The following is a 57,671-nucleotide window of genomic DNA, read 5'->3' as shown; positions in this document are numbered from 1 at the left end:
GGCAAACCATAATCCACTAGCCAGAATTATGTTCTCGATGGCAATGTGGATGGCAGCCATCGTGACACCAATTCAAATCGTTGCTGGAGACATGCATGGATTAAACACCCTTGAACATCAACCCGCCAAAGTCGCCGCGATGGAAGGTCACTATGAGTCTCACCAAGGCGCGCCATTGATCCTCTTCGGTATCCCTAACGATGAAGAAAAACGTATGGAATACGCACTGGAAATCCCCAAACTCGGTAGTTTGATTTTAACTCATGACCTCAACGGTGAAGTGAAGGGATTAGATGCTTTTCCAGAGGAGGAACACCCTCCTGTCTCTATCGTTTTCTGGTCTTTCCGAGTAATGGTCGCGCTTGGTTTTGGCATGCTTGTTATTGGTTTGTGGAGCCTATGGCTAAGAAAACGTCGCAAACTTTTTGATTCAAGGGCACTTCAACGTATTTGTGTCCTGTTTGCCCCAGCGGGGTTCATTGCAGTTTTAGCAGGCTGGATAACCACCGAAGTCGGTCGCCAGCCTTACACCGTATACGGTCTTTTAACCACAGCCAATTCGGCATCGCCTATTGATACCGCCGCGGTGAGCGTCTCCCTGACGGCGTTCATCGTGGTTTACTTTGTGGTTTTTGGAGCAGGCTTCTTCTATCTCCTGCGTTTGATGCGCAAATCTCCAACTCGATATGAAGAAGGTCTAGATAGCCGACTTCCTGATGGCACGAAAACCGATGCCATCGCACACTCTAACCATCTAACCTAGGAGGCTAGCTCATGGATTACGCATTAATTTGGTACGCTTTGATCGGGCTCGCCGTTCTGATTTATGTCGTGTTAGATGGCTTTGATCTCGGTATTGGTATCCTATTCCTCAGCGCTAATGACGATGAAGAGCGCGACATGATGATGAACAGCATCGCTCCTGTTTGGGATGGTAATGAAACTTGGCTAGTTCTTGGCGGTGGTGGGCTTTTTGCCGTGTTCCCCCTCGCCTACGCGGTCATTATGCCAGCACTCTATGCTCCTCTGATTTTAATGCTGCTCGGGTTAATTCTGCGCGGGGTTTCTTTTGAGTATCGCTTCCGAACACAACGCGGAAAGTTTTTATGGGATAGCGCTTTTTTCATTGGTTCACTCACCGCGGCATTGATGCAAGGCATTATGCTCGGAACCCTGCTCCAAGGTATAGAGGTTAGTGAACGAGCATACGCAGGTGGATGGTTTGATTGGCTTTCACCATTTAGCGTATTTTGTGGCCTGGCGCTTGTTTGTGCTTATATTCTGCTCGGTTCATGCTGGTTATTAATCAAGCTTCCAGAAGAGCTGATGGGGCGTTACTACGTGGTCGCGCGACGATGGGGACTAGCGATGGTAGCCTGTATATTCATCGCCAGTTTGTGGCTGCCATTGAGCCAAAATATCGTCTTTGAACGTTGGTTCTCATTACCAAACTCGCTACTGTTTTTCATATTACCAATTATTGCAGCGGCACTCATTTGGCAGCTATTCAAAGCCTTACTCGACCACAAAGCCGTCCGAGCCTACGTTCTTGCGATCGGCCTGTTTCTTGTGTCCGCGATGGGTTTCGGTGTCAGTACATTCCCTTACTTGGTCCCATTCGCACTCACTTATCAAGACGTCGCCGCGCCAGACAAAAGTTTGGCATTTTTACTTGCCGGTGCGGTGGTATTACTTCCTCTGATCATAGCCTACACGGCTTATTCGTACTGGATTTTCCGCGGCAAGATGAAACGTGGAGAAGGATATCACTGATGAAACTAAAACCCATTTTGTGGTTCATTGGCATTTGGCTGGCAAGCGTGGTCGCCTTGTTTATCATCAGTTCGTTGATACGAACTGCGATATTGTAGGCCCAGAGTCTACTGCACCACATCTGAAGTCATTGAGGTCTATACTCAAGCAAGAGTAAAACAACGGAGTGTATTTATGACCTTAAAGCAGATTCTGGCAACTTTGATTCCTTTGACAGGTCTACTGTTTTCACCAAATGCATTGGCCGTAGACAAGCAGATGTCATCCACCATGAAAAGTAAAATGCGGTCTATTTGCTCCGCAACAGAAGAGCAGGGCCATTGGCAAGTTGCTGAAGCAACTCCTGACGCCAGACGCTCACTTAACATGGTGCTTTATCAAATGAATGCCGATGATAAATTGAAAGCGATTCATGAAGTGAGAACGAAAATGGTCGGAGGCACCCATTATGCATTTGAGTTCGAGTTGCAAGATGGCCAAGTCTGGAATGCGATTGTTTTACACAGCGATCGTGGCGATTACATGATCGAAAGACACGCCAAGAAAGGTGAACTTTGCCCTAAAGATGGCGACTCCTAATCCCCAGATTCAAATAAAACAAAGGCGACAGTTACGTCGCCTTTGTTTTATACAGTTTTCGCCTTTATCTTCTCATTCACTTTATCGCAAATGTATTCCCCAATCGGCATTGCAGATGTCGCTGCGGGAGAGGGTGCGTTGCAAACATGCAAGCTTCTTGCGCTCTCGGCAAACAAGAAGTCATGAACCAAAGTGCCATCAGATAACACCGCTTGCGCACGAATACCCGCAGGATATGGTTTGAGATCTTCCACCTTGATGCTTGGGCAGTATTTTTTGACCAACTTAAGATAGCCCGGCTTCCACCACGAGTTCTTAAACTCATCCAATCCGGTTTTTAGATGCTTTTGTGTCACCTTCCAGAAACCGGAGAAGCTGAGCATCTGCATGGTATCTTGCAGGCTAAAGTTAACCTTGTCGTACCCTTCTCGTTTCCAGCCTTGCACCGCATTTGGACCAACGGTCACACTGCCATCAATCATGCGAGTTAGGTGGACACCTAAGAATGGCAAATCAGGGTCGGGAATTGGATAAATAAGATGATTCACCACTTGGTCGTGTTTGCTATCTAAGCGGTAGTATTCACCACGATAAGGGATGATCTGAAAGTCAGTTGGAATACCCATCATCTTAGTCATGCGATCCGCCATCAAGCCGCTGCAAGTGATCAAGAACTTAGCATTGAGCTGCATGGTTTGACCGTCTGAAATGCAGGTCAGTTGGACTTCTTCGTCCTTCTCTTCGGCAGCCACCACTTTGGTTCTCAGGCTAATTTGCCCGCCGAGCTTTTGGAACTCTTCCGCCATCTGCTCAGTGACCAAACGATAATCGACAATACTGGTGGTTTTGACATAAATCGCGCCCAAGCCTGTGATGTTTGGTTCAGCCAGTTTGAGTTGAACTTCATCGAGTAGCTTTACGTCGATACCGTTGACATGGCAGCGCTCATAAAGGGCATTCATACGTTCGACTTCTTGCTCATTGGTCGCAACCAACAACTTGCCACAGTTCTCCACCGGAATATCGTGCTCAGCACAGAACGAAATGGTTCGCTCTACCCCACGCTTACAAAAATCGGCTTTTAAGCTGCCCGGCGCGTAGTACACCCCGGCATGAATCACGCCGCTATTGTGTCCGGTTTGATGCTTGGCAAAACCGGACTCTTTCTCAACCAATAAAATGGATTTGTCTGGATGACGTTGCTGCAGTTGCCATGCTGTCGACACGCCAACGATACCGCCACCGACAATGATGTAGTCATAGACTGATTTCATACGACCTCTTATAAAACCGATAGTTGAGATTGTTGCAATTTGAATTTGCGACCACTGTAAATGAATACCACGACAAATACCGCGCAGCTTGCCACACGAACCAACATTGGGATGTCGTGCCAAACCAGCAATGTACCCACCACTACCAACAAGAGACGCGTCAGAATGTTTAGAGGACCTTCCAAGTAGCCTTCAATCGCACCAATCAATGCATAGGTACCGATGATGGCAAAGAAGCCCACGGTAATCACTGACGTCACATCCCAACTAACTAAGCCTGTGTAGGCAATAAGTAGCGGTACAAGATACAAACCTTTGGCGATTTTCCACGCCATCAAACCGGTGCGCATTGGCGGTGTTTTGGCGATGGTTGCTGCTGCAAAAGCGGTCAAACACACTGGTGGTGTTACGTTGCTGTCTTGCGATAACCAGAAGATGATGAGGTGAGCAGCCAGCAATGCCAAACCTACTACTTCCATACCCAAACTTTGCTCTAGTAGCGTCTCCATAAAGTCCGCAGGTACTAGCGCCACCATTTCTTTCGCGGTTTCCAACGCCATTGGTGCATTAAGCAGTTCCAGCTTTTCTGGCGCCGCCAACATAAAGATGGCTTTTGCTTGTTCAGGCAATTGACCTGACACCATCAATTCAAGCAATTGGTTTTCCGCAATCAACTTGTAAAGCGCTGGGGCAGACAGTGTACCCAATACAATATACGCCGCTGTCACAGGTAAACCCATACCCAAAACAAGAGAAGCGAGCGCGATCAGAACGATCATGATGAACAAGTCACCATTCGCCCAGCCGTCGATCATCAATGAGAATGTGTTGCCAATGCCCGTTGTGCTGATCACGTTGATCACCAAACCAATACCCACCAGCAATACGGCGGTTGTCGCCATGTTTTTCGCGCCTTGCGAAAGTGCTTCGATGATCGCTTTTGGTCCCATCTTGTGATCTTTCGAGAACCAAGAAGCCACCACCACTGAAATGATCGACAAGCCCGCAGCGTAAGTCGGTGTAAAGCCTTGAACCAACAAAGTAACCAAAACCGCCAGCGGGATAAGGTTGTGCCAACCGCTGATCAACACTTTCAGTAGAGATTCATCGCTAGTCGTGATTTTTTGAACGCCGCTGCGTTTGGCTTCGATACGCACAAAGAACGCAACAGATAAGAAATAGATAAGAGCAGGAATAAAAGACACCGCGATAATATCAACATACGGAATTTGCGTGTAAGACGCCATGATGAAAGCACCCGCGCCCATTACTGGTGGCATCAACTGACCACCTGTCGACGCTGCAGCTTCAACCCCCGCCGCAAAGCGTGAAGGGAAACCTGCTTTTTGCATCAAAGGAATACTGATAACACCGGTGGAAACCGTATTTGCCACACTTGAGCCAGATACTGAGCCCATCAAACCGGAGCCAATCACCGCAATAAAACCGGGACCACCGATGATTTTGCCTGCCGCAGCTCGTGCCACATTGATGATGTAATCACCGACACCAGAACGCACAAGAAACGCACCAAACAGAATGAACATAAATACGAAAGTCCAGCTGATGCGCGAGATAGAGCCAAACATGCCCTCAGAAGAATAGAAACTGCGGTAGAGCAAGGTCTCCATGCTCAAACCCGGGAAGTGGAAAATACCTGTTGTCCACTTACCCCAAAGCACAACGTAACTCAGACACACCACAATCAGCACAGGAATAAACCAGCCCATGGTGCGTCGGATCAGCTCAATAACAATCAAAATTGCCATGATGGCGAAGACCCAATCGCTGGTCACGAACTTCACGCCACGTTCATACAGCGCGTCTTCGGCATAAGGAATGTAGAGCAAACATGCGACCGCGCCCATGGCAATTAACACATCGATACCGAGTGCAATCTTACTCTGCTTGAGAGAGATATGAGCCGGATACCAAAGCGCACAAATCACCGCAAAGCCAGCAAAGTGGGTCGCGGAAATCCATAACTCTGGTAACGTCGATAAGGTATTAAACCAAATGTGCAAAGCAGACAACACCACGCCAAACACTGTAATTGTGGTGGTTACCCACGGAAAATCAGTGCGCGTGGGCAGCTCAAACTTCTGCAATTCCTTTTCTATTGAGTCGCTCATCTCATACTCCAAGCTCTGGCGGCTTTTTCCATCTTAGAAATCGGTAGGGATAAAATGCCCCGAGCCAAAACTCGGGGCCAAGTTAGCGTTATTTCGCCATTAGGTCTGATGGGATTTCGATGCCCATTTCTTTATAGTAACGCGCCGCGCCTGGGTGAAGAGGCACTGGTAAGCCAGCGATCGCTTTCTCAATCGCCATTGCTTTTGTTGCTTTGTGGATACCTTGTAAGAAAGGCAGGTTCTCGTAGATCGCTTTGGTTAGCTGGTAAACGTCTTCTTCCGAGATATCTTCACGAACAGCCAAGAAGTTCGGCTGTGCAATGGTAGTGATCGGCTTATCTAGACCAGGATACGTGTTCGCTGGGATCTCGTACTTCGTCCATAGGTTGTAGTTACCATTCGCCTCTTTGATTTGTTCGTCAGTAAACGAAAGAATCGAAATGTCTTTACCCAACGCAGCGAAAGCTTGAGTGACCGCACCAACAGGTACGCCTGCAGGCGGGTTCATGCCGTCAATGGTGCCGTTTTGAAGTGCGCTCGCGCTGCCACCGTAGCCCATGTAAGCAAGGTTGAATTTATCAGGGTCTACTTTCAGACCTTTCATGATTTGGCGACCAGAGTTCTCAGTACCAGAATTCTTCTTACCGATAGAAAACTTCTTGCCATCTAGGTTGTTCAGGTCAGTCACTGTGCCAGTTTTTGCTAGGTCAGAGCGAACAATAAAGTGCTCAACGTTTTGCCACAGCATAGAGACTGAGCGCAGTTGTTCTTGACGACCGCTCTTCTCATAAGGACCTTCACCAGACCAAGCCCATGCACCGTAAAGACCTTGTAGGATCGCGAACTGTGCTTCGTTCTCGTTCAGCAGTTTGACGTTTTCACCAGAGCCCGCAGAGCTGATTGCAGAAAGGGAAAAGTGGTGCTTTGGTGCCAATTTCACTTTGCTTAAAGTCGCCAACGCTACGCCCACAGGGTAGTAAGTACCACCTGTCGATGCCGTTGCAAGAATGTAGCTACGATCTTCTGCCGCAGCGTTAGCAGCAATACCAAAAGAAGTCACAGCGACAGCCAAAGCTTTTACCAGCTTATTCATTTTCATTATTACTCTCCGTGTAGTCGTTTCACGATTGGGGATTTACATCATGTTAAATCTTCATTAACAACAAATTCCCTAAAGCAATTGAAATGCCAACTTTTAAGTCATTGTATTTATTGACATAAGCACAGAAAGACATCAAAAATGAGCAAAATTATGCTGATTTGATAGCAAAGCGATGAGCAAGATCTTGCTTATTCAAGAGGAGAAGGTTGCACGCCTAGATCGCAAAAGGTTAATGAAATGTGACCAACACGAAACAAATGCCTAATTCGCTAATAAGCAATATTTTGCCGACGTGACTTTGGATTGGACTACAACTAATGAGCGTCTTAACAATAAGAATAAAAAGCGCATCATTCTAAACTGCTCACTTTACCAGCGGAGGCTTATAGCCTAAACGACTACAAATAGCACAAAAATACAGCAAAACAAGCCATGTTAATGAAATGAAAAGTCATTTATTCTAATTTTGAATTTAAAAACCAGTTCGATCCACCAGTTCAGAAACAAACATTGACCGTATCAACTTATTTTCTACTTCGGGGTTGTGCCAATAGCCCTATGTTCGTTAGGGTAACTACACACCAAGGCAAACGTATTCCTTGGTGCTTTTTTGTCACTAAGGATCACTCATGTCAGCAACTGCGCAATCACAATTCGCTTTAAAACGCCCATCTGGCGTTGCTGCTGCGATCCTCCTGCTCTCTCTGGAACTGATCCAGAGCTGACAGGCTATATCTTAACTTTCTGTCAGCTTGAGAAGAAGCTGACGGGAACACCACATACTCCTCCCATTCCTTTCAGTTTCTTCCAAGCGAAACATAAGAGGAATAACAATGTTAAGCGCACGCAATATCGCCGCTTTGGGCTTCATGACTTTCGCCATGTACTTAGGCGCAGGTAACCTGATCTTCCCTCCATTTTTGGGTTACCAAGCAGGTGAAAACTTTCTGAGCGGGATGTCTGGCTTCCTCTTGACGGGTGTAGGTCTACCTGCGATGGCACTGGTGATGGTGGCTATCGTAAACGGTTCAGACAAATTAACCGCCGCCCTACCTAAACCTTTGGCGACCAGTTTTTGGGTGATGGTGTTTATCGTGATTGGTCCTGCATTCGTAATACCACGTGCGATTACCGTGGCTTACCAATTTAGCTTTGCACCAATGTTTGGTGATGCCGCTTTGGTGCCTTTCACAATTGCTTTCTGCGTTATCACTATCTTGTTTGCGCTGTACCCGGGCAAATTGGTCGACAACCTAGGCAAGATCTTAACCCCTGCATTGATGGCTATTTTAGTGATCATGTCTGTAACCGCTCTGGTTTACCCAGCCGGCGAGCTTACTACTGCAACGGGACCATACGTATCTGGCGCATTTGCTGAAGGCTTGACCCAAGGCTACATGACCATGGATGCACTAGGCTCTATCGGTTTTGGTTGGATTATCTTCCGTGCGATTCGCAGCATGGGTGTGGATTGTCCGAAAGCCACTGCAAAATACACACTAATTGCTGCTTTGATGTATGCAGTTGCCATGGCATTTGTTTACATCTCATTGGCTTACATTGGCTCAACAAGCTCATACTTAGGTTCTGAGTTCAGCAATGGTGGCGACATCTTAACAGCGTTCACCTTCAGCCACTTCGGTGCATTTGGCTCACTATTACTAGGTGCCGTGATGGTATTGGCTTGTTTGACTACAGCTATCGGCGTAACCACTGCAGGCAGTGAGTTCTACGATAATACTTTCAGCAAAGTGAACTACAAAGGCTGCGTTATTACGACCATGGTGTTAGCAGGTTTGATTGCTAACGTAGGTCTGGAACAACTATTGGCTATTACATTGCCTGCGGTTGTGGTACTTCACCCAGTGGCGATTGCATTGATGATCATGGCACCAGTGCGCAACAAGATGTCGCAAATCATGGTGGTTACGACCGCATTCACTGCTCTAGCGTTTGGTTGTGTTGATGCGCTGCACATCCTAGGTTACATGCCAGATTCCACCGATGAGTGGATGGGTAATTACATGCCTCTGTACAATGACTTTGCTAGCTAGATTATGCCTAGCGTATTTATGATGATTGTTGGTCTGCTGTTTACGACGAAAACCAACCAAACCGAACAATTCGAGCTGGTAAATGAATAGCCGTTTAACATAAGACATCACTCTATAAGTAAGTTAATATGTAGTTCGCTTATTGATATCAGGCAAAGGAGTTGCCTGAACTATGGATTGATGTGGAGCGCTTATGGACAATCAGTATTTAGACATCAGAACGCTCAACTTTATCGTTATTCTGTTCTCTTGCATTTACTCAATCAGTCTACTTTGTTACCAATACACACAGAAAAAAATCAAAGGCTTAAAGACTTTTTCTCTCTCGCTGTTATTTATTGGCTTTGGGCCTTTTTTACTGGGATTTAGAGGCTCCGCACCAGATTGGCTTACCATCGTCATAGCTAATACGCTCATATTAATCGGCTTCTTGCTTACGCTTTACAGCGTGAGCATTTTTCGTCAATTCCCTCTAAAACTGGCCCACTCACTCGCTTTTTTAACGCCCATTTTCAGCGGTTCGTTTTATTATTTCACTTTCCATGACCATTCAATTAAAAGCCGTATCATTTACTTAAGTGTTTATATCTGCATCGTTACGTTTTTTAGTGGGATCGCCATGCTGAAAGGCAGTAAGAAAGACCAAAAACTCCCAACCATAGTGATGGCGTGCTCCTTCTTTTGCTTCAGTATTTTTATGGGCTTCAGAGCACTTTGGAGCGCTTTCGCCAATGAAGTGCCAAATTTTATGACCGCAGGTTTTATCCACCAGATGACGTTTTTACTTAGCATCTGTCTGATTGTCGCTATGAGCTTTAGCATGTTGTGGCTAATTAATGGCCGCTTGATACAGTCAATCAATGATCTCTCACATTTAGACGCCCTCACAGGGCTTCATAATCGTCGCGCGATGGAAGAAATTGTTCCAAACCTTGTTAATCAAGCGCACAAACGGAAGCAATCAATAAGCATCATCATGACCGACATGGACGAGTTCAAAGCGATTAATGATCATTATGGCCATACGGTAGGCGATTCCGTCATGGCTACGATTGCCGCTATCTTTAAGAAACACCTCCCGGAGTCAGCTTGCACAGTACGATTTGGTGGTGATGAGTTCATGATTGTTTTACTTGAAAAAGCACACCGAGCCAAAATTGTTGCCGAGCAAATTCGCCTAGCGGTAGAAACAGAAGCCTCACTGCAGTCATTCGAAAATGAGATCACCATGAGCTTTGGAATCAGTGAGTTATCTGAGGGACAATCGCTTCACGAGGTCGTTGCTGAAGCAGACGAAGCGCTGTATAGCTCTAAACATACGGGCAGAAACCAAGTCACCTTGTTTGGAGAAGGGAAAGGCCTAACTTATAAGTTTGTCCCGACTCCCTCGAAAAGCGCATAATCATATTTGTGACGCCCATAGCGGTAAGTCAGCTTAAAAATTGCGTTAAGTATAATCCGAGCGATTTAAACCAAACTTTTGCATCTTTTGATTCAAAGTTCGACGAGGTAAATCCAACTCCTGCATCACCTCATTAATGCGTCCCTGATGCCTGACCAATGAATCATGCAGCACCTTGCGCTCAAAATTATGTAATTGAATAACCAGTGGAACACCCACTTGCGTCTCCTCCGTGGTTGACGAAGGACGGCTAGAGAGAATTTCCATCACGGATACCGTTTCATCCAAAGCAAAACGCATAGCCACGTTTCGCAGCTCTCGAACATTTCCAGGCCAAGCGTAGGAAAGCACAGCGTTTCTGTCGGCATCACTCAATGGTCTGGTTTCAGGGTTAGTTTGCAAGGTGAAGTGCTCAAACAAAATCAGTGAATCTTCTTCTCTCTCCCTGAGTGGCGGCAAATAAATTTGCGCGACGTTGAGCCGATAGTATAAATCTTGCCGAAACTCTTCATGATCATTGAGATCTTCTTTCGCCGCCGCGATCACTCGTAAATCAACCGAGATCTGTTGATTGCCTCCAACGCGCTCAACTGTATGTTCCTGTAATGAACGCAGCACTTTCACCTGCATGGACAGCGGCATACTCTCGATTTCATCAAAGAATAAGGTGCCTTTATCCGCGTATTCCAATTTGCCAATGCGCTTTTTACCCGCTCCGGTAAATGCCCCAGCTTCATGCCCAAACAGCTCACTTTCAAACAGGTTCTCAGGAATGGCGCCACAGTTGATTGGCACAAAATGATGGGTTCTGCGTTGGCTTTCATTGTGCAAACTGGTCGCCACCAGCTCTTTACCACAACCTGTTTCGCCGTAAATGATCACGTTAGTATCGATTTTCGCCAGTTTCGCAACTTGCTCGCGTAATTGCTGCATCACTCGACTTTGACCAATGAGCACCTCTTCTAAACCACTCACGCTAGCTAGATACTCTTGGCGGTGAAGCGTCGATGTTTGCGCGCGATGGCTCTCGACCGCATCTGTCACACGTTGAGACAAACGCTCCGGCTGGAAAGGTTTTTCAATAAAATCAAACGCGCCGTTTTGTAGCGCATTCACCGCCATATCCACATCACCATGACCAGTAATTAGTATCATTGGTGTTGGAATGTGATTCGCAATAAGGCTCTCTAAAATCGAAAGTCCATCAGTATCTGGCAAACGAACATCACTAACTATCGCATCAAACTCTTGGTTCAGAATGGCGGTTTTGCCTTCCTCCCCCGAGCTAAAAGCTATGACGTCAAACCCCGCCAATTGCAGCCATTGGCTTGTTGCTTGACGAACGATGTCATCATCTTCAATTAGGGCGATACGCGGAATGTCGTCAAAAGTCATGAGTTACTGCCTGATCGGTGATAGAAGTCTTTGCTAAAGTTAGCAAAAACCATGCTATAGAAAAGGAGCTAGATCCCACTTCTTAATCACAATTCTTTAACATCCAATCAGTTAAGCGCACTCTTTCACTACCAACTACGATAACTATATTCAGCCAAACGGAGTCCGAATGCAGCGCACTAAGAATGGGAAAATGTGGCTAACCGCCGTATTGATCAGTGCGCTGGTGATCTTTTTCTACGGTGCTAGCCGAGAGGTGGCCCATCAATGGCTGAGCGTCCAAACTCAACAAGAAGCACAACAGAAACTCCTCGACTACATTGGTGAAGTCCGCCGAGCATTAAAACGTTTCTATCACCTTCCCTATCTCGTCACGAATAACCCAGAAACAATTGCGTTTGTGAAAGGCAATTTAAACTACTACGAGCCACTTCAAGCACAACTGACACAGCTCGATAAAGCCGCGAATACAGAGGGTTGGTTGATACTTTCAACCTCGGGAGAAGTGTTGGTATCGAGTCTGATCGATGAACGGTTCAGCCGCTCTGACCGCCGTGCAATTGTCGAACAAATACAACGTCAGGGAGAAGGCGTCTCACTGGTGAATAAAACAAAAGGTTCTAGTCCGCTTTACTACCTCTCTGCACCAATTTTTAATGGTTTGGAGATAGCGGGCATCGTTGTTGTTCAAATCAACCTGAGTTTGCTAACGGAGCAGACCATCACCAGCCAAGACATCATCACGCTACAAAATCGCCATCAACGCTTCTTCCTCTCCAGCAGTACAAACTATAACGCCGACTGGTTTAATGAACCGAATAACCAAGTCAAAGTCGAAACTCAAACGCTGTATGACAATACGGTGATTCATTTCTGGACTCTCAATCGGCAGCGCTACTTTGCACACACAGTAAAGCTGGACGACTTAAACTGGTTTGTCAGTTACCTTATTCCGACCAAACCTGTTCAGCAAACGATTAGTGTCATTGGATGGAGCATCGCAGCGCTCCTCCTGCTCCTTATTCTATTGGTGATCATTGGTTTACAGCGTCGACAAAAACATCTCAATCAGCAGCGTATTCAAGCCTTACTAGAAGAATCGCAACGCCGACTTAAACAGATGATCAATAAAACACATGTTGGTTTGTTGTTGATTGATGAACAAGGTCTATTGTTCGACCTCAACCCAATGGCAAAACGCCTTTTTTGTCTTCCTGAAAGTGTGAATCGTCATACCTTCGCCTGGGAGTTATTTGATGCGGGTAATTCAAATTCGACCACACTCACTTTGCTTAGAGATCTGCCAAAGCATAAGGAACTAGCAGAGATTAGCGCTGTAGAAACCATGGCGCGACGCAGTGATGGCAGCGTATTTCCTGTACTCTTTTCACTCACTAGCTTCCCATGGCACGGTGAGCAGTATTTCCTTGCTACCGTAATCGACATTAGCAAACGTAAAAAAGCGGAACAATCGCTGCAGCTGATTAACCAAGAGCTCGCTCAAAGGGTGGAAGAGCGAACTCAAGCTTTAAAACAAGCCCAAGAGCAATTGATTGAATCAAGCAAAATGGCAGCATTGGGCAGAATGTCGAGCGCGATTACCCACGAGTTAAACCAACCATTGACCGGCCTGCGTACCCTTTTAACCACCAATGAGTTGCTAGCAGAACGTGGACAAACAGACATGATGAAAGCCAATAACAAGTTGATTCAAAAGTTGATTGACCGCATGGCAAGCATGACCAGTCAGCTAAAAACGTTTGCCTACAATAAACCAGAGACACTGCACGAGATATCGCTGACAAACGCTTTAGAAGAGACGCTACGCGTCTATCAATCTCAACTCGCGAAGGTAGATGTTCGGGTACGCATTCCCAACGACTTACCCAATATCATTGGCGAAGAGCAACGCCTACAACAAGTGCTCGGCAACCTAATTTCCAACGCATTAGATGCGATGAAAGAGACCCAAGATCCACAGTTAATGATTGCCGTTACACCCACTTCCGATAATGTCGAGGTCGTGGTAAGTGATAATGGGTGTGGGGTACCTTCAGACCAACTCGATACCATGTTCGAGCCTTTCCAAACCAGTAAAAAAATTGGTGAAGGACTGGGGTTAGGACTTTCCATCACCGCCAACAATATGCGAGATATGCAAGGGAAAGTCAGTGCGCAGCTCAACGCTGATAAAGGCATGTCCTTCACCTTAATGTTTGAGCTCGCTCCTCATCGTAGCTAACCCAATACCATCCACCTCTTCAGCTTTTCTCCACACAATTAAAGAGCAATAAATCTTAATCAACTTTATAAAGCGAGTTGCCTAACCTACGCTTAACTTGATGAATCGCCACATGCTATTCATCAGCGCAATTTTTGGTGGTTGACACCAAGTTTTAGCTCCCACCATCTAATTTATTGATAAGTAATTATTTAAAGTAAGAATGGATGCGTTATGAGAAAACTAACTTTAGCAGCAACAGGGGCGCTTTTTATTTTATCACCTCACGCTTTTGCAGCACCTTACGCAGCAGACGCTCGAAGTCACGGAATGGGAAATACAGGCGTCGTTTCCGCTGACTATTTAACCGCTCCTCTACACAACCCAGCCCTAGGCGCTCTCTATCGAGAAAATGACGATATCGGCCTACTCATTCCTGCTCTCGGCGTCAATATTCACGATGAGGATGAAGCTTTATCAGCCGTTGATGATGTTCAAGACCTTTACGATAGTATTCAGGGCATTCCCACACCTGCGAACGAAGCCGAACTTAATCGACTACTCGATCAATTAGATAAGAGTGCTCCAGTCGTCATTAACGGAGGTCTGAGCCTCGCGATTGCGATTCCGACACGCTACATGTCGGTAAACCTTTTTAGCGCTGGTTATGTGGAGATACTTGCGGCACCCGATATCTCAGATTCAACAAACACCGCAGATCGATACCTCAATTCTGCCGTCGACCTAGCGGCTTTCGGTAGTGCGGAATATGGCGTTGCCTTGGCTCGCGCTTACACGATAGGTGGGCAGCAATTCGCATTTGGTATTACGCCCAAATACCAACAGCTTAAAACCTATACGCAGCGTACAACACTAGATGACTTTGATATCGAGGATTACGACAAAAGTGAAGTATCAAAGAACACGTTCAATATGGATCTTGGGGTCGCTTGGTATCACAACGCATTTAGAGCTGGTCTCTCGTTAAAAGACGTCTTCGAACAAGATATAGAAACAAAACTAGGCAACTATACCTACGAACTCACGCCACAAGCGACCCTTGGTATCGGCTATGTCGGGGACTATGTCGCTCTGAGCCTAGACGCCGATCTCACCAAACAAAAGCGCTTTAAAGAGCTCGACGATGACACCCAGTTTATTCGCGTTGGTATCGAGGGGAATGCTTGGGGATGGGCGCAACTCCGTGCTGGTTATGAAGTTGACCTAGAAAATAACCTCGATAACTCGGTGACAGGTGGCATTGGCATCAGTCCTTTTGATGTGATCAGTGTAGACCTAGCAGGGTCTTACGCTGGCGATAACCAGTTTGGCGCGGCGGCGAATTTAGCATTTACGTTTTGAATACGAATGCCAACCTAAATTCACTTAGGTTGGCATTGTTAACAACCATCCTATATCTCAATGTTTATCATTACTGACGTTTGGTGATGAACTGATAAAAACACGATCTCGCTACAAGTATCGAGATGTCTCCTACACTATTCTCAAGCAATAAATCCACAAACATTTCCTAAATATAAAGAGTGAGAAACATGATTAAGTTTCCAGATAATTTCCTTTGGGGTGGTGCCATTGCGGCAAACCAGGTAGAGGGGGCATACAACCTTGGGGGGAAAGGTTTATCAACATCAGATATGTTGCCAAACGGCATTCTGAGCCCGCATCAAACGCGTGAAGAACGAACGCCTGGTATCAAAGATCTTGCGATCGATTTCTACAATCGCTATCCAGAAGATATTGCCCTGTTTAAAGAGATGGGATTCACCTGCCTGCGCTTGTCCATCGCTTGGAGTCGTATTTTTCCTAATGGCGATGAGCTTGAGCCAAACGAAGAAGGACTGGCGTTTTACGACAAAATTTTTGATGAGCTGGCCAAACACGATATGCAACCATTTGTAACGCTTTCTCATTACGAGATGCCTTACGCCTTGGTTGAGAATTATGGTGGTTGGGGCGATCGTCGAGTGATCGAGTTTTTCGAGCGTTACGCTAAAACCGTGTTAGAACGCTACAAAGATAAGGTCAAACTGTGGCTTACCTTTAACGAAATCAACATGTCACTACATGCGCCATTTACGGGAGTGGGCTTGCAAGAAGACGCCAGTGAACAAGACATTTATCAAGCGATTCACCACCAGCTTGTAGCAAACGCGAAAGCGGTAAAACTGTGTCAGCAAATCGTACCAAACGGCAAGATTGGTAATATGCTGCTTGGCGCAATCAACTACCCATACACTTGTAACCCTGATGATGTGTTAGCCGCCATGCATGAAAACAACAAGTGGTTGTTCTTCGGTGATGTACAAACACGTGGTCAGTACCCTGGCTACATGAAGCGTTACTTCCGTGAAAATGGCATTGAAATTCAGATGGAAGAAGGCGACTTAGAAGAGATCGCATCGGCAAGTGTCGATTTCATCTCATTCAGCTACTACGCAAGTGGCTGTGCGAGTGCCGATCCGAAACAGAAGGAAGTGGGTAACATCGTCGATAGCGTACCAAACCCATATCTTGAGAAGAGCCAATGGGGCTGGTTGATCGATCCAAAAGGCCTGCGCGTTTTGCTTAACTTCCTTCACGATCGTTACCAAAAGCCGCTATTTATCGTCGAGAATGGCTTAGGCGCTCGTGATGAATTCGATGAAAACGGGGAAATCCAAGACGATTATCGAATCTCATACCTTAATGATCATTTGGTTCAAGCACACGAAGCGATTCTTGATGGCGTTGAGTTGATGGGCTTCACCAGCTGGGGGCCAATCGACTTGGTGGCTAACTCAACAGCCGAAATGAGCAAGCGTTACGGTTATATTTATGTCGATCGTCATGATGATGGGCAAGGAACGCTAGAGCGTAAACGCAAGAAGAGCTTCTACTGGTATCAAGACGTGATTCGTACTTCAGGCGGTTCATTGAAAAGCTAAGCCTGTTGTCTGGATATAAAGTGCGACTGGGCATTCGCCTAAACAATCAAGCCCTGCATTTGCAGGGCTTGAATTTTAAGGTGTTAATGCATTTAGAGATTAAACTGCAATCTCTCCACCGTCTTCACGTCGAATGACAACCGTCGCAGCTCGTGGACGCACAGAAACACCAGCAGGCGTTTCTTCGGCGGCATCTTCACTGTATGGCCAGTTGCCTGGGTGCTGAATATTCACAAACAATGATTTGTAATCAGGGCTGATAGTAAAGCCTGTCACTTCACAACCATTTGGTCCAACAAAGAAGCGTTTAAGCTCCGCTTGGTTATCCGCACCAATCACTGCTTGGTCACCATTCTCATCTGTTAGCTTAGATGGCACAACGGCCAACATTTGATCATTAGTGTAAGACGTAACTTCATCTGCGCCGTTATCGGTCTGAATCCACAAAATACCACGGCCATCAAACGCTAATCCGTCTGGGCTCGCAAACTGGTTTAGCTCATTCAAGCCAGAACGGTTGGTATCTGCATCACCATTTGCTGGCGAACCGAAGACAAAGATATCCCAAGTAAAGTCAGTTGCTGAAGCACCTTCATCCCAACGAATAACATGACCAAACTTGTTATTCAAACGTGGATTCGCAGGATTGGTTTCATCTGTACGGCGCGTATTGTTCGTCAATGTTAAATATACTGAACCCGTGAATGGATCAACCGTACACCACTCAGGTCGATCCATTGGTGTTGCCCCAACTAAATCCGCCGCGCCAGCAGTATTGATGATAATTTCAGCCAGTGAGTTAAAGTGCTCCGCTAACGTACCACCAGCGGTTGTTACGCTATCAAGCGTTAATGGTAACCAAGTACCTGTGCTGTCTTCATTGAAGCGCGCCACATACAGTGTGCCTTCGTCCATGTACTTGTCACCCATCGCCAAGCGATTATCAGGGTTAGCATCTGCTGGATCCCACGCTGCCGCAGATTCAAATTTGTATAGGTATTCAAAGCGAGAATCGTGACCAGAATAAAATACCACTGGTTTGCCTTCTTCAAGCTTACCGAAAGTACAGCCCTCGTGACGGAAACGACCTAGCGCAGTACGTTTCTTCGCACGTGAGTTTTGCGTGTAAGGGTCAATTTCGACGATGTAACCGTGACCATTGGCTTCATTACGGTAATCATCCATCGCACTTGCTCCTGTTGGAGCCACATTAAAGCGAGAGAACTCATCAAGACGCTCTTCTGCATTTCCTGCTAATGTCTCCCACAAGTAGCGTGTACTTTGGTCATCGACACCAATGCGATCTTGCTCTTCTGTACGAGTCCCGGCATTAACAAAGTAACCTGGCCAGTTCTCTTCACACGTTAAGTACGTGCCCCACGGCGTGTAGCCGTTGCCACAGTTGTTTAACGTACCACGCGCTTGGCTGCCATCTGGCGAGAAACGAGTGACAGTTAAAGATGTGTGGGCCACCGGGCCAGACAAATCCATGACTGTCGCACCAGTATAACGACGGTTTAGTGGATCGGTATCAACCAACTTCCACATGTTGTCTTCCAGTTGAATGCGAACCACTGACACACCGTGCGCGTTAATCTCCTTACGCACTTCATCTACAATGGTACGTACGCCATTTTCAACCGTCGGACCATTTGGATGCAGTGCTGATGTGTCGATGTACTCGTGGTTAATACATAGCAAGCCATCTGTAGTGCTATCGTTCAATGGGAAAAAATGCATGCCGTCATGGTGCATGCCTAGCGCATTTAACTGATCGGTACTGGTGTTGGTACCATCATTTTGCCATGCGCTGCCTTGCGCATTAAGTGGTGTTCCCCAAGGTACTAGTACTTGTGCGGTGTAGCCTTGTGGAATTGAAACTGCGTCAGTGAGTGAGCCAGGGATAGATTCAAAGTTAAGAACGGCTTTAGATGCGCCCGAACCACTGCTTACTGTACTCCCTGAGTCAGACGAGTTACAACCAGCCAATCCGAAAGCACCAAACGCTGTCATCGCACTGATACCTAAACCACCTTTCAGAATGCTGCGTCGAGATAGGCTCGCTTCTAATACTTCTTCAAATGGTTTGTTTTCACTTTGGTTATAACGCGTCGCGTCAAAGGTTTCCTTGCTCATTTTTACTTTCCCGATCTTATAGTTTAATTAATAAATAAGTGATTAGTTGAACGGCAAGAAGTTTGGATAAGAAAAATGACAAAAGTGCTTAAAACATATGAAACTTGTGTTTCAACAATACTGCAAACCAAACCAACACAGCTAACGAAGCAATTAAATTCTGGTCACATAATCACCAACTGTATCGCTTCATTCTGATTTTACTTGGGCTAAAGTGTGATAGAAGGTATAAGGTGTACGAAATCAAATCATCTACGAGAGATAATCATGAAATTAGACAAGATCGATAACAAGAGCCGTCGTATCCGTAAAAAGCTGTTCTTAGGTGAGTTCGCAATCCTAGGTTTCGAGATCAGCTGTGAAACAGACATCAACGACTTCGACCGTTACGATGCATTCGTTGATGACTTTATCGACTACATTGATGGGCTTGGCCTTTGCTTCGGCGGCGGTGGTCTAGAACTGTTTGAAGGCTTCCTATGCTCTACTGACCGTTACGGCAGTGCTACTGAAGAGCAAAAAGCACAAGTTATTGCATGGTTAGAAGCACGTCCAGAAGTGAAAAGCGCAAAAGCTGGCGACTTGGTTGACGCAAACTACCTGTAAGTAACAGAGTCATACTGACAATAATAAAAAGCTGGTCTCCGGACTGGCTTTTTTACTTTTGGAAGTGTGTGATAGTAAAAGTAGAGTGCTGGGAGGTTGTGCGGAGTGAATGTGATTGTGGCGTTTTTGAGCTGGCAATCAGCGGGAAACGACGTTCCACTGCCAGCTCGTGCCTTTAGGTATCATTAACTATGATTTTTTAGCTGGTGCGTCTTTCGTGTCTTTCCAGTATTGAATACGCACACGATGTAGCTGAGCTCTTCTAGTCTTTTTCATAGTAAAATCCCTCATCTTATATAAGTAACGCTCCTTATGGAGCTTATTGTCTAAGGTCGAATCCCCTTCAATCTATAAGGGAACCAATTATTTAACCGTGACCAATTTCACAACATAATGATAATTACCGATTTATTGCAGTCATCTTTGACTAGTAAACGGCGTATTATCTCTCTGACACGGTTAACTTACTCACCAGATATGACAGAAAAATGGCAATCAAGTTCCCTATATTATCTGTCACTGAATCTTAATAATGATTCCTGAAAAATTTTGCAAGTAAGATATCAATTGCCCATCACTTTCAACCGAGCAACTCTTTTCGCGTTCGTGATCGCAGTTGTGTGCAACCCAATTAAGGCTGGATTCGCTGCTGATATTGCTGGCGGTACTCGCGTGGCGTAAGCCCTTTATACGTTTTGAAGTGACGATTAAACAGGGCTTGGTTTCGATACCCTACTCTCTCAAACACAATTCCAATCGGCAAAGGCGTTGATTGCAGCAAATCTGCGGCATGATTGATCCGCAATTTCATTAGGCGTTGGCTAAACGGCTCTTTAAAGTGCTTTTGAAACAATCTTGTGACCGCACTTTCACTCAGCGATAAGTAGTTCGCCAAGTCTGCGAGCGTCACCTTAGTTGCAAAGTACTGTTCGAGATACGCGTTGACACTTGCCACTCGTTCTCTTTCCTGTAATTCGTGTTCACTCATCGATAAGTAAGAGTGAGTCATCAGTGTTTTCGCCCCTTCGTCGTGAGCAATCAGAGACAAAACATGGAGAAATCTCGATAGTTGCTCCATTGCAGGAAACGTCATGAGCTCATGTAGAAGATCCACAACGTGCTGAGCTGTCCGCTCAGAAAACACTACACCTTTGTTGGCCGCCTTTAAAAGCGGATCAAGCTTTCTAAGCTCTGCGCAATAGAACATCAAATTGGCAATCCACTCACGCTTAAACCAAATCACATGAGTCTCGCACTTGCTTTCGACCAATGTGGAGTGAATTGAATGAGGCACACCAGGCGCGATCAATAGCATTTGGTTGTGAGTCACTTCTAATTCGTGATGACCAATATGCAAACTGCCAGTGAAGTGGCGATGGATGACTAATTCAAACACATCATCGTGAAAATGGAGATCGTACTCTTTTTCTGGCTCATCAATGCGACGATAGCGCCAAGAAAAACCAGGTCTTTGCGGTACTTTTTCGATGTGTGCCATTGGCTACTCCACAAAATAGTATTGTTTCACGCTCAAATAATATCAGTATTGCCAGCTTAATCTTCATCACGCCGAAATAGTATTGATATTAAGCGGCATACTATCAACTTTGTGTCGTCACGCTCCTTATTGTTGCCTTGAAAGACAAGATAACTAAGGAGGCTTTCATGAGTCACTTCACTGTCAAGCTACGCCAAGCCCTGCACAAAACACGTGATGAATGGGCAACATTCGCCATCAAAGAAATGGAAATTCCACCTGACACTATCGCCAAATTTTATGGCTACAAATCGAGTTGTGATCTTGAGCAAATTCTTAAACAGGATGAAAACGACGCCAATTCGGACATTTGCTCGACACCTTGTGCGAGATCTCTTACAAGCAATGTAAGCAAAACGACCATCATTGACTAAGACAAAATCGAAAAATTAACATAAGCCATTGAAAATTATCAGCTATATCATTTCAAACAATATTCGCTGCCAAAGTTTTTTTACCTAGCTAATTGAGAGTAATCAGCAAAACATCAATACTGATTGTGTCGACAGGATGTTGGCGGGAACAGGAAAAAAACCTAATGGACTAGGTATCTTCAGGATGAAGATTTGGTAGCTTAGGATGAGTTATCAGCAAGGATGTAGTTAAGCTCTAGGATAGAGTTCGCCCGTCAGGATGATAGGCAAGAATGGACACCGCTAGGAAGGCGATGAACAAGGAACTCGGTTAAAGGACTTAGCCACAATCAAGGATAGATGCAGGGAGCACCTATAGTAGCCGGATTGCTGCGAAAGAGAATAAGCCCCGTCTGGGAAACCAGGCGGGGTTTTATTTTGTCTGGTATTTATTATTTCACGAGGCACCCGATTCTCTTGCGTCGATTTATTTCGTGCCGTGCTATCATTTTCTCTACGTCTTTCAGCAAGCTCACAGCAAATCTCACATTATGCTTAATCCTGTTTGGTTACATACATTTAAGACATTGATTGAAGTCGGTCATTTCACACAAACGGCAGAAAAACTTTTTATGACCCAACCTGGTGTCAGCCAACACATCAAAAAGTTAGAGCAAAGTTGTCAGCATGCGCTGATCAAACGTGAAAACAAAAGCTTCGAATTAACAGAGCAAGGTCGGATTGTTTACGCCTACGCGCTGGAGTTAGAAGAAAGAGAGAAAGCGTTGCTCGAAGAACTCAGTTTTGATGATGCATTTTCAGGTCACTGTAAACTGGCCTGTTCTGGCGCAATGGCATTGATGCTGTATGGCCCTCTTTTAGAAAAGCAAAAACAGCACCCAGGCTTATCGCTGCATTTAGAAGCCGCACCCAATCACTCGATTCTCAATGCAATAACGGAAGGAAGCATTGATATTGGTATCGTAACTGATGTTCCTCACAAAGGTTTATTTCACAGTGAAAGAATTGGTAAGGAGCAGTTGTGCTTAGTCCTACCTAATCAATACCGCGAAAAGCAGATAACACCACAACTCTTGCACGACTGTGGTGTCATTGCCCATCCTGATGCCAAGCACTACATGACGCTGTTTTTTGACCAATGCGCGGAACAAGAGCTCCAAGAAATTAAGATGAGCGATTTACCATTATCCGGCTACGTGAATCAATTAAGCCAAATTTTACTACCTGTGAGTAAAGGACTCGGCTTCACCGTGCTGCCTCAAAGTGCTGTCGACAACTTCCCACAAAAAGATACCTTGCACATCGCACAACTGAAAAACACCGTGTGTGAAGAGTTATTTTTAGTTCGCAAACGCAGTCGTGTTCTGCCACTGCGCTATCAAACAATTAAAGATGTGTTATTGGACGTCATCACAAACTCAAAACAAACTACAGAATAGCCTAACGTTTTAAACTCGTTGTAATCCGTTTGCTTAAAAAAGCCCACAGACAACTTCCAGCTTACGACGCTGAGAATGCCCGATGATTCAACAAATTATTTTTGTCGTAACGACGAGTTTTTTTCGTTTTCTTCTCGCGAGAAAAAAACCTAAGGTGCGCACCTCTAACGAAGTGGTTGTCCAACCACACATCTAAATCGTTGAAGTCAGTAGGTAATATCACCTAAATATCACATACCTGCTGCATTCTATACTCTATACTTATATTTTTAATTTGGTACTGACTTACTAAGGAATTGCCATGCGTATTGCTATTCTCTCTCGTAATGAGAATTTATATTCAACCATGCGCCTAAAACAGGCAGGTGAAGAGCGTGGACATCAAGTAGACGTCATCGATACTCTGCACTGTTATATGGACATTACGAGCAACAACCCTAAGATCCGCTATAAGGGTGAAGAATTGCCACAATACGACGCTGTGATTCCTCGCATCGGTGCATCCATCACATTCTACGGTACCGCGGTTGTACGTCAGTTTGAAATGATGGGCACATTTTGTGTCAACGAATCGGTCGCGATCAGTCGCTCTCGTGACAAATTACGCTCGTTGCAACTGTTATCGCGTAAAGGCATCGGCTTGCCGCGCACTGGCTTTGCTCACCACCCTGATAACATTCAGGACGTGATCAAAAATGTTGGTGGCGCACCTCTAGTGATTAAATTACTAGAAGGCACTCAAGGCATCGGTGTTGTGCTTGCTGAAACCAACAAAGCAGCAGAAAGCGTGATCGAAGCATTCATGGGGTTGAAAGCAAACATCATGGTGCAAGAGTTCATCGAAGAAGCTAAAGGCGCAGACATACGTTGCTTTGTTGTCGGTAATAAAGTGATTGCAGCGATGAAGCGCCAAGCGAAAGAAGGCGAGTTCCGCTCTAACTTACATCGCGGCGGCTCTGCACAGTTAGTGCGACTAAGCAAAGAAGAGCGCGCTACTGCGATTAACGCGGCAAAAGTCATGGGGTTAAACCTATGCGGTGTAGATATCCTTCAATCTAAAAACGGCCCAGTGGTAATGGAAGTGAATTCTTCACCAGGTCTTGAAGGTATCGAGCTCGCTACAGAAAAAGACGTTGCTGGTATGATTTTCGACTTTATCGAGAAAAACGCAAAACCACACGCAAACCGTACTCGTGGTAAAGGTTGATAATTGTTTGAGTGAGAGCCTGCTCAGTAGGCTCTCGTATTACTCATCGCTAGGATGACACTATGAATCAGAAAATGATCATTGGGAACGCCGAAGCTATTTGCTTACCTGAGTTAGGGATTACTCACCTTGAAGCGCGCATTGATACGGGCGCACAAACCTCTTCATTACATGTAGATAACATTGATTGTTTTGAAAAAGATGGTCAGTCTTACGTTGCATTCGATCTACACCCGGATGTTTATCACTTAGAACAAGTGGTTCGCTGCACAGCGAAGCTAAAGGCAAACCGTAAAGTTAAATCTTCAAACGGTACCTTTGAGCATCGCTGCGTTATCACCACCATGCTGCGCATGGGTGACAAACAATGGCCAATCGACATTACGTTGACCAACCGTGAAAAAATGACTTACATGATGTTGTTAGGTCGTCAGGGCATGGCAGACAAAGTGCTGGTCGACCCTAGCCTATCTCACTTATTGGCATCTTAACCCCGTAGCTTCAGATGAGTGATCGAACGTTTTTGTTGAGCATCACTCGTCTGGCTTTATCTTCGCCTACTTCCTACGAAATAGCGCAAACAACAATCCCTTCGCTTTAACCTTTGTGACGCGCCAATGGGTCATCGGCTTAGTCGGCGCAGTATGCAGAATGTGCTGATACGCTTTCTCATCAAAAGTCACCTCTCCCCCATGCGCCAAAAGCAAACATTGCGGATCCATCTCAAACACACGCTTTAATGATTGGCGATATTGGTTTGGATGAAATATGGGAAACGGCGCAATCAGGTGTTTCTTAACCTGCACCATCAAATCCGCCACATACAATACATCTTGTTCAGAATGATAAACCGACAAATCTCTATCGGTATGTCCCTGCGTTTCTAGCACCTGCCAATCATCAAACCCCGGAATACATTCACCATCGATGAGTTCTATATCGGGCTTTAACTTGCGCGAATACCACAGGTTTTGCTTTGGTTTACGCATCCGGTTCGCCATCCAGCGCGCTAACATCAAATCGGTCAAATGCATTAGCCAACCATCTACACCGCTATACCATTGACTCTCTCGCTTTGCAGCCAATAGCTTACATCCAGTTAAATCACGCAGTTTGTGCGCGCCACCAGCGTGGTCTGGATGCATGTGTGTCACAACGACCAACTTTAGGTCAGAAAAAGGACGATGGAGTTGATGTTCAATAAAATCTTTAAGGTGAGGAATATCTGCTCGACTTGCACCATCAAGCAACATTAATTTATCGGGATATTCGGCGAGATACATGGTCTGAATGTATCCCTGAATTCTGTGCAGCTGCAAAATATGTCCTTATTTGAGTGAGATTTTTCATGACCGCTTCCTTGCTGGTCAGACCAACTATAACAGCTGAATGGACGCTCTGGTAAACAAATGTTCACATCAGCGCACGACAAGAAATCATAATCGAGATGATAGATTTTAATCATTAGACTCAGCGGCACTTTTATCCGTTAATGCGCGCACACGGAGTTCGTGTCAGGGTATGAGGTTAATGCCTCATGATTTGCTTTTTTGTACTTTTCCTTCTAGTTAATTAAGGACTTAAGTACATTTTTGTGAGAATCGAGTTGGAAAAAGCAACTAAATTAGACCGCATCCGCGCGGACTACAACGTTCACTACTGGAGCCAAGGTTTCTACGGTATTGATGACCAAGGCGAGGTTTACGTATCACCTCGTAGTGATCGTGCACATCAAATCCCTTTCAGTGCCATTGTAAATGAGCTAGAAGCGAAGCAGTTAAATCTGCCTGTATTAGTGCGCTTCCCGCAAATCGTGCACCAACGTGTGCATGGAATTTGCCACGCTTTCAACCAAGCAATTGAAGAATACCAATATCCAAACAAATACCTGTTGGTGTACCCAATTAAAGTAAACCAACAACGTGAAGTGGTGGATGAAATTCTAGCGAGCCAAGCTCAACTAGAAACCAAACAGCTTGGTCTGGAAGCGGGTAGCAAGCCAGAATTGTTGGCAGTACTTGCATTGGCTCAACAAGGCAGCTCCGTGATCGTGTGTAACGGCTACAAAGACCGTGAGTATGTGCGTCTTGCACTGATCGGTGAAAAGCTGGGCCACAAGGTATTCATCGTACTAGAGAAGCTTTCTGAGCTGGATCTGGTGCTAGAAGAAGCGAAAAGCTTGGGCGTAAAACCGCGCCTTGGTTTGCGCATTCGCCTCGCCTCTCAAGGTGCGGGGAAATGGCAAGCAAGTGGCGGTGAAAAATCGAAATTTGGTTTGTCTGCATCGCAAGTGCTTAGTGTTATTGAACGTCTGAAACGCGAAGGCAGCCTAGATGCGATGCAACTGGTTCACTTCCACCTTGGCTCACAGATGGCAAACATCCGTGATGTACGTAATGGTGTGAATGAGTCTGCACGTTTCTACTGCGAACTGCGCGCACTGGGTGCAAACATCGAATACTTCGATGTGGGCGGCGGTTTGGCAGTCGACTACGACGGCACACGCAGCCAATCATCGAACTCGATGAACTACGGCCTTGCAGAGTACGCACGTAATATCGTCAACACAGTGGGCGACGTGTGTCAGCAATACGAACAACCGATGCCAGTGATCATATCTGAATCCGGTCGTTCACTGACAGCGCACCACGCTGTGTTGATTTCTAACGTAATTGGTACAGAAACATACCAACCGGAAGAAGTGCATGAACTTGGCGCAGATGCTCCACTTTTACTACAAAACATGTGGCGAAACTGGGAAAACTTACAAGATGGTACAGACGCTCGTGCGTTAATTGAGATCTACAACGATACCCAAAGTGATTTGGCAGAGGTACACTCTCAATTCGCAACTGGCGTGCTTAACTTGGAGCAACGTGCGTGGGCAGAACAACTGTCACTGCGCATTTACTTCGAACTAAGCCGCAAGATGAGCACTAAAAATCGCTTCCACCGTCCGATTCTGGACGAGTTGAGCGAACGTCTTGCAGATAAGTTCTTCGTGAACTTCTCTCTCTTCCAATCTCTACCAGATGCTTGGGGTATTGATCAGGTGTTCCCTGTTCTACCACTTTCTGGCCTTGGCGATGCGGAAGAGCGTCGTGCAGTAATGTTGGACATCACCTGTGACTCTGATGGCGCGATCGATCACTACGTTGATGGTCAAGGCATCGAGAGCACGCTACCTGTACCAGCTTGGAGCAAAGACAAACCATACCTAATGGGCTTTTTCCTAGTAGGCGCATACCAAGAAATCCTTGGTGACATGCACAACCTATTTGGTGACACCCACAGTGCAGTAGTCAATGTTGATGAACACGGTCAATTTGAGATCAGTTACATCAATGAAGGTGATAGTGTAGAAGACATGATGCGCTACGTTCATATCGACGTGGATGAGATTCGTGACAATTACAAACAATTGGTTTCCCAACGAGTTGAAGCCAATGAACAAGCACAAATCCTAGCAGAACTAGAACAAGGTCTAGCGGGATACACCTATTTAGAGGACTTCTGATATGAATGATTTGTTTACTAAAACCGATTATTCGCTTTACTCCAACTCTATGTCGTTTTTACGTCTACCGTACATTCGTAATCCGGTATCGGCAGACGCAGACGTTGTGGTGCTAGGGGTTCCTCTGGACATGGCTACATCTGGTCGTCCAGGCGCACGCATGGGGCCAGATGCGATTCGCCGTGCCTCAGTCAACTTGGCATGGGAAGGTAAGAAGTTCCCTTGGGACTTCAACGTATTGGATAAGCTGAAAGTGATCGACGCGGGCGATCTCGTGTTTGACTGTGGTGATGCGGAAGATTTCACTTACCGTCTAGAGGCAGCAACCAGTGAAATTCTAAAAAGCGGTAAAACCATGTTGGGATTGGGCGGTGACCACTTCATCACACTGCCTATCCTGCGTGCCTACGCGAAGCATCATGGTCAAATGGCTCTGATTCACTTTGATGCTCATACGGATACCTACGCAAATGGCAGTTCATACGACCACGGTACAATGTTCTACCATGCGCCGAAAGAAGGTTTGATCTCTGCGAAGAACTCAGTACAAATCGGTATTCGTACTGAATACAAACAGCAAGATCACGGCTTCAATGTGATTAATGCGATGCAAGCGAATGACATGTCGGTGAACGAGATCTTAGAAGAGATTCGTCGCACCGTCGCAGACAAGCCAGTGTATGTTACTTTTGACATCGACTGCTTGGATCCAGCCTTCGCACCAGGAACAGGTACACCCGTTTGTGGTGGCTTGAACTCAGACAAAGCACTGAAGATCATTCGTGGCTTAGCCGGTATGAATATTGTGGGTATGGATGTTGTAGAAGTATCGCCTCCGTACGACCACAGTGATGTTACCGCATTAGCGGGAGCAACCATCGCGCTAGAAATGCTTTACGCATACGCATCTGGCCGCGAATAAACATAATCATTTCTAAGGGAGCTTCGGCTCCCTTTTTGTTCATGGTGCCTTCTCCAGTCTTTTCTTCGTTCGAACCATGTCTTGCTCTGGCTAACCAAAACAATTCTTCTCCCCTCGATTTTAACCATAAAAACCAATGACCTATAAGTAGGTTTACATTCACAACAAATAAGAGATTTAACGTAATTCAACAAAGAAAAGCAGCCTATTTCCGAATGCAAATTAAGATTAGTTTTTCTAATGCATATTATAGATTTTTATCTTGCTCAACTTCACACTTTTCGATTGCTAATTGTACACGCAAAGACTAATATCTCGCGCAAATAGCCCCGTAACACCAAAAGTCTGTTGGCACTCTGCATTAGAGCGCTAAGGGTTTTTACGTCTTAAATTTTTTGGAGAGATACGCAAATGTCTGCTTCGTTTCCATTAGCGAAACTTACCTTTTTAATCGCAATATTGACTGCCGTGGGTCAAATGACCCAAACAATGTACGTGCCTTCAATCGGTCATATGGCGGGTGAGTTTTTGGTGTCTGCGTCATCACTTCAAGCTGTGATGGCTTGTTACCTGATTCCATATGGCTTATCGCAATTCGTGTACGGTACGTTATCGGACCGCTTAGGTCGCAAGCCAATCATCATAGCAGGCCTACTTATCTACATCGTAGGTACATTGGTGGCGCTCTTTGCACACCAATTTGAATGGTTCTTGATTGGTAGTTTCATCCAAGGTTTAGGTATTGGCTGCGGTGGTGCGATGTCACGTACTCTGACTCGCGACTGCTTTGAAGGTTCTGAGCTACACAGAGCAAATAGCTTAATCAGCATGTGTGTGATTTTCTCACCATTGTTGGCTCCCGTACTTGGCGGCTACTTAACCGAAGCGTTTGGCTGGCGCTCTAGCTACCTATTCTTAGCGCTGTTTGGCATTGCAGTGGTGATTACCATGATGACCAGCATGATGGAGACGCTACCAAAAGAGAAACGCAAGTTCGAACCAGTAGCCAAAAGCTACAAACACGTTTTTTCTGACCGCCGCTTCCAAGGCTTTTTGATCTGCCTAGTTGCGACGTTTGCTGGCGTAGGTGTGTTCGAGGCAGCAGCTGGGGTATTGCTAGGTGGTGTATTGGCATTACCAGCAACAACGGTAAGTTTACTGTTTATCTTACCGATCCCGGGTTACTTGGTGGGTGCCGGCTTATCTAGCTACATCGCGCAGCGTCGCTCTGAGCGTCGTGCTTTAAATGTGGGCTTGGTATCGATTTTTGTTGGCTCTGCTATTGTGCTCATCCCTGGCTTGTTTGGTTTAACCACGGCGTTAACGCTGGTTGGTGGCGCAACCGTGTACTTTTTGGGTGCGGGTATCCTATTCCCAGCCGCAACAACCGGAGCAATTGCTCCGTTCCCTTACCACGCGGGGACAGCTGGTGCGACTCTGGGTGGCATGCAGAACTTGGGCGCCGGTATTGCAACCTTGCTTGCATCGCTATTCCCAGCGCATAACCAAATGCCGCTTGGTGTTTTGATGATGGCAATGTCGGTAATTGCAATGCTTGGGCTCATGTGGGTAAATCGAGCGCACAACCACTCAAACGAAGTGCCGCAAGTCATCTGATCATTATCGACTAACGTTCAAAATCCAAAAGGGACACACTCAACAAGTGTGTCCCTTTTTTCATATCACACTATATCGATTTCCCGATGAGAATGATTTAACTTTCGAATTGATATTTGTTAAAAATAACAGCTGCTTACACAATGTGTTTTCAGCTCCCTTCAAATTGAGTAGCCAACTCGGAAATATTGAGGATTCTCACTTTTTGGCATACCTCATAACAAAGAATGGACAACTGAAAACCACTAACGAAATGAAAGCCCAGCCCTCAGGATGAGGCCACTTGGGTGTATAATAAGGACAAAAACAGATGCGTTTCACTTTAACTACGTTGGCCGTCTCGGTCGCGCTTGTCGCCGGATGCAGCAATCAAGGAACTCCCAGCATGACTCAATACTCCCAATCACAGATCGTTGCTCAACAAACTCAAGCTCCGGTTGCGAAAAAAGTCCCTCACGCGATGACTATTCATGGTGATACTCGCGTTGATAACTACTACTGGATGCGTGACGACGAACGTAAAGATCCGGAAATTTTGCAGCACCTAGAGCAAGAAAATCAGTATGCGGAAACCGTTCTCAAGCACACTGAAGCTCTTCAAAATGAGCTATTTGAAGAAATTAAAGGTCGCATAGCAAAAGACGACAACTCCGTTCCTGTGCGTAAAGGCAACTACTTCTACTCAAGTGAAGTGACCGGAGATAACGAATACGAAGTTCACCTTCGAGCTAAAGACTTTGCAGGCAAAGACAAGCAAGTCATTTTAGATGTCAATGAACTTGCAAAAGAACATGAGTTCTTCAGTATTGGCGGCTTGTACGTTAGTCCGAATGAAAACTTACTAGCGTATGGCGAAGATACATTAAGCCGCCGCGTTTACACTCTTAAGATCAAAGACCTGAAAACAGGCAATTACCTACAAGATGAAATCGAAGGCGCCTCAAGCGCGATTGCATGGCAGAACGATAACAACGCCTTTTACTACATCAAAAAAGATCCACAGACCTTGCTGGGCTACCAAGTGTATCGTCATGTTTTAGGCACGCCACAAAGCAGTGATGAGTTGATTTTTGAAGAAACCGACAGCGCCTATTACACCTCACTAAGCAAAAGCAAAGATGGCGAAGATATTTATATCTGGCATTCCAGTACAGAAACCAGCGGCGTCTCCATCATCGATGCGAACAACCCTAAAGCAAAGGCGAAGCCTTTTTATCCTCGTAAAAATGGCATTGAATACAGCATTTCTAAGCTAGGCGATTGGTATTACATTTATACCAACTATCAAGCCGTGAACTTCCGTTTGATGAAAGTTAAGCAAGAAGAGATGCACGATCGCTCTAAGTGGCAAGACGTGATTGCCGCAGACGACAACACTCAACTTGTCGACTTCGAGCTATTCGATGATCACCTCGTCTATGAGCAGCGCTCTAACGGCCTAGCAAGCGTCTCTGTACGTCAGCTCTCTACAGGAAAAGAATTCCCCCTCACATTTAATGACGATGCGTTTGCTGCCTATTTGACAGGTAACCTAGAGCTGGATAACGAGAGAGTTCGTATTTATTACAGCAGTTTAACCACTCCAGGAACCTACTACGATTTCGATCTAAAAACGGGCGAGTCAGAAATCATGAAGCAAACACCTGTACTTGGTGATTTTAATCCTGACAATTACCAATCAGAACGCATTATGATCACAGCCCGTGACGGTAAAGAAGTACCCGTTTCTTTGGTGTATCGTAAAGACTTATTTAAGAAGGATGGTACGAATCCAGTCTACCAATATGGTTATGGCTCTTATGGAGCAACCATTGAGCCAACTTTCCGCTCGGCACGTTTAAGTCTATTGGATCGCGGCTTTGTTTACGCCATCGCTCATATCCGTGGATCTGAAATGCTTGGCCGTCCTTGGTATGAAGATGGTAAAAAACTCACCAAGCAAAACACATTCAACGACTTTATTGATGTGACTAAAGGTTTGGTTGAGCAAGGTTATGGCGCGAAAGATAAAGTCTTCGCTGTTGGTGGCTCTGCAGGTGGTCTCTTAATGGGGGCTGTCATCAACCAAGCACCAGAACTGTATCGCGGTATCGGCGCTCATGTTCCGTTTGTGGACGTGGTAACCACTATGCTCGATGAATCGATTCCACTAACCACCAATGAGTATGATGAATGGGGTAACCCAAATAACAAAACATACTATGACTATATGTTGAGTTACTCGCCTTACGACAACATCAAGGCACAAAACTACCCGAACATGTTGGTAACGACTGGCTTGCACGACTCTCAAGTGCAGTACTTTGAACCAATGAAGTGGGTCGCCAAACTTCGTGAAATGAAGACAGACGATAACGTCTTGTTGTTCAAAATCGATATGGAAGCCGGACACGGCGGCGCATCTGGTCGATTTAAACGCTTAAAAGAAGATGCGCTAGAATATGCGTTCTTCCTCGATTTACTCGATTTACTCGATAAAAAATAAGCGTATTAATAGAACTGCATCTCTAACAACAAAAATGCCCGCAACTTGCGGGCATTTTTTATAGACGCGCTCTCTAAAAAGAGAGTTGGGTTACCTAAGCACATCATTACCAGTGTCTCTTATAGCCAAAGGAAAGCAGAAAGAAAAACGCCTACTCACAACGAGTAGGCGTTAACACAATAAATGTGTTTAGGCAGTAGAAACTGGCCTATTTATTAGAAGTAGTAACGAGCACCTAGAGTCCAGTAGTCGTTCTCTTCACTGTTGTAGTCGTTACCTAGATCAAACTGGTAAGCTGCAAACGTTACGAAAGCAGGAGTTACAGCGTACTCTGCTTGTAGCGCAGTTTCGCTTGAAACTGTCTTGTTGTCTTCTTCGTCTTCTACGCCTTCGTAGTTAACGCTGAATGTCCAATCGTTTACGCCGTATGCCAAAAGAGCTTCAAGTTGAGAAGTCTCTTTACGCATGTCGTAGAAGTAATCGTTCATACCGTATACTACTGCTGCGTATAGACCTGACCCGTACTGACCGTAGTTTACAGAGAATAGGTGTGATTCAGCATTCTTAGTACCTAGAGTCGCGTTTTTAACATCACCGCCGCTGTATACGTAGCCTAGACCAAAGCCAGCTACAGAACCGCTCAGTGCAACTTGACCACGTTGCTCGTATGTTGTTGCATCTGAAGTTTGCTCACCTTGCCAACCTAGACCGAGGTTGAAAGCAAAGCCTTCACCAAATTCAAAACCTTTACGGTAGCTAAGCATTTTATCAGCACGAGCTGAGCCTAGGTTGCCGTGGTTGTCGTACAAAAAGTCGTTCGCAAACGCGATTGGTAGATCCGCAACACCAGCTACATCGTAGTAAGGTGACCATTGAGTACCTGCCACAAGGCGACCGTACTGCTCGTGAGTTGCACCGATGTAACCTAGACGAGTTTTGAATGACTGTTCACCACCGTCAAGGTAGTTAAGTGCCCATTCGCCTTTAGCGTCGATAGTAATACCGTTGCCAATGTCTTTCTTACCCGCAACGTTAATACGTGGAGATACTTGGTGAACTTTTACTTCTTCTTCGAAATACTCACCCACGCCAACTGAAACGTGACCGCCGATCGATAAAGATGTACCATCGCTGTTGTAAACTTCTGCTGCGAAGGCCTGTGAACCACATGCTAGTGCCGCCACTGCAACGGCTAGAGTTTTCATTTTCATTGTTAACATCCGTATAGTTGTTTGTACCGGTTCGCTTAGAGACAGATTAAATCCGAATCAATCGCAACGAACACATAACAAAGTAGTAATGAAATAGAAATGAAACAAACACTTTCTTATGCAACCAGTGGTATTAATGCTCACGTTTTGAACTAAGTCACAAAAAAATAGGGAACTTTTCATTCCCCATCATAAAATCTGTGGCTTTTTACGTGTCACATCTCCCAACGTGCGAGTGGCTTCTCAGTTTTGATACCCTTACTGCCCCAGCGGTCAATAACATCAATTTGCAGTATACGACTCGGTTTAATAAGCGATGTCAAGGTTTTCGACGGTCGTTTATCCGTAACTAACCATAGCGTTTTATCTTGTTCAAACTGAGCTTTTAAAGATAATTTGTCTTCTTCTGTCCACTCGAGTTCTGGCTTAAATTCGCGCCCAACCACAAACAATTGGTTGCCAGAGGCAAAGTCCTCTAGTGACTCACTCATCAGTACCACTGAATCGATGCCTTTATCGAAGATCTCTGCCTGTTGTTGGTTGATCAGTTCACGCACATTGAGCATAAAAGCCTGTTGATTCGTTTGAATCGCCTTTTGGTGCTCAGGATATACACGTTGTAGATCCTCTCCAACAATGCCCGCCATTCGGATTAAGTTTGTAGGGTTCAGCCACGCGTACTTCGATGTTGACCCGTTTTCCAATGTCAGTACTGCAACTCCTTGAGCTCTAGGAGAAATGGCCTGCGATGCATCGATTTCAATCAAGTGAACGTTGCCCTGTCGAGCGTAAACATAAGTCGGGTCTTGTTTCCAAATCGCACCAAGAGTAATAGCAACCGTCGCGGCTTGACCCGCTTGCTTAACTTGCTCTGTACCTTTATTTGCGAACCAGTTCTCAAGACGCTCAACGCCGTAACGCTTTGGAGGCAGATACTGAGTCTCTATCCCTGTACCTTTCATGAGTTGCTCAGACAACATGTACGTGACGGGAGTGCTGGTTAAAATGTCTTTGGCGCTTGCCAACGATGGAAGTGTCGTCGCTATAACCAAACCAAAAGTTATCGCTAATTTTTTTATCTTCATGTTCATTACTTTATAAAAAGGGTTACGCTTTTTGGATAATTCGGTAAACCGTTGCTGTTAGGAAAAAGGCCGCAGAAACAATGATGATGGATGCGCCTGATGGCACTGGTAGCTCAAGCTCCATCGGCAGTATGGTTCCGACTAAACACGCAATGGTTGCCAATAAAGAAGAAAGGAGAACGAAACTGCCCATGCGTTTAGTCAATAACCTAGCCGTTGCACCAGGAATCAGTAGCAATGCACCAACCAATACCGCGCCAATAATCTTTACCGCGGCGATGGTGACCAAGGTGATCATCATGACAAATAAGTAATCATAAAAGCTGGTATTAAAGCCGCGTACACGTGCAATATCCGGGCTAATACAAGTCAGCAAAATGCGGTTAAACGTTGGAATAAGAAGCAGTAATATGATCAAGCAACTGATCGCTAAAATAAGGATATCGTTGTCCGTCACCGTCAAGATCGATCCAAACAACACGTTCTCCAACATGTGAATGTTGATCTTACGAGCGACGTACATTAACAGTGCAGCACCAACCGCTAACGCTAGTGCAAGAAAAACCCCAACCAGTGTGTCGTAAGGTACATTCGTACGATTACGAACAAAGTGAAGCAACAGCGCAAAAATCATACAAAAGCTAAACAAGCCGATGATCGGATTCTCTGGCGGCTCACCGAGCAACACACCAATCGCGATTCCGGTAAGCGCAGCGTGCCCAACCGCTTCAGAGAAAAAAGCCAGTCGCTTGGCGATGACTAATGTCCCAAGACCACCAAGTAATGGTCCTAATATCAACGCAGCCACAATTGCGTTCACCATGAAGGCATAAGAAAAGCTATCGCTTAACCATCCAGCTTCAACGCCGCTAACCGCTAACTCTCGTAACCAATCCATTATGCAGCCTCCACTTTTGCTGTGTAGTGCTTGAATAATGTTTCTATACGATCAGGACTTAGCACATCTGAATGGTGCCCTGACGCCACAATTTGACGATTTACGACATGGACCTGCGCATCTAAACGGCGCACTGCGGTCACGTCATGGTGTACTGCCAGTACCGTTTTGCCTTCTCCAACGACTTCATGAATCAAACCTTCAAGGTACCGAACACCTTGCTCGTCCATCCCTGTTGTAGGTTCATCTAAAACCAATAAATTGGGCTCATCCAGTAAAGCTTGCGCAAACAAAACACGCTGTTGCTCTCCGCCAGAGAGTTGCCCCATACGACGATCGCAACGCGTTGCCATGCCCACACGATCAAGCTGGGCCAGAGCATGTTGAGTTTGCTTTGTTTTACGTCGCCAAAATAGAGGAATACGGGTTTGATTAAGCAGCACAAAATCCATCACGGTTAACGGGAGGCTTGCCTCGAACATCGCCTTTTGTGGTACATATCCTATCTTACCCGATGCAGCTGATTGCTCTGGCCAATTGAGTGCAATGTTTCCCGAAAATGGTGTTAGCCCAAGTATCGAACGAAGCAAAGAGGTTTTCCCACCACCATTCGGCCCCATGATAACGTGGCATTTGGCGCTCTCGAATTCAGCGCTGATGTTCTGCAAAATAATATTGTCGGCGTATTTCAGGCCCACGTTATTTAAGGAAACGGAAGGACCTGTCATTACGCCTTTTCCCCTGCTCGCTTGCTCGCAACAAACTTCATTGCTTCAATGAGCGTTTCCACGTTATCTCGCATCTCAACCTCGACTTTATCAGCCTCATACTCACCGTGAGTCATGTGAGAAAAGCGATAAAGCTGCACCCCTGTCGCCTCTTCGATGGTATCAACAAAACGGTTCGGCATATTGAGCTCATAAAACAGCACATCAATGCCGGATTCACGAATTTTCTCAATCGTTTCCTGCAACTGACTGGCACTTGGTTCAACGCCATGAGCAGGCTCAATGACAGCTGCGACGTCAACACCAAACTCCTGAAGGATATAGCCGTAAGCATTATGGGTTGTCGCCACCTTCATACCAGCCGTGTCCAACTCACCAAGAGACAACATTGCATCACGCTTCATCAGGCGAAATGTTTTTGCGTATTTACGAGCATTTTGGCGATAAAAAGTAGCGTTGTCTGGGTCCAGTTTACTTAGCTCACTCGCGATGGTGTAAACCTTTTGAATAGTGGTCGATAGACCAACAAAGGTGTGAGGGTTCACTGCACCTTGACCAACTGACTGCCCCATAGCCGGTAACAGAGGCACTTCTTTGTTCGCTTCGATAACCACGAGATCATCACGCTGAGAGGCTTTGATCACTTTCAGTGCAAAATCGTCATGACCAATACCATTGATCACTATCGCATCCATTTCATTCAAACGTTTAAGATCATTGGGTTGCGGTAAATAGTTATGAGGGTTAAAACCAGCATCGACCAGAGGAATGATGTTCGCCTTGTCATCAACAACAGCTTTGACATAGCTGTAATAAGGTTGAAGCGTAATACCAATACTGAGTTTATCGGCAGCAAAGCCTGTAGAAGACACCGTCAATAACACGGTGGCTGTAAGAATACGACGTAAAAGAGAGCGTTTGATCATAGTACTTATCAATTATGTTGTCTTAATGGGCGTGAGAATGGGAAGAAGAGGAATCTGACAGAACGATTTGTTGCCAGCCATGCTGGCGGCGTTTTGCTAGATCGCTTAGTACCTCCGCATTTAACGATCGGCTAGAATCACTAAACCAAATATCAGCTTGAGAGCCACGGCTATCCAGAAGCATAGAGGCAGAACCTTGGGCATTTTTCTTCATGCCAATGTAGACTCCGTCATCGATTCGTTTCCACTGATGAGACCCTTTGCGCTTCCAATTTTGGTCTTTTACGAATGGAGCAATCCAAAGCGCCTCCATGTCAGAGACCTCAGGCCAAGTTCCAGTTTCTAGCTGCAAATCACGAATCTCTTCATGAGCAAGCTTAAGTTCAGCGATCAAACCCAACTCGTTTTGATGTAAGTCCGTGATTAAAACTTGATGAGCCTGTATGTCTGACTTTTCAGTCGCAACCTGATGGTAGGGCATAAGTATGGCTGCAAAACCGAGAATCGCTGCGATAGTCAGTGCGACCCACTTTCCTTCTCGGTTACCATCATCGGGACGAACTTTCTGTACACTCATTTCTCTTTCAGCTCAACGATATCCACTTCCACCGGGCTTTCATGTCCGGCATCAAATACCAAATAGAAATCTGTTTCAGGGTGAGTAAATTCTGCGATGGAACGCTTATCTGTTTTCTCTTTGGCGATCAGATTGTCGTCGTAATCGTACATTTCGACATCGTAGTCGACCGCTGTCGATCCATCCGAGTAGCCCGCTTCACAAATCACTTTATCTTGCGCCAAGTGACAACTCATCAGAGGGAAGTGTGCAGCAGCGTGAAAAGAAGCAAATCCAGAAAAAAGCAAAGCAGCTTTTAGAAGAGAAGTGTTATTCATGATGATTCCAAAATGGCCCAGCGATTGCTGAGCCTAATTCGATTAGTTAAGTTGAGTTTCAAACGTAAGGTGAACATTGGCACTCGCTTTATCCGCCAATGGATTATCTTTTAATTCACCTTTGTAGTTCGCTTTCATTAAGTAGCGCCCTGCGACCTCTGGCGTGAAGATCACTTTGCCATCTTTATCGCTCACCACATCGATTTGTTCTTGATGATTTCGGTACATGGTGCCTTCTCGTGTAATCTCCGCTGTGACGCCCTCTTGTGGCTCACCATTGAAGAAAAACTGGAAAGTGACTGGTTCACCTTCAATGATGTCCGATGGATGCGTGACCGGCTTCATCTCCAGCATTTTGCCTTCAATCTCCAACGCTTTGTCCGTTGGCATACCAACCGTGATGTAGCTTTCTGCTCGGGTGTAGCTTAGTTGAGTAACCACATCACGTGCTTGCTCGGGAAGCACATCACCACGCTCAGCTTTGTTTGCTCGCGCCCACTTCACCGTATCACGACGACCCGCTTTGTATTGGGTGTAGTAACTCGGCTGATTATTGATCGCGACTTTGTGCGTACCTTCTTCCGTAAAAAAGAAATCAAACATAGAACGACGTTTGCCACGAACAACAAAGTTAGGACGCTCAGAACGGCCATCCGGCATCACCACGAACGCTTGGTCACTACCCGCAGGCTTATCAAAAACAAACGTTCCGTGAGAAGCAGTAACATCAAATGTCAGCCAGTCACCGCCTTCTTTTGAAACCGTAAAGTGAGAAGGCAGAACCCAACGTGGATGCGCTTGTGCGGTGGTTGTTGCAGCCAATCCCATTGCCATTACACTCGCCAATGCCACTGCTTTGATTTTGGTTTTCATTGTTGTGTCCTTTAATCACTTAACTTGATAATTGACGGTGATGACACCCGTCTCTTGTGTTGGTTTAAGCTCATAGCGCACTTCACTGTCCGCTAGCGTTATTTTTTGACGTAAGTAGTTTCGCCCACCATGTTCACGAACGACTTCGACGTACAACGTGTAATTTCCTTGCTCCAAACGCTTTCCTGCATCATTGGTTCCGTCCCAGACAAAACGGTACTGTCCAGCAGGGCGCGTTGCAGACGTCACCGCATCAACAAGTTCACGATCATAACGACCCGCTTTTCTCCACCAGCTGCGCAGGTCTTTTAGCCATTCGTCTTTTCCTACCCATAGCTGAATGGTTTTAACCGGTTTACGCTGGTCATTTTCAACCCACACCGCCACATAAGGGCGTGCGTACATTGAAGTGTCTATCTTTGGAAGTTCGAATTCGAAATCGATCTTCGCGTTATCTGGTAGAGGAGCAGCAGAAAGAGAGAAAGGAGCAAAAGCCGCGATCAAAGCGGCTTTACAAAAGTGATTACGGCGGAAAAATCTTCCTGTGTTCAACATAAGTGTTCTCTAAAAAAGCTGTTATGGAACAGCAACAAAATAAATCACGAGCGACAGTAACGTACCAAAGCTCATCCATTGCATTGACGTTCTAAGCGTCTTCTTCTTAGGCAGTAATAAGCACACACCTGTTAGAACAAAAAACACCATCAAAAGCGCAGTGACGTCGATAAACCACTTCCAAATCCCACCACTGTTGCGGCCTTTATGTAGATCGTTCAACAACGCAACAATACCGTAGTGCGTCGTTTCAACCTCTGCCGCACCGGTGGTCATATCGATAAAGACCGTAGCGTTATAACCTGGGCCTTTAAAATCCATAGACAGCTCTCCAAGTAACAACTCACCTTGCTCAACTTCGGTATACACATCTAGTGCGGAGGGAGTGCCGCGAAGCTCGGTTTCTTTAGTCAAGAAAGCCACCAGCCCTTCACGATTTGGTTGAAAGGTATCTGAATGTGAGAATAGAACTGAGTGCGGAACCGTCAGAGTATGTTGTTGAATGATAGGTTCACGGCGTTCAAATAATTCGGGGCGATTGAGGGTAATTCCAGTTATTGCAAAAAACAGCGTAACTAAGAGAAGAGCCATCGAAATATAGATATGTAGGCGGCGAGCCCAAGTTTGAACACCTTTGCTTTTAAGCAGCATAGAAACAATCATCACCAATAAATGTGGGGCATAATTTAGGTGATAATCATTCGTATTGGCATTTAATTTACATTGTTTACTTTTTCAATTCAGCTTGGCTGGCGCATGTTGTAACTATTTGCGCCAATATGAGTGACCAATTGCCTACCCTCTAGATAATAACCCTATTAATTTTAATGACTCAAAATTTAATGATATTTCCAATACTAAAAAGTGGGATAGACTCCACCAAAATGCGCCTTTATGTATATTTAATGAAAAGCTTAAAAGCTATCGATAAGCTAGATTAAAAAGGTAAGCTAAGAAGTTAGTGTAGGGTTAGATAGAGAAGATTTTCTGATGCTAGCCAAACGTTATGGTGCAGTTCAGAAGGAAAAATATGAACAAGAATGTTGGAATAATTCTCTTATCACTTTTCTCAAGTGTCACTTTCGCAAGTGAAAAGTTTGAAGCCAGTTTGTTTAACAACGTAAGCCAATCTATCGATAATTATGGTGCTAAGATAAAGCTGTGCGAATCTATGGCAGACCAGAATACACCTGACAAACGAACCCTAGAGTACTCAAAGAAGCATATAGAAGCATTTACTCCTGTTCTGCCGTTTTTAAGCGAGAAAGCTTTTGAGGCTTGTGTATTAAAAGAGAAGCAAGAACTAGCGTATTGTCTATTAATAGCAAAAAATAACGCTTCAAGAACTTCAACATTAAAGCTTGTAGAATCGACTGAAAGCCTTACTTTTCATATCGAATCTACATCGAGAGAAAAGTTTGAAACACTAAGCAAAGTGCATCAAGAATATATAGAGAAAAGCCCTTTTTTCTCCCGACCATTTGATGCGTTAGCCTTTTATGAAAAGCTCATACAGTAAATAGCCTTTATGACTTTAGACAAAAAAATACCCGAGGCTGAGCTCGGGTATTTAATAAAAGTGTTCGCTATGAGTTCTGCGTCGATTCTACTTTGCGTAGCTGTGATAGATACTTAACCCAACTTTTTGCCTGATTCGACGGTTTAATCTCATTCGCTCTTTTGGCATTAGCGAGCGCATCGTCAAACCGCTTAAGTTTGTAGTAAGCGCGAGTTTTGATAAGTGCGACATCCGCCTTACGACCACTGACCTTATCGAGCGCGGCAAGGGCATCTTTATAGTGGCCTTCTTGCACCAATAATTGAGAATAGTTCCAGTAATACTGTCGGTCTAACTGAGCAGCAACACGCCAACTATCGATAGACTCTTCCCACTCTTTTGCCATTTGCCAATACGTCGCTTGCTGAGCTTTCAGTTTACTATTCGAGTTTACATCCTCTAGCTCGTTCATCACCAACGCAGCTCTCTCAGGAATACCTCGTTTCGCGTACAATTGTGCCAGCAGCTTTAAGTCATCTTGGCTAAGTTGTAACCCTTTCAGTTTTGCCAACGCCAAAGAGTCCAGAGCACGTTTGTTGTCATCAACACGCAGGTAAAGAGCAACAAGCTGACGCCACCATTCAATTCGCTCAGGTTCAATCGCGATCAAGCGTTTGATGGTCGAGGTTGCCGGCTTCCACTTTTTCAGTTCTAGCTCAGCAGAAAGCTTTATCGACAATGCGCCAAGCTTGTCTGGCTGACCAAACTTCTCATAACGAGCCATTGCTGAAAGCACTTTCTGCCACTGACTCAGTTGATAATGAGATTGGGAAATACGCAGCCATAGCTCATGCGCTTTTTGACCTTTAGGAATGTTTTTGCTCAAGGCATAGTAATGAGGTAACGCCTTAGAAAAGCGTTGCTCGTTCAGCAGTATATCTGCCAACATTTTTCGGGTTTGCCATGCTTGCTCATCTTGTAGCAAACCACTATTGACTGCCAACTCAAGTTGCTCAATTGCTGCTTGAGTTTGCTCGTTCTGCCAGTAAAAAATACCCAACATTCGAGCGACATAAGCTTGGTCATATCCACGAGAAAGCTCCATAGCTTCAAGAGATGAAATTGCTTCTTTTAGTTTCTCCTCTTGAGCCAAGTTGTGTGCTCGTTGAACTCTCGCGGCAGTGTATTGGCTTAACTCACTGGCAATGGTTGAAAGTGCACTCAGGCTTAATACCGTACTGATTAAGAATTTTTTCATCATTTGGCTAACTTGAACTCCACTTTAGCGGTTTGTCCATACTGCTCAATTGACACACCATCCTCAACTTTTGGCTGATACTTCCATTTTTTAAGCGCACGGATTGCTTCCCTTTCGAACATACGCTGTGGCTCAGCCTCGATCACTTCAATATCTTTTGGTCGTCCTGTTGCATCGATCGTGAAACGCATAATGACATAGCCTTCAACTCTACGTTTCAGCGCCTTACTTGGATAGCGAGGATCAACACGATACAACGGCAGTGCTTGTTGGTTGCCCATTGTTCCCTTCAAGTTTGGCGCACTGATCGCGATACCTTCAAGGGCAGTGTTCAAACCTAAAGCACTGACTGGCGTCATCTGGCTCATTGGCTCCATTTGAGTGTCAGCTTGAGACAGATCCATTGGCTCCGGCGATTGGGGTGGTTCTGGTTGCTCCGGCACTGAACGTTGACGACGCTGCACGTCTGCTTCATTCTCTACCATCACCATATCAAAACGAACCGCTTCCGAAGCTTCTGGTGCACGCTGGTTGCCTTTATCAACCATCCACGCCATAAAGCTAAACAGGCTCACAGAAATTAACAATGATGCTGGTAGTGCAAGTAACAGCCTGCCCATTAAGGTTTCTCCGCCGCCAATGCGATGTTTTTCACGCCCGCCGCTTTTGCAGCGTCCATCACTTTCACGACAGTGCCATTGTAAGCATGCTCGTCAGCTTGGATAACTAACGAGGCATCAGGCTGATCAAGTAACAGGTGCTCAATAGAGGCCTCAACACGCTCAATATCAACCACTCGTTTGTCGATGTACACGTCATTTGCTGCCGTTACCGCGATAAAAATGCCCGCATCTTTTTGGCTTACCACATTAGAAGCCTGAGGGCGGTTCACTTCTACACCGGATTCACGTACAAACGAACTGGTCACAATGAAGAAGATCAACATGATGAAGACGATATCAAGCATCGACGTTAAATCGACTTGAGCTTCATCTTGTTGGTTAGGTCTGCGTCCGAGTCTCACTTTTGACTCCTTAAAGATTGTTCTAACTGGATAGCTTTTCGTTCACACACTTTGCTAAGGCGAGCATGAATAAACATGCCCGCAAGCGCTGCTACCATACCCGCCATGGTTGGCAGCGTAGCAAGTGAGATACCAGAAGCCATCAATTTTGGATTGCTGCTGCCTTGCGATGCCATTACGTCAAACACCGTAATCATACCCGTCACCGTCCCTAACAACCCTAACATTGGGCAAACCGCCACAAGTAGCTTAATGGTCGATAGGTTTTGGCGCAGTTCGATTTGCGCTTTTGCAATCCATCCTTCACGGATTTGATGTGCGTACCAAGAGTGGTGCTCTGATCTTTCTTGCCACTGCTCACAAAGCTGTTTCTTTACCCCAGGAAAAACTGTTGTGAGATAAATAACTCGCTCCATGACCAACAGCCAGCACACCGCCACGACGGCAGCTAACCACCATAGGATTTGACCACCTTGTTGCATAAAGCTCATCAAGGTTGTGGCCCAATCCTCACTGATCAAACCCAATGTGTTGAGTAGGATCTGCTCCATTACGCTGCGTTCTCCGCTAAGGTGTTAGAGTGACTTTTGTTGCTCGGCATATCACGCTCAGCTTGTTCTGCAACTAAACCGATGCCTTGCTTTTCTAAGATACTGCGAATATTTTCTGCTTGAGAGCTCAATACGTTGTGCGCCAATAACAATGGCATGGCTGAAACAAGGCCAAGTACAGTAGTTACAAGCGCCATCGAAATACCACCCGCCATTACTTTCGGATCACCATTACCAAATTGAGTGATGACTTGGAAGGTTTCGATCATACCCGTTACCGTGCCCAGTAGACCAAGCATAGGGGCCAGCGCCGCAAGAAGCTTCAGCATCGACAACCCTTTTTCTAAGTGGGTTTGCTCATCAACAACGGCTTCCAAAAGACGTAGCTCTAACGCTTCTACGCTGCGATGCTTATCTTTCTGATACACCGCAAGCACACGACCCAAAGGGTTGTCTCCTGGCTGTGCTGGAGTTTTCAGTTGCTTCATGATTTTCTGGCGCGAAATCATCAGAGATGCACCACGTACGAGAGCAATCAATAGACCGATAGCTAATAAACCAAGGATGATTTTACCGACAACGCCGCCTGCATTTAGGCGATCAGCCAAAGTCGGTGAGTTTGCGAGCTGCTCAAGAAGAATGCCGCGTGACGGGTCAATGACAAGCGCATCAATGTCACCAGAGGAAATAGTATTCGCTGTTGGACCGCTTTCAGGCTGACGAAGATAGTTTACCGCATCTCCGCGTTGACCATTCCACTTAACGTAGCCAGTGTCATCCAGCAGCGCCATAGAACCAAGACGAACGCCATTAACCGTTTGTTCACGACCTTCGCCATTTAGCTGTGTGAAAGAGACGTTTGCCATCTCACCACTTGCTTTGATTTGTTCTTCCATGCTGCGCCACATCGCCTGAAGTTGGGTCAACGTTGGCAGTGATTTAGCCGCAACAATAGCATCGATATCTTTCTGATATGAGTTTGCATCTACACCCGTTACTGAGCTCTTGAGCTCTGACTCTAGCTCTTTTGCGTTCTGGCGAACGATGCCAAATAGCTCACCTAAGCTCCCGGTTTCTAGACGTAGCTTTTCTTCTAGCTGCGCCAGTTCCGCTTCGTTTTCACCGAAAGTAACACTTAATGAGTCCGCTTCTGCTTGAAGAGCCGCTCGCTCCGCGGCCAATTTATTCTTTATAGCCTGTAGCTCTTGCTCTGTTTTCTTAAAACCTGATTCACGCGCGACATTGTGCGATTGCTGTTGACGATTTTCTTGCTGCGCCTTTTGTAACAACGCATCACTAGCAAAAGTTGTATGAGGCATTAATGCGGCTGTCGAGATTAGTGCAACCGATAACCATTTTTTCATCATTTATTTGTCCTCCGCAGCGGTTAACGACACTGGCAGAGTTAACATACTCGGCGCGATCTGTTTATTCGCCATAGCGAACGCTTTATCTAGCTCTGATTTTTGCTCAGAACCCACTTGTTGCCATACTTGTTGTTGCTGTGACCAGCTCCAAAATGTGTCACCAGATAAGCTACGCGCTACCAAAGACAAACGCCCTAAATAGAGAATGTCCGCCTCCACAGCTTCATTGTCACCCAGGTTAATCTTGCCTTGGTAAACGCCAAGCTTGGTGCCGTAATCCATTTCAATTTGGTACGCTTCTAAAATACGACGAAACTTCTCTGCATCCGCAACATCTGCACGCGTCATCATGGAATCCAGCTTTGCAATTCGCTCCTCACGTTGCGCTTTGCGTATAGGCTTGTCGTTAGCGACGAGCACTTTTAAGCCCTCAAGCATGTGATACATCAAAGGCACGACACCTTGACGAGTTTGAGCAATCTGCTCAATTTGCTCGTTCAAGCTATCAACTTCTTGATTTTGGCTCTCAACAAGGCTTGCAAGATGATCGCGATAAATCTTCAAGTTACCGACTTCCTCTTGCAGCTGCTCAATTTCAGCTTCTAGAGTAAGTGATTTTTCTGCGCTTGCATCAATACGTTTTTGGCTTACCGCCGACGACTGGTTTGTTTTACTCTGCACAGCTTGTGCATCGTTTAAGTTCGCCGCGTGAGCGGGAATCAAAACCGATGATATCAACAGAGCGATACTTGATTTCATTAGATTCATACGAGTTATATTTCTGTGTTCCAAAAACGACCAAAGGGGAAGACTACCCTTCCCCTTTAATAATCAAATTGTTATCAGTACTTGAACTGGATTGTTGCCATGTAGTTGCGGTCTTCTCCAACCACAACCCCACTCGCACCTTTTTGCTCGCTATTCGTGCTACCGCCACCTGCGAAGTAGTCGGTATCGAATAAGTTCTCGACATTGAATCGAGCAATGATATCCAAGTTTTCATCGTACTTATGTTTGTATGACACGCCCATATCAACGCGAGCGTAGCCATCTTTCTTGAAGGTGTTCTTTGCATCACCGTAGCGATCACCTTCATAAATCAAACCGAGGTTTAAGTTAGTGTTGTCTTGAACTTTGTAGCTAGACCATAGACTTGCTGAAAACTCTGGCACATCTACAGGGCGGTTGCCTTCATATCTTTCTGCCTTCTTAAGCTCTGCATCCAAGTACATTGCAGAAGCGGTTAGCGACAATTCAGGGGTCACAAAATCTTGAGCCATTAACTCAGCACCTTTGTGAACTTGCTCACCACCTTGAGTTTTCTTATGTAGAACCTTATTACTAGCATCTTTACCACTTTCAACATCCAGCGACATGTTCTCTAATGTGATATCAAACACAGCACCTGATACAAATAAGCGCTGATCAAACAGTTCCCACTTCGTACCGATTTCATAAGAAATTCCGCGCTCTGCATCTAGCTTCTCGCCATCGTTCACGTAAGTTTTGCCACGACCACTGCTGACTTCACCTTGCGGCATAAAGCTTTCAGAGTACTGAACGTAAACCGAGCCATTCGTCGCTGGGTGGAAAATTACACCAAATTTTGGAGAAACCTGGTTTTCAGTCAGGTCATCATCACGCTTTTCGTCATAACGAACACCTGCAAGCACTTGCCAGTAATCATTAATCGTCATCATGTTTTGCGCGTAGATACCCCAAGTATCGTGCTCGCTTGTGGACTGTTTAACTTTCCCAGAGTAGCCAGGACGAGGCACTGACTGACCGGCTTCTATACTTATAGGGTTGTAATACTTTTGGAAACGGTCATAGGTATACTCTAGATAGTTCGCACCTACCAAAAACGTGTTATCTGTACCAAACAGAGAAAAGTCCGTCGTCACATCTATATATGCAGTATCAAACACCCAATTATCTTTGCGTTCGTTACCAGAATGGTCGATCTTAGTATCTTGGTCATAAGTATCGAAACCTGGGTAAGACTCTACATCAAAACGCTTAAAGTCTTGACGGTTGTAACCCGCTTTTACGTTTACATTGTCAGTCACTTGAGCATTAATATCGATACCGTAGTTTTCTACTTCGTTGTCAATCTTTGACCACTGGGCATCCCAGATGTGCTTGTCACCGCGAACCGCTTTACCATCCACAATGTAAGCACCAGAATCCACACTACCATCGTCTTTCGTGCGATCGTAATGCGCTGACACCATAAAGTTGTCGGTGATGTCGTACTCAACCACTAGGCCCGCAACCGTACGATCCGTTTCTGGCTCGGTACCATCGCCGTAGCTGCGCCAAGAGCCGTAGCTTTCTTTGGCAAAAATTGCGCGCGCGCGCAGTGTCTCTGCATCATTTAGCGCGCCACTCACATCAAGCACCGTGCGTGAGTGATCATTCGAACCTAGATCTTGACTCAAACTAGCTTGTGTTTGAGTTGTTGGTTTTTTCGAAACCATGTTTACCAAGCCACCCGGCTCAGATTTACCGTATAGCAGACCTGATGGGCCTTTAAGCACTTCAACACGCTCTAAAAGCTCAATTGGCTGGCGGTAGTGTGACCAGTGTTGACGGCCATCACGAAGAAAACCGTCTGAACTGCTAAGTTCAAAACCACGTAGAGAGAAACGTTCGCGGTTACGGCTTGTACCACCCGCGCTAACACTTGCATCGTTACGTAGCACTTCACCAAGTGTACTTGCACGCTGCTCATCAATTACCGTTTCATCGATAACCGCTACTTGTCCTGGCGTTTCCAGCTGCGTCATTTCCATGCGCATTGCTGTACTGTTTGTATCCGCCTTGTAGCCGAACTCTCGACCTTCTACAACTACATGTTCGTCTGTTTGAACGTCCGCCACTGCAGGTGTTGCTAACACCGCACCGATCACTAGCGCCAAATGGCTCTTAGTAAACATATCCTTTCACTCCGATTATTATTTTTCGGGTCACATGCTTGTTGAATGCGATTCCCTCTTAATTATTTCGCGGGTGAATATAAGTGATAAGTATTACCATTTGCATTAAATTTACATTCTTTGCATTTGCAAACTTTTGTAAAGTACTCTCTGATGACGAGCCACGATAACGTGATCAAAATCACGGTTAATAAGACTTAACCATACTTACTGCTTGAACACCAAAGTAACACTCAGACCTCCTTGTTCACGATTTTTCGCCGTAACGGATCCACCCATAATGCGCATGGATTCTTTGACAATCGCGAGACCTAAGCCGTAGCCGCCAAGCTTCTTATCTCTTGATGCATCTAAGCGAGTAAACGGGTCAAAAATATCGACCAACTTGTTCTCTGGAATACCAGGCCCATTGTCGGATACAGACATGGAAATCAATTGCTGCCCATCTTTGACATGATTAGCCAGAGAAACTTCTATCTGAGATGCTTGCCCTGAATATTTGATGGCATTTCCAACAAGGTTATTCAAACAACGAATGACGAGCGTTTCTTCGCAAAAAGCTTTGGCGCATGTTGCTTCTGAACGGAATGACAATGTTTGTTCTGGTTTTAAATCGATTTTGCACCGCTCTACTTGCGGTGCGAGCAATACCTCTAAATCACGGCGCTTCGCACCTTTGTCGAAACGCGCATTTTCCAAGCGACTGAACTCCAAGATATCGCTTATCAAATGGTTTAGCTCTTTAGCTTCGTCTTCTAGCCTGGTCACCAAGCTTTGCTCGTTCTCCCCAACTCGCTTCCGTAAAAGGTGTAGAACTAAATTCTGTCTTGCTAACGGCGTTCGGAGCTCGTGGGAGACATCTCTTATAAGCAATCGCTGCTTTTCGGCAAGAGAATGAATTTGCTGTGTCATGTGGTCGAAGTCTTGCGCCAGCTCGTTAAACTCGCGCGTATTCGATTTTAACTCTTTCACCACACTGACATTAAAGTCGCCGTTAGATAGCTTTTTGCTTGCTTCTCTTAAGCGATCAAGCGGCTGTTGTAAGTTGCGTGCCATTAGCAATGAGAACAACGCCAAAATAACTACCGCAATCACCACTTTGAGAATAGAGAAATATAAAATGAAGTCATGTGCGGGATGCAGTCGATGTGGCAGTTGAATCACCAAGCTATTATCTTTAACCAAAGGGATATGGATAATCGGGCGATTTACCTTTCCCTCAAGTTGATCATCAATACTTCTTTTAAATTGAAGTTTGAACTCGAAGTGTGGATGCATTAAACGGTGAGTGACGGGTTGCTGGTGCTCATTCAGCACAAACAGATAAAAGTTTTGCGCGTTCGCCCAGTCAGCAAGTTCATCCATGTCTCCGTGCTCAATCAGCACATTGGCTTGATGTGCAAGATCGAGCATTTCTTCTCGCACACTGTCCGGCACTTTTAGCATGGCTTTCACGAGAGCTTGCTCCGCCATTGCTTGTACGACCAAAATACTTATCACAATTGCAGTCATATAACTAAACAACTTAAACGCTAAGCTGTCTTTACGTTTCGCGATAAAAGGTGGGCACGTGAGCTTCATTAATTGTTTACAGCCTCTAGGTAGCTGTAACCTTTGCCACGGAAGGTTTTGATATGTTGCTTAGAGAGCCCTGCTTCTACTAGCTTGCGACGTATATTACTGATGTGCATATCAAGGTTGCGGTCAAAAGGGCTTAGCTCTTTCTTTAATACTTCGGTTTGGAGTTCCGCTTTTGAAATCACCACACCTTGGTTTTTGACTAAATAGCTCAGTAATTCGGCTTCCGTGCTTGTGAGTGGTAAGCTATTGAGCTGATCACTGATCGTTTGAACGGTACTGCACATCGCCTGACGTTGGCGCTCTAAACCAACACGACGAAGAATCGCTTTGATGCGCATCAGAAGCTCAGCAACATTAAAAGGCTTTCCTATGTACTGATCGGCTCCCGCTTGGTAGCCATCAAGCATCGAGTTTTCATCATTAAGAGCAGTAAGCATTAGAATAGGTGTCGCGAAGCGTTGACAGATTCTACGGGCAACTTGCATGCCGTTAAGGTTTGGTAACATGACATCAAGCAGTACAAGATCTACCGGCGTTTTTTCCATATATTGCAAAGCACTTTCACCGCAATGTACAGAAGAGACAATATAGCCCTCCTCTTGCAAAACTGCTTCTAATAGCTCACACAAAGGAACGTCATCATCCACTATCAAAACTCGAGACATTACCACTCACCATTCAAATAAAAATGGTTCGCATTCTATTACTCATTTACAAATTAAACAACTACACACCCTAGGGCTTTAGTACAAATAGCTCTATAGCAGTAAACCGGAGTGCTAAGCTAACTATCACCTGATAATGAGGGTAGATCAGGGCTTTAGCTTCGTCTCCTTAGCGACATTTTCGACGATGTGTTTTAAGTGGGCGCTGATCGTTTTTAATGTGACAAGCTCCTCTTCAGTGAAGGGATGCATCAGAACTGAATTTGCTCCGTTTTTTCCAATAACCGTAGGTAGGCTGAGAACAACATCATGCAAACCATATTGCCCCGACATCATCGTACCGACGGGCAACACCGATCGTTCGTTAATCGTCACGGCTTGAATGATCCGAAAGACACTGGCGGCAATGCCATGAACGGTGTTCTGCTTACGCCGAAAGATTTCGTATCCCGCCTGTTTCACCGCCTCAAGAAGTGCGTGCGGATCAATTCTCTCAATGTTATGGGTATCGCAGTAATAGTCGGCCGGTTGCCCAGCGATAGAAATTAAGCTCTTAGGAGTAAAGCAATGGCTACCATGCTCTCCTAATACATAACCAAACACGTTCTTCGGGTCTAGGTCTACACGGCCAGCAACAATACTCATTAAACGAGCGGTATCAACTACACAGCCACTGCTAATAACTTTACTCGGCTCAAAACCGGTGTTGGTGACAATAAAGTGCGCCACGATATCGCATGGGTTTGACACAACAATCAACACCGCATTTGGCGCTACGCGTTCTATTTGACGCGCAATATCAACTCCAATTTGAGCATTAACCTCAGCAATATCTAAACGAGTTTGTCCTTGTTTAATCTGCGTACCAGCGGTGATAACAACAAGAGAGGCTTCGAGTAAATCTAAGTAATCATCCGACGGCATAATGCGTGTGTTTTTTGAAAAAGTCAGTGCCATCGTGTGACGAAAATCAAACACTTCACCCTTGGCACGTTCTAAATTTTTATCAAGTAGAACAAGCTCACTAAAACCACCCAGAGTGAGTAAGTAATTACATACTCCCACACCAACAGCTCCTGCACCAATAACACCGATCTTCATATTTCTCTCTCCCGATAACCATGATGCACTCGCAACTACCTTGCTCTTTAAAAATGAGCGGCAGGAGAATAAAAGTCCAACTTTGGTTCATGATTCGACAGGAGTGCTTCCAACGACCTACCTTGACGAATGGGCGATTTGGCTTTTATTAAGACGATCTGACAACATGCACCTTGAGGTATATCTTCAAAGCAAAAAACGAGTACAATCTGCTCATCACAAAGCAGAAGATGAAGAACATGGAAACATTAGTAATTGGTCATCGTGGTGTTGCTGGCTCATACCCAGAAAATACAAAAGTGAGCGTTCAGGCCGCCATTGACCTCGGATTAAATTGGGTTGAAGTTGATGTACAACCGACCAAAGATAATGTTTTAGTGGTTTGCCATGATCACACCATAAATCGATGCAGTAATGGACAAGGGCGTGTCGATGAACTGACGCTGGAAGAGTTAAAGGCGTTGGATTTTGGTAGCTGGTTCAGCGCAGATTTTTCAGGTGAGAAAATCATGACATTAGATGAGCTGCTCACTTTAGCTACTGAGCACAAGCTTAACTTGAATATTGAAGTTAAGGTAGATCGCCACCCAGCAGAAGAAGTGGCACAAGCTCTCGCCAACGTACTAGCAAAAAGTCCCATGCCGCAAGAGAAGGTACTACTCTCCAGTTTTAGTCATGATGTCATTAGAGCGCTGCATAAATACTGCAATGAGTATCGATTAGGTGTATTGAGTGAATTCTTAACGAGAAAAGATAAACGCCTTTTGGAAGAAGTTAACGCCTATAGCTGCAACCTAAACATTAACTGGGTTCGCTCGCGCCAAATAAACAAACTCCAGCAGGCGGGTTACAAAGTGATGTGTTATACAGTGAACAATCCAAACAAACTGAAGTACCTACCTCAGTTAGACGGTATATTCAGTGATCATCCACAACGCTTTATGCCATAGCACATACCACCTTGAGCTTCAGAGGCACCATTTCGTTACCACTCAATCTGAATTGGTGTCCCCATCTCTACAAGCTGGATAAATTCATCCATCTCTTCATTGGTAATCGCAATACACCCATTGGTCCAATCAAAGCTTTGGATATAAATCGGCAACTGACTCTCACCGTTTTTTAAACCATGAATTTTGATGTTCCCTCCTGGGGACACACCTCGGCGCTTCGCTTCCAACGTATCAATCGCATCAGGGTAGCTAATATGCACAGAACGATAAAAAGCCGAGTCTTCTATGACGTAATCTAAGGTGTATTCGCCCTCAGGTGTACGATTGTCTCCCTCTTCTTGTTTATGCCCTTTAGGGTTCGCTCCTAAAGCAATGCGGTATTCTTTTAGTATTGTGCCTTGTTCCATTAAATACATTCGACGCTTTGACTTGTCGACTTTAACAAGATCTACAGCTGCATGGACGCTAGAAGCCAACACGCAACACAAGAACATAGAGCACCATTTCACTGACATTGCCGGAACGCCTAACCTAACTAAAGTGAACAAGAAAAGAGCGATTATGCTAGTCAGTTAGCGCCCGTAAAGCAAACAGTATCTAGGGTAGACCCTGTATTACCCCAGGAGCTAATGTGATGAACGCACAAGTGCAGAATCGTAAGATAATACTCATTGAAAGGCGTGATCGTTATCGTTGTTTGATATGGCAAAAGTTAAAGAGAAGATTTCTCTATTCATTCCGGCGAAGTTGCATTACTTTATAAGTATATTTATTTATAAAGTCCGCACTTTTTGAGAGGGAACCATGATTAATATTGCTTTTTTTAGTGCAAAATCCTACGACGAGGCCTCTTTTAATAAAATTAAAAATAACCGAGATTTTGAATTCCACTATCACGACTTCCGGCTAACCGAGAAAACCGCCAAAATGGCACATGGTTGCGATGTCGTGTGTGCTTTCGTCAATGATGACCTTTCAGCTCCCGTTCTTAAACAGCTTTCTCTAGGCGGAACTAAGCTTATTGCCATGCGCTGCGCGGGTTTTGATAAAGTGGATCAACAAGCTGCTAAAGAACTTGGCTTACAAGTAGTTCGAGTTCCAGCTTACTCACCAGAGGCGGTGGCAGAGCACACAGTCGGTTTGATGATGTGCCTAAATCGTCGCCTCCACAAAGCCTACCAACGTACACGTGACGCCAACTTCTCGCTAGAGGGCCTAGTTGGCTTTAACTTTTACGGGAAGACCGTTGGTGTTATTGGTACGGGTAAGATTGGTATCGCGACGATGCGTATCTTCAAAGGGCTTGGCATGGAACTGCTTTGCTACGACCCCTACGAAAACCCATTAGCGCTAGAAATGGGAGCCCGTTACTGTTCGCTTGAAGAAATCTACGCTAATGCGGATGTTATCTCTCTCCATTGTCCAATGAGTGAAGAAAACTATCACTTATTGAACGAAAAAGCCTTCGCACAAATGAAAGATGGTGTGATGATCATTAACACTAGTCGAGGTGAGTTGCTGGATTCACTAGCGGCGATAGAAGCCTTGAAACAAGGTAAGATTGGCGCGCTTGGTCTAGACGTGTATGACAATGAAAAAGACTTGTTCTTCCAAGATAAATCTAACGATGTCATCGTAGACGATGTTTTCCGTCGCTTATCGGCTTGTCATAACGTGCTGTTTACTGGCCACCAAGCATTCTTGACTCACGAAGCACTTAATAATATTGCCTCAGTTACGCTCGATAACGTCGAAGCCTTTTTCTCTGGTAACGTATCGGGCAATGAACTGATTAACTAAAGCCAGACAATCGAGAAGTATAGTAGAGCGTGTGATCTCAGCTATGCTATACTTCTCGACTATTTAAAATTTGAGCCAAATTACCATGAGCATAAAAACTGATATTCAAAAGCTGCACAACCGTTTAGATACATGCCAACGTAAACTTGATGCGGCACGTTCTCGTGGTGATCACGAAATGATTACAAAGTTCACGGATGAAGTAGAACAGCTAACCAAAAAGCTTAACCAGTTAAAGCATAAGCAAAACTATGAGCTGAACAAAGAACGTAAAAGCTTACTTGATATGCCATTCTCTCGTGAAATCACCAAAGCAGAACAAGCGGACATCGGCAAACTGAAAAAACGCGTACGCGGCTTAGTAATCGTTCACCCACTAACAAAAGTTGGTAAAGAGCTTCGCCTCGATGTCATGACAGGCTTTGCGCCAAAAGAGTTTTAAACTCATATTAATACTCATTGAGCCTAAGCATTTGCTTGGGCTTTTTATTTTGTACTGCTTCATTAAATTTCATCGAAATATCAACCCATAAGCTCTTAAAAAGGCCAGCAACAAAAGCCACTGACCAAATTCAAAATGCCAGTCTGCATTACTCGCCTACGACAGTTGCTGCAACTTGTGCTCCACAACGGGGTCATTCGGAACTAACTGCTGAGCCACTTCCAAAAGTTGTACTGCATCTTGCGGATTGTCATGCTCATGCTTCATCGCAATATCAACAAGTGGCTGAATATCGATTTGCGCTTGATGCTCCTTCACATGTTCTTTCTTTTCTTCAATTAGTACATTATGAGCGGTACTCAGTAAGTTTAAACGATGCTGTGAGCTCGCATTCGCCTTGTTAAGGCACTGATAGTAATCTTCTTTTAATCGCAGCGTTTTGGTCTGATGGCGAAACTGCGCTATATCTATCTTCTGATAACGTATAAAGTCTACAGCCACTTGCTTATAAAAACCGAATTTATTCAAATACGTCGCGTGGGTACCATGTCCCATACCGAAGACTCTCAAGTGAGTCAGCTCTGGGTAGCGTTTGGCGTGAAGACGGTCGATTTCATTGGTTGGATCATAAATGATGTAACCTTTTGCATCTCCAAGGTCGAGGTCGTGGTACTTTCCTTCCCAATCAAATTGTTGGGCAAGTTCAGTACTTGACCTATCATCCCATGGCACTAGCACTTTGTTTTTTGTGCTGACCGGGTGAAACATCAATACTTGATCCAACTTTAATAGATTGGAAAAAGCGCCAATAGCAAAACCACCGCGGCTAAGGCCATAACCTAAACGGCATTCAAAAGGTTCAAGTAATGTCGATAACTGCTCTAGAAAGAAAATCAAATTACGGCTGCGAAACCAGTTACTTTTCCCAAGGTGCTGAAAAGAAATAATATTTACTTTTTGTTTCTGGGCTAATCGATAGCCCCAAGGCGAAAAGTCTGAGTGTAAGTCCTGTACTTGTAGATTCGTACCAGCAGGGGAAAAGGTGAACAACAGCGGTTTATTGCGGTCGACAAACTCATACTTAACAAACACATCATCAAGTAAGTCCTCCCCGGACATCGGTAGCCTGGTTTGCTGTTCTTCACGAGAAAGAGCCAGCCATTCATCCAACCAGTACAGTAACTTCATTAATCCTCCATCTAAATTGCGCCTAGCAATTGTGTTAAAAATCTAGTTTTTAGTGTGTGATCATCTCCCCCTGGTTACAGGGGACTCTGATATCAGTCCTCTTTTAAAACAAAGCGTGAATTTGCTTATTAAATTGGTCAATATCTATGGTTTGATGACGAACAAACTCCTTCGCCACCAGATTAAAAAATTCTAATTTATCTAATTGTGTGGATTGAGTGCCGTGCCCCATACCGACGACTTTTAAATGAGTAAGTTCTGGATAACGTTCAGCATGAAGACGATCAATACGATTGGAGGGGTCATAAATAATGTAACCTTTGGCATTGCCCAAATCTCGATCATGGTAGCCGCTTTCCCAATCGAACTGTTGAGCAAGCTCAGTGCTGGGCCGATCATCCCATGGTGCTAACGCTTTATTTTTTGTGCTAACAGGATAAAACAACAAAAGATGATCCAACTTCAGTAAGTCAGCGAATGCGCCAATAGCAAAACCACCTCGGCTCTGCCCATAACCCAAACGACATTTGAAAGGCTTAAGCAACTCAGACAACTGCTCCAGAAAGAAAATCAAATTCCGGCTACGGAACCAATTGCTTTTACCTAAATGTTGAAAGGCCATAATATTTACTTGTTGTTGTATTCCGAGGTCGTAGCCCCAAGGAGAAAAACCCGGAGTTAAGTCTTGTACCTGAGCATCAGTACCGGAAGGAGAAAATGTGAACAACAATGGCTTGTTAAGATCGACGAATTCATACTTCACAAAAACATCATCAAGTAAATCGTAGCCAGAAATTGGTAAAGCAGCATTTTGCTCTTTTTGAGTAAGCGCTTGCCATTCATCTAACCAGTAAAGTAGCTTCATTTTTTCTCCAAGTACATCAGCAGTATTTAGACTGAAACTCTATCAAAATGCTTTTAAGCATCCCACGTTGAGACTTAACAAAGCTCTGCTTAAAGCCCAAATGACCTACGAAAATGTCTTCGATTGAAGATATTACTGCGTAAACTAAACCCAAAGTGAGTACGCTAAAGAACTTAGAGAAAGGGCCGGAGAAAAGCCAATTAGAAGTTTTCGATAACAGCTATAAAAAACAGTAGATACAAAAAAACCGCTGTAAGAACAGCGGTTTTTTAAAGGTGGCGGAGAGATAGGGATTTGAACCCTAGATACGCTATTAACGTATGCCGGTTTTCAAGACCGGTGCTTTCAACCACTCAGCCATCTCTCCACAAATTGTCACTAAAACTTAGTCTTATACTATCGATGCTAATTTTTAGTTTTGCCTTCAGTTATCTTAATTAAAAAGAAAACTTGAAAGCGATATTTAAAGCCTGGCGATGTCCTACTCTCACATGGGGAAGCCCCACACTACCATCGGCGCTATTTCGTTTCACTTCTGAGTTCGGCATGGAA

General features: G+C 45.1%; 50 protein-coding genes, 1 tRNA gene and 1 pseudogene (1 of these 52 running past the window's edge). 21 read left to right on the top strand and 31 right to left on the bottom strand.

The window, feature by feature from the left end; translation table 11 throughout:
• The 3 genes from B7360_RS17825 to B7360_RS17810 form a co-directional block, all read left to right on the top strand.
• Nucleotides 1–763: the 3' portion of a cytochrome ubiquinol oxidase subunit I gene (locus B7360_RS17825; RefSeq protein WP_085344235.1), read on the top strand. It extends 626 nt beyond the left edge of the window; the window shows 763 of its 1,389 coding nt (coding positions 627–1,389); its start codon lies beyond the left edge, outside the window; it ends in the stop codon at nucleotides 761–763.
• A gap of 11 nt (nucleotides 764–774) precedes the next feature.
• The gene (gene cydB / locus B7360_RS17820; RefSeq protein WP_085344233.1) at nucleotides 775–1,773 is read left to right on the top strand and encodes a cytochrome d ubiquinol oxidase subunit II; all 999 of its coding nucleotides are present in this window, start codon (nucleotides 775–777) and stop codon (nucleotides 1,771–1,773) included.
• Between the two features lie 174 nt (nucleotides 1,774–1,947).
• Nucleotides 1,948–2,352 (top strand): cystatin, encoded by a 405-nt coding sequence (locus B7360_RS17810; protein WP_085344231.1) that lies wholly within the window; start codon nucleotides 1,948–1,950, stop codon nucleotides 2,350–2,352.
• Between the two features lie 47 nt (nucleotides 2,353–2,399).
• Here B7360_RS17810 and lhgO read toward each other — a convergent pair whose 3' ends face one another.
• From lhgO to B7360_RS17795, 3 genes are all read right to left on the bottom strand, one after another.
• Nucleotides 2,400–3,626, bottom strand: a complete 1,227-nt coding sequence (gene lhgO, locus B7360_RS17805; protein WP_085344229.1) for an L-2-hydroxyglutarate oxidase — start codon at nucleotides 3,624–3,626, stop codon at nucleotides 2,400–2,402.
• A gap of 8 nt (nucleotides 3,627–3,634) precedes the next feature.
• Nucleotides 3,635–5,758: a TRAP transporter permease gene (locus B7360_RS17800; RefSeq protein WP_085344227.1), complete on the bottom strand. Its 2,124-nt coding sequence runs from the start codon at nucleotides 5,756–5,758 to the stop codon at nucleotides 3,635–3,637.
• A gap of 88 nt (nucleotides 5,759–5,846) precedes the next feature.
• Nucleotides 5,847–6,857, bottom strand: coding sequence for a TAXI family TRAP transporter solute-binding subunit (locus B7360_RS17795; RefSeq protein WP_085344225.1), 1,011 nt, complete (start codon nucleotides 6,855–6,857; stop codon nucleotides 5,847–5,849).
• Nucleotides 6,858–7,693: 836 nt separating this feature from the next.
• Here B7360_RS17795 and brnQ point away from each other — a divergent pair.
• Nucleotides 7,694–9,004, top strand: a pseudogene (gene brnQ / locus B7360_RS17790) (branched-chain amino acid transport system II carrier protein).
• Between the two features lie 103 nt (nucleotides 9,005–9,107).
• On the top strand, nucleotides 9,108–10,316 hold the full coding sequence (locus B7360_RS17785; RefSeq protein ID WP_085344224.1) for a diguanylate cyclase: 1,209 nt from the start codon (nucleotides 9,108–9,110) through the stop codon (nucleotides 10,314–10,316).
• Nucleotides 10,317–10,361: 45 nt separating this feature from the next.
• Here the strand turns inward: B7360_RS17785 and B7360_RS17780 are convergent, their stop codons facing one another.
• The gene (locus B7360_RS17780) at nucleotides 10,362–11,711 is read right to left on the bottom strand and encodes a sigma-54 dependent transcriptional regulator (protein ID WP_085344222.1); all 1,350 of its coding nucleotides are present in this window, start codon (nucleotides 11,709–11,711) and stop codon (nucleotides 10,362–10,364) included.
• A 169-nt stretch (nucleotides 11,712–11,880) separates the two neighbouring features.
• Here B7360_RS17780 and B7360_RS17775 point away from each other — a divergent pair, with 169 nt between their 5' ends.
• From B7360_RS17775 to B7360_RS17765, 3 genes are all read left to right on the top strand, one after another.
• Nucleotides 11,881–13,953 carry an ATP-binding protein gene (locus B7360_RS17775; protein ID WP_085344220.1) on the top strand — a complete coding sequence of 691 codons (2,073 nt, stop codon included), beginning with the start codon at nucleotides 11,881–11,883 and terminating at the stop codon, nucleotides 13,951–13,953.
• A gap of 213 nt (nucleotides 13,954–14,166) precedes the next feature.
• On the top strand, nucleotides 14,167–15,294 hold the full coding sequence (locus tag B7360_RS17770) for a conjugal transfer protein TraF (protein WP_006741246.1): 1,128 nt from the start codon (nucleotides 14,167–14,169) through the stop codon (nucleotides 15,292–15,294).
• A 191-nt stretch (nucleotides 15,295–15,485) separates the two neighbouring features.
• Nucleotides 15,486–16,877, top strand: a complete 1,392-nt coding sequence (locus B7360_RS17765) for a glycoside hydrolase family 1 protein (protein WP_085344219.1) — start codon at nucleotides 15,486–15,488, stop codon at nucleotides 16,875–16,877.
• Between the two features lie 99 nt (nucleotides 16,878–16,976).
• On the opposite strand, the gene B7360_RS17760 is transcribed toward B7360_RS17765, so the two are convergent.
• Complete coding sequence (locus B7360_RS17760) at nucleotides 16,977–19,013, bottom strand: PhoX family phosphatase (protein ID WP_085344217.1); 2,037 nt, start codon at nucleotides 19,011–19,013, stop codon at nucleotides 16,977–16,979.
• Nucleotides 19,014–19,280: 267 nt separating this feature from the next.
• Between B7360_RS17760 and B7360_RS17755 the strand changes: the two genes are divergently transcribed.
• Nucleotides 19,281–19,619 (top strand): YggL family protein, encoded by a 339-nt coding sequence (locus B7360_RS17755; RefSeq protein WP_005393599.1) that lies wholly within the window; start codon nucleotides 19,281–19,283, stop codon nucleotides 19,617–19,619.
• Between the two features lie 631 nt (nucleotides 19,620–20,250).
• On the opposite strand, the gene B7360_RS17750 is transcribed toward B7360_RS17755, so the two are convergent.
• The gene (locus tag B7360_RS17750; RefSeq protein WP_085344215.1) at nucleotides 20,251–21,117 is read right to left on the bottom strand and encodes an AraC family transcriptional regulator; all 867 of its coding nucleotides are present in this window, start codon (nucleotides 21,115–21,117) and stop codon (nucleotides 20,251–20,253) included.
• Nucleotides 21,118–21,284: 167 nt separating this feature from the next.
• Between B7360_RS17750 and B7360_RS17745 the strand changes: the two genes are divergently transcribed.
• From B7360_RS17745 to B7360_RS17730, 4 genes are all read left to right on the top strand, one after another.
• Nucleotides 21,285–21,530, top strand: coding sequence for a hypothetical protein (locus B7360_RS17745; RefSeq protein ID WP_006741242.1), 246 nt, complete (start codon nucleotides 21,285–21,287; stop codon nucleotides 21,528–21,530).
• A gap of 530 nt (nucleotides 21,531–22,060) precedes the next feature.
• Nucleotides 22,061–22,969 carry a LysR family transcriptional regulator gene (locus B7360_RS17740; protein ID WP_065645588.1) on the top strand — a complete coding sequence of 303 codons (909 nt, stop codon included), beginning with the start codon at nucleotides 22,061–22,063 and terminating at the stop codon, nucleotides 22,967–22,969.
• Nucleotides 22,970–23,270: 301 nt separating this feature from the next.
• Nucleotides 23,271–24,176 carry a 30S ribosomal protein S6--L-glutamate ligase gene (gene rimK, locus B7360_RS17735; protein ID WP_005393586.1) on the top strand — a complete coding sequence of 302 codons (906 nt, stop codon included), beginning with the start codon at nucleotides 23,271–23,273 and terminating at the stop codon, nucleotides 24,174–24,176.
• 62 nt (nucleotides 24,177–24,238) lie between these two features.
• The gene (locus B7360_RS17730) at nucleotides 24,239–24,667 is read left to right on the top strand and encodes a RimK/LysX family protein (protein ID WP_085344213.1); all 429 of its coding nucleotides are present in this window, start codon (nucleotides 24,239–24,241) and stop codon (nucleotides 24,665–24,667) included.
• A gap of 66 nt (nucleotides 24,668–24,733) precedes the next feature.
• Here B7360_RS17730 and B7360_RS17725 read toward each other — a convergent pair whose 3' ends face one another.
• Entirely contained in the window at nucleotides 24,734–25,459 is a 726-nt protein-coding gene (locus B7360_RS17725) for an MBL fold metallo-hydrolase (protein ID WP_048625145.1), read from the bottom strand.
• A 323-nt stretch (nucleotides 25,460–25,782) separates the two neighbouring features.
• Here B7360_RS17725 and speA point away from each other — a divergent pair, with 323 nt between their 5' ends.
• The 4 genes from speA (at nucleotide 25,783) to B7360_RS17705 (ending at nucleotide 32,717) form a co-directional block, all read left to right on the top strand.
• The gene (gene speA / locus B7360_RS17720) at nucleotides 25,783–27,693 is read left to right on the top strand and encodes an arginine decarboxylase (RefSeq protein WP_085344264.1); all 1,911 of its coding nucleotides are present in this window, start codon (nucleotides 25,783–25,785) and stop codon (nucleotides 27,691–27,693) included.
• Between the two features lies 1 nt (nucleotide 27,694).
• Complete coding sequence (speB, locus tag B7360_RS17715) at nucleotides 27,695–28,615, top strand: agmatinase (protein ID WP_005393578.1); 921 nt, start codon at nucleotides 27,695–27,697, stop codon at nucleotides 28,613–28,615.
• 411 nt (nucleotides 28,616–29,026) lie between these two features.
• On the top strand, nucleotides 29,027–30,232 hold the full coding sequence (gene emrD, locus B7360_RS17710) for a multidrug efflux MFS transporter EmrD (protein WP_085344211.1): 1,206 nt from the start codon (nucleotides 29,027–29,029) through the stop codon (nucleotides 30,230–30,232).
• 310 nt (nucleotides 30,233–30,542) lie between these two features.
• Entirely contained in the window at nucleotides 30,543–32,717 is a 2,175-nt protein-coding gene (locus B7360_RS17705; RefSeq protein WP_085344209.1) for a S9 family peptidase, read from the top strand.
• Nucleotides 32,718–32,932: 215 nt separating this feature from the next.
• Here B7360_RS17705 and B7360_RS17700 read toward each other — a convergent pair whose 3' ends face one another.
• The 10 genes from B7360_RS17700 to B7360_RS17655 all read right to left on the bottom strand — a co-directional run bounded on the left by B7360_RS17700 (nucleotide 32,933) and on the right by B7360_RS17655 (nucleotide 40,538).
• On the bottom strand, nucleotides 32,933–33,928 hold the full coding sequence (locus B7360_RS17700; protein WP_085344208.1) for a porin: 996 nt from the start codon (nucleotides 33,926–33,928) through the stop codon (nucleotides 32,933–32,935).
• Nucleotides 33,929–34,143: 215 nt separating this feature from the next.
• Entirely contained in the window at nucleotides 34,144–35,013 is an 870-nt protein-coding gene (locus B7360_RS17695; protein WP_074189723.1) for a metal ABC transporter solute-binding protein, Zn/Mn family, read from the bottom strand.
• A 22-nt stretch (nucleotides 35,014–35,035) separates the two neighbouring features.
• Nucleotides 35,036–35,911, bottom strand: coding sequence for a metal ABC transporter permease (locus tag B7360_RS17690; RefSeq protein WP_005393560.1), 876 nt, complete (start codon nucleotides 35,909–35,911; stop codon nucleotides 35,036–35,038).
• On the bottom strand, nucleotides 35,911–36,639 hold the full coding sequence (locus B7360_RS17685) for a metal ABC transporter ATP-binding protein (RefSeq protein ID WP_005393557.1): 729 nt from the start codon (nucleotides 36,637–36,639) through the stop codon (nucleotides 35,911–35,913). The genes B7360_RS17690 and B7360_RS17685 overlap by 1 nt, the downstream gene beginning before the upstream one ends.
• Nucleotides 36,639–37,565, bottom strand: coding sequence for a metal ABC transporter solute-binding protein, Zn/Mn family (locus B7360_RS17680; protein WP_006741228.1), 927 nt, complete (start codon nucleotides 37,563–37,565; stop codon nucleotides 36,639–36,641). The genes B7360_RS17685 and B7360_RS17680 overlap by 1 nt, the downstream gene beginning before the upstream one ends.
• Nucleotides 37,566–37,587: 22 nt before the next feature.
• Nucleotides 37,588–38,142, bottom strand: coding sequence for a DUF6162 family protein (locus B7360_RS17675; RefSeq protein ID WP_006741227.1), 555 nt, complete (start codon nucleotides 38,140–38,142; stop codon nucleotides 37,588–37,590).
• A complete protein-coding gene (locus tag B7360_RS17670; protein WP_046873904.1) occupies nucleotides 38,139–38,459 on the bottom strand; it encodes a hypothetical protein in 321 nt (106 codons plus the stop codon). The genes B7360_RS17675 and B7360_RS17670 overlap by 4 nt, the downstream gene beginning before the upstream one ends.
• Nucleotides 38,460–38,501: 42 nt before the next feature.
• The gene (locus B7360_RS17665) at nucleotides 38,502–39,332 is read right to left on the bottom strand and encodes a DUF4198 domain-containing protein (RefSeq protein ID WP_006741225.1); all 831 of its coding nucleotides are present in this window, start codon (nucleotides 39,330–39,332) and stop codon (nucleotides 38,502–38,504) included.
• A gap of 15 nt (nucleotides 39,333–39,347) precedes the next feature.
• Nucleotides 39,348–39,887 carry a DUF2271 domain-containing protein gene (locus B7360_RS17660; RefSeq protein ID WP_006741224.1) on the bottom strand — a complete coding sequence of 180 codons (540 nt, stop codon included), beginning with the start codon at nucleotides 39,885–39,887 and terminating at the stop codon, nucleotides 39,348–39,350.
• A 21-nt stretch (nucleotides 39,888–39,908) separates the two neighbouring features.
• Nucleotides 39,909–40,538 carry a PepSY-associated TM helix domain-containing protein gene (locus tag B7360_RS17655; RefSeq protein WP_085344263.1) on the bottom strand — a complete coding sequence of 210 codons (630 nt, stop codon included), beginning with the start codon at nucleotides 40,536–40,538 and terminating at the stop codon, nucleotides 39,909–39,911.
• Nucleotides 40,539–40,917: 379 nt separating this feature from the next.
• On the opposite strand from B7360_RS17655, the gene B7360_RS17650 reads away from it, so the two are divergent.
• A complete protein-coding gene (locus B7360_RS17650; protein WP_085344206.1) occupies nucleotides 40,918–41,406 on the top strand; it encodes a hypothetical protein in 489 nt (162 codons plus the stop codon).
• Between the two features lie 67 nt (nucleotides 41,407–41,473).
• Here B7360_RS17650 and B7360_RS17645 read toward each other — a convergent pair whose 3' ends face one another.
• From B7360_RS17645 to B7360_RS17600, 10 genes are all read right to left on the bottom strand, one after another.
• Nucleotides 41,474–42,646, bottom strand: a complete 1,173-nt coding sequence (locus B7360_RS17645) for a hypothetical protein (RefSeq protein WP_085344204.1) — start codon at nucleotides 42,644–42,646, stop codon at nucleotides 41,474–41,476.
• A complete protein-coding gene (locus B7360_RS17640) occupies nucleotides 42,643–43,263 on the bottom strand; it encodes an energy transducer TonB (protein ID WP_085344202.1) in 621 nt (206 codons plus the stop codon). The genes B7360_RS17645 and B7360_RS17640 overlap by 4 nt, the downstream gene beginning before the upstream one ends.
• On the bottom strand, nucleotides 43,263–43,667 hold the full coding sequence (locus B7360_RS17635) for a biopolymer transporter ExbD (protein WP_005374257.1): 405 nt from the start codon (nucleotides 43,665–43,667) through the stop codon (nucleotides 43,263–43,265). The genes B7360_RS17640 and B7360_RS17635 overlap by 1 nt, the downstream gene beginning before the upstream one ends.
• Nucleotides 43,664–44,218: a MotA/TolQ/ExbB proton channel family protein gene (locus B7360_RS17630; RefSeq protein ID WP_005393540.1), complete on the bottom strand. Its 555-nt coding sequence runs from the start codon at nucleotides 44,216–44,218 to the stop codon at nucleotides 43,664–43,666. The genes B7360_RS17635 and B7360_RS17630 overlap by 4 nt, the downstream gene beginning before the upstream one ends.
• The gene (locus tag B7360_RS17625) at nucleotides 44,218–45,585 is read right to left on the bottom strand and encodes a MotA/TolQ/ExbB proton channel family protein (RefSeq protein ID WP_085344200.1); all 1,368 of its coding nucleotides are present in this window, start codon (nucleotides 45,583–45,585) and stop codon (nucleotides 44,218–44,220) included. The genes B7360_RS17630 and B7360_RS17625 overlap by 1 nt, the downstream gene beginning before the upstream one ends.
• On the bottom strand, nucleotides 45,586–46,353 hold the full coding sequence (locus B7360_RS17620) for a DUF3450 domain-containing protein (RefSeq protein ID WP_085344198.1): 768 nt from the start codon (nucleotides 46,351–46,353) through the stop codon (nucleotides 45,586–45,588).
• A gap of 74 nt (nucleotides 46,354–46,427) precedes the next feature.
• The gene (locus B7360_RS17615) at nucleotides 46,428–48,524 is read right to left on the bottom strand and encodes a TonB-dependent siderophore receptor (RefSeq protein WP_085344197.1); all 2,097 of its coding nucleotides are present in this window, start codon (nucleotides 48,522–48,524) and stop codon (nucleotides 46,428–46,430) included.
• Between the two features lie 207 nt (nucleotides 48,525–48,731).
• Nucleotides 48,732–50,105: a sensor histidine kinase gene (locus B7360_RS17610; protein WP_085344196.1), complete on the bottom strand. Its 1,374-nt coding sequence runs from the start codon at nucleotides 50,103–50,105 to the stop codon at nucleotides 48,732–48,734.
• The gene (locus B7360_RS17605) at nucleotides 50,105–50,770 is read right to left on the bottom strand and encodes a response regulator transcription factor (protein WP_046873911.1); all 666 of its coding nucleotides are present in this window, start codon (nucleotides 50,768–50,770) and stop codon (nucleotides 50,105–50,107) included. The genes B7360_RS17610 and B7360_RS17605 overlap by 1 nt, the downstream gene beginning before the upstream one ends.
• Nucleotides 50,771–50,917: 147 nt before the next feature.
• Entirely contained in the window at nucleotides 50,918–51,871 is a 954-nt protein-coding gene (locus B7360_RS17600) for an L-lactate dehydrogenase (RefSeq protein WP_085344194.1), read from the bottom strand.
• Between the two features lie 239 nt (nucleotides 51,872–52,110).
• On the opposite strand from B7360_RS17600, the gene B7360_RS17595 reads away from it, so the two are divergent.
• Nucleotides 52,111–52,821, top strand: a complete 711-nt coding sequence (locus B7360_RS17595) for a glycerophosphodiester phosphodiesterase family protein (protein WP_048625142.1) — start codon at nucleotides 52,111–52,113, stop codon at nucleotides 52,819–52,821.
• 35 nt (nucleotides 52,822–52,856) lie between these two features.
• Here B7360_RS17595 and B7360_RS17590 read toward each other — a convergent pair whose 3' ends face one another.
• Nucleotides 52,857–53,339 carry a murein L,D-transpeptidase family protein gene (locus B7360_RS17590; RefSeq protein WP_031780347.1) on the bottom strand — a complete coding sequence of 161 codons (483 nt, stop codon included), beginning with the start codon at nucleotides 53,337–53,339 and terminating at the stop codon, nucleotides 52,857–52,859.
• Nucleotides 53,340–53,628: 289 nt separating this feature from the next.
• Between B7360_RS17590 and B7360_RS17585 the strand changes: the two genes are divergently transcribed.
• Together B7360_RS17585 and B7360_RS17580 are read left to right on the top strand one after the other, a co-directional pair.
• Nucleotides 53,629–54,624: a 2-hydroxyacid dehydrogenase gene (locus B7360_RS17585; RefSeq protein WP_005393523.1), complete on the top strand. Its 996-nt coding sequence runs from the start codon at nucleotides 53,629–53,631 to the stop codon at nucleotides 54,622–54,624.
• An 85-nt stretch (nucleotides 54,625–54,709) separates the two neighbouring features.
• Nucleotides 54,710–55,066 carry a YibL family ribosome-associated protein gene (locus tag B7360_RS17580; RefSeq protein WP_005374274.1) on the top strand — a complete coding sequence of 119 codons (357 nt, stop codon included), beginning with the start codon at nucleotides 54,710–54,712 and terminating at the stop codon, nucleotides 55,064–55,066.
• Between the two features lie 156 nt (nucleotides 55,067–55,222).
• Here B7360_RS17580 and B7360_RS17575 read toward each other — a convergent pair whose 3' ends face one another.
• From B7360_RS17575 to B7360_RS17565, 3 genes are all read right to left on the bottom strand, one after another.
• Nucleotides 55,223–56,254, bottom strand: a complete 1,032-nt coding sequence (locus B7360_RS17575; protein WP_085344193.1) for a cytosolic protein — start codon at nucleotides 56,252–56,254, stop codon at nucleotides 55,223–55,225.
• Between the two features lie 103 nt (nucleotides 56,255–56,357).
• Nucleotides 56,358–57,119, bottom strand: coding sequence for a cytosolic protein (locus B7360_RS17570; RefSeq protein ID WP_085344191.1), 762 nt, complete (start codon nucleotides 57,117–57,119; stop codon nucleotides 56,358–56,360).
• A gap of 276 nt (nucleotides 57,120–57,395) precedes the next feature.
• Nucleotides 57,396–57,486 (bottom strand) — tRNA-Ser (locus tag B7360_RS17565).
• Nucleotides 57,487–57,671 lie beyond the last annotated feature (185 nt).

The organism is Vibrio sp. ArtGut-C1, from assembly GCF_002105475.1.
In the GTDB taxonomy this organism is placed as follows: Bacteria; Pseudomonadota; Gammaproteobacteria; order Enterobacterales; family Vibrionaceae; genus Vibrio; species Vibrio diabolicus.
Note: the sequence above shows the minus strand (reverse complement) of the source record. Positions and strands in the feature narration are given on the sequence as shown.

Excerpts from the sequence above, each read along its gene's own strand:
- B7360_RS17650 (WP_085344206.1), top strand. The coding sequence starts at position 40,918 with ATGAACAAGAATGTTGGAATAATTCTCTTATCACTTTTCTCAAGTGTC.
- B7360_RS17755 (WP_005393599.1), top strand. The coding sequence starts at position 19,281 with ATGAAATTAGACAAGATCGATAACAAGAGCCGTCGTATCCGTAAAAAG.
- B7360_RS17570 (WP_085344191.1), bottom strand. The coding sequence starts at position 57,119 with ATGAAGCTACTTTACTGGTTAGATGAATGGCAAGCGCTTACTCAAAAA.
- B7360_RS17740 (WP_065645588.1), top strand. The coding sequence starts at position 22,061 with ATGCTTAATCCTGTTTGGTTACATACATTTAAGACATTGATTGAAGTC.
- B7360_RS17675 (WP_006741227.1), bottom strand. The coding sequence starts at position 38,142 with ATGAGTGTACAGAAAGTTCGTCCCGATGATGGTAACCGAGAAGGAAAG.
- B7360_RS17670 (WP_046873904.1), bottom strand. The coding sequence starts at position 38,459 with ATGAATAACACTTCTCTTCTAAAAGCTGCTTTGCTTTTTTCTGGATTT.
- B7360_RS17610 (WP_085344196.1), bottom strand. The coding sequence starts at position 50,105 with ATGAAGCTCACGTGCCCACCTTTTATCGCGAAACGTAAAGACAGCTTA.
- cydB (WP_085344233.1), top strand. The coding sequence starts at position 775 with ATGGATTACGCATTAATTTGGTACGCTTTGATCGGGCTCGCCGTTCTG.
- rimK (WP_005393586.1), top strand. The coding sequence starts at position 23,271 with ATGCGTATTGCTATTCTCTCTCGTAATGAGAATTTATATTCAACCATG.
- B7360_RS17595 (WP_048625142.1), top strand. The coding sequence starts at position 52,111 with ATGGAAACATTAGTAATTGGTCATCGTGGTGTTGCTGGCTCATACCCA.
- B7360_RS17655 (WP_085344263.1), bottom strand. The coding sequence starts at position 40,538 with ATGCTGCTTAAAAGCAAAGGTGTTCAAACTTGGGCTCGCCGCCTACAT.
- B7360_RS17765 (WP_085344219.1), top strand. The coding sequence starts at position 15,486 with ATGATTAAGTTTCCAGATAATTTCCTTTGGGGTGGTGCCATTGCGGCA.
- B7360_RS17785 (WP_085344224.1), top strand. The coding sequence starts at position 9,108 with ATGGACAATCAGTATTTAGACATCAGAACGCTCAACTTTATCGTTATT.
- B7360_RS17770 (WP_006741246.1), top strand. The coding sequence starts at position 14,167 with ATGAGAAAACTAACTTTAGCAGCAACAGGGGCGCTTTTTATTTTATCA.
- B7360_RS17695 (WP_074189723.1), bottom strand. The coding sequence starts at position 35,013 with ATGAAGATAAAAAAATTAGCGATAACTTTTGGTTTGGTTATAGCGACG.
- speB (WP_005393578.1), top strand. The coding sequence starts at position 27,695 with ATGAATGATTTGTTTACTAAAACCGATTATTCGCTTTACTCCAACTCT.
- B7360_RS17690 (WP_005393560.1), bottom strand. The coding sequence starts at position 35,911 with ATGGATTGGTTACGAGAGTTAGCGGTTAGCGGCGTTGAAGCTGGATGG.
- B7360_RS17745 (WP_006741242.1), top strand. The coding sequence starts at position 21,285 with ATGAGTCACTTCACTGTCAAGCTACGCCAAGCCCTGCACAAAACACGT.
- B7360_RS17580 (WP_005374274.1), top strand. The coding sequence starts at position 54,710 with ATGAGCATAAAAACTGATATTCAAAAGCTGCACAACCGTTTAGATACA.
- B7360_RS17645 (WP_085344204.1), bottom strand. The coding sequence starts at position 42,646 with ATGATGAAAAAATTCTTAATCAGTACGGTATTAAGCCTGAGTGCACTT.
- B7360_RS17760 (WP_085344217.1), bottom strand. The coding sequence starts at position 19,013 with ATGAGCAAGGAAACCTTTGACGCGACGCGTTATAACCAAAGTGAAAAC.
- B7360_RS17705 (WP_085344209.1), top strand. The coding sequence starts at position 30,543 with ATGCGTTTCACTTTAACTACGTTGGCCGTCTCGGTCGCGCTTGTCGCC.
- B7360_RS17605 (WP_046873911.1), bottom strand. The coding sequence starts at position 50,770 with ATGTCTCGAGTTTTGATAGTGGATGATGACGTTCCTTTGTGTGAGCTA.
- B7360_RS17620 (WP_085344198.1), bottom strand. The coding sequence starts at position 46,353 with ATGAATCTAATGAAATCAAGTATCGCTCTGTTGATATCATCGGTTTTG.
- B7360_RS17775 (WP_085344220.1), top strand. The coding sequence starts at position 11,881 with ATGCAGCGCACTAAGAATGGGAAAATGTGGCTAACCGCCGTATTGATC.
- B7360_RS17700 (WP_085344208.1), bottom strand. The coding sequence starts at position 33,928 with ATGAAAATGAAAACTCTAGCCGTTGCAGTGGCGGCACTAGCATGTGGT.
- B7360_RS17615 (WP_085344197.1), bottom strand. The coding sequence starts at position 48,524 with ATGTTTACTAAGAGCCATTTGGCGCTAGTGATCGGTGCGGTGTTAGCA.
- B7360_RS17575 (WP_085344193.1), bottom strand. The coding sequence starts at position 56,254 with ATGAAGTTACTGTACTGGTTGGATGAATGGCTGGCTCTTTCTCGTGAA.
- B7360_RS17630 (WP_005393540.1), bottom strand. The coding sequence starts at position 44,218 with ATGGAGCAGATCCTACTCAACACATTGGGTTTGATCAGTGAGGATTGG.
- B7360_RS17590 (WP_031780347.1), bottom strand. The coding sequence starts at position 53,339 with ATGTCAGTGAAATGGTGCTCTATGTTCTTGTGTTGCGTGTTGGCTTCT.
- B7360_RS17810 (WP_085344231.1), top strand. The coding sequence starts at position 1,948 with ATGACCTTAAAGCAGATTCTGGCAACTTTGATTCCTTTGACAGGTCTA.
- emrD (WP_085344211.1), top strand. The coding sequence starts at position 29,027 with ATGTCTGCTTCGTTTCCATTAGCGAAACTTACCTTTTTAATCGCAATA.
- lhgO (WP_085344229.1), bottom strand. The coding sequence starts at position 3,626 with ATGAAATCAGTCTATGACTACATCATTGTCGGTGGCGGTATCGTTGGC.
- B7360_RS17625 (WP_085344200.1), bottom strand. The coding sequence starts at position 45,585 with ATGATGAAAAAATGGTTATCGGTTGCACTAATCTCGACAGCCGCATTA.
- B7360_RS17800 (WP_085344227.1), bottom strand. The coding sequence starts at position 5,758 with ATGAGCGACTCAATAGAAAAGGAATTGCAGAAGTTTGAGCTGCCCACG.
- B7360_RS17680 (WP_006741228.1), bottom strand. The coding sequence starts at position 37,565 with ATGATCAAACGCTCTCTTTTACGTCGTATTCTTACAGCCACCGTGTTA.
- B7360_RS17750 (WP_085344215.1), bottom strand. The coding sequence starts at position 21,117 with ATGGCACACATCGAAAAAGTACCGCAAAGACCTGGTTTTTCTTGGCGC.
- B7360_RS17795 (WP_085344225.1), bottom strand. The coding sequence starts at position 6,857 with ATGAAAATGAATAAGCTGGTAAAAGCTTTGGCTGTCGCTGTGACTTCT.
- B7360_RS17665 (WP_006741225.1), bottom strand. The coding sequence starts at position 39,332 with ATGAAAACCAAAATCAAAGCAGTGGCATTGGCGAGTGTAATGGCAATG.
- B7360_RS17725 (WP_048625145.1), bottom strand. The coding sequence starts at position 25,459 with ATGTATCTCGCCGAATATCCCGATAAATTAATGTTGCTTGATGGTGCA.
- B7360_RS17640 (WP_085344202.1), bottom strand. The coding sequence starts at position 43,263 with ATGGGCAGGCTGTTACTTGCACTACCAGCATCATTGTTAATTTCTGTG.
- B7360_RS17685 (WP_005393557.1), bottom strand. The coding sequence starts at position 36,639 with ATGACAGGTCCTTCCGTTTCCTTAAATAACGTGGGCCTGAAATACGCC.
- B7360_RS17585 (WP_005393523.1), top strand. The coding sequence starts at position 53,629 with ATGATTAATATTGCTTTTTTTAGTGCAAAATCCTACGACGAGGCCTCT.
- B7360_RS17730 (WP_085344213.1), top strand. The coding sequence starts at position 24,239 with ATGAATCAGAAAATGATCATTGGGAACGCCGAAGCTATTTGCTTACCT.
- B7360_RS17780 (WP_085344222.1), bottom strand. The coding sequence starts at position 11,711 with ATGACTTTTGACGACATTCCGCGTATCGCCCTAATTGAAGATGATGAC.
- B7360_RS17600 (WP_085344194.1), bottom strand. The coding sequence starts at position 51,871 with ATGAAGATCGGTGTTATTGGTGCAGGAGCTGTTGGTGTGGGAGTATGT.
- B7360_RS17660 (WP_006741224.1), bottom strand. The coding sequence starts at position 39,887 with ATGTTGAACACAGGAAGATTTTTCCGCCGTAATCACTTTTGTAAAGCC.